We start from the raw sequence: 57671 nt of genomic DNA, 5'->3' as shown, positions 1-57671 counted from the left end.
GCTCACCAATAAGTGGCGTAGCTTTCAAATCGCTGACTTAGGCGATCGTATTACCTTAGGGCCAGGGGTTATTGGCGCAGATGCCAATAAATACTTACTGCCTTATAACCGCAAAATTGGACCAGATCCTGCCTCAATAAATACCTGTAAAGTGGGTGGGATTGTTGCTAATAATGCCAGCGGCATGTGTTGTGGCGTGGCGCAAAATAGCTATCATACGCTGTCCAGTATTCGAATTATTTTGCATGACGGAACGATTTTAGATACAGGCGATAAAGCCAGCGTCGCCGCTTTTGAACAATCTCATGGCATGCTGCTCGCCAAATTAAAAACACTTGCCAATGGCGTTAAACTCAATGAAGAATTACATCAGCTGATCAAGCATAAGTACCGCCTGAAAAATACCACAGGTTATGCAATAAATGCCTTGGTTGATTTTGATGATCCTGTTGATATGCTCGCGCATTTATTTGTTGGCTCTGAAGGTACACTCGGGTTTATTTCATCGATTACCCTAAATACAGTGCCTGAATATAAACACCGCGCTTCATCACTGGTCTTTTTTCCAAATATTAACGTGACGTGTGAAGCGGTATCTGCGCTAGCGAAAGAAAATGTCTCTGCGGTGGAGTTATTAGACCGCCGCTCACTTGCGTCAGTAAGTGACATGGAAGGCTTGCCGGACTTTATTAAAACCCTTGATGATGATGTTGCTGCACTATTAATTGAAACCCGTGCGGCAAATCAAGATTTATTGGCCGAACAAATTAGCCAATTAAAAACGTGTTTAACTCAATTTGAGCAAACCAATTGCATCGACTTTACTGCCGACGCTAATGCGTATTCAAAACTTTGGGCAATTAGAAAACAAACCTTTCCAGCAGTTGGCGCGGTACGAGAAAGCGGCACAACCGTCATTATCGAAGATGTAGCATTTCCTGTAGAGCAATTAGCACAAGGCGTGAGTGACTTACAGGCACTATTTGATAAGTATCATTACGACGAAGCGATTATTTTTGGTCATGCACTCGAAGGCAATTTGCATTTTGTCTTTACACAAGAATTTGCAAGCCAAACTGAGATAGATCGCTATGCCGCGTTTATGGACGATGTCTGCCAATTAGTTGCCGTTAAATATCAAGGCTCATTAAAAGCTGAGCATGGCACAGGTCGCAATATGGCGCCTTATGTCGAGTTAGAGTGGGGTAAGCAGGGTTATCAATTAATGGAACAGATAAAAGCCTTATTTGATCCTGATAATTTACTTAACCCTGGCGTGATCATTAACGACAATCCACAAGCGCACATTTCGTCGTTAAAAGGGATGCCAATCGCTGACGATATTGTTGATAAGTGCATTGAATGTGGTTTCTGCGAACCTGTGTGTCCGTCTAAAGATCTGAGCTTTACCCCGCGGCAACGCATAGCCAGTTATCGTGAAATAAAGCGCTTAGAACGCAGTAACGAAAACCCCCAGCAGTTAAAGCAAATGCGTGACGACTTTCAATACCTTGGTGTTGATACCTGCGCCGCCACAGGGCTTTGCGAAGAGCGCTGCCCAGTAAACATCAATACTGGTGATTTAATACGTCAAATTCGCCATAGCAATAACAGTGGTTATCAAGGTTTATCTCAAAAACTGGCCAATAAATTTGCCTTAGTTGAAAGCATTACCAAAATGAGCCTCGCCAGTGTTGCTGTTGTGCAAAAAATAATTGGCAGTTCAGCGTTAGCAAAAATATCGGGCGTTGTGAGCACCGTTAGTTTTAATAAAATTCCGCGTTGGACGGCGGCAATGCCAAATAAAGCCAATTATCAACCTCAATCTCAACCTCAACCTCAAGCGAGTACTGTACAAGCACCAGCCGTAAACATTGAGAAAAGTAGTGCCTTAGCAGCTACCGCTAATCTGAAAAAAGTGGTGTATTTCCCAAGTTGTGCCAGCCGAAATATGGGCGCTGCGGTAAATGCCAGTGAACAACGCTCGCTAACGGAAGTGACGTTATCTTTGCTCGCTAAAGCAGGTTTTGAAGTGATAAGCCCTGACTTTAGTGGCTTTTGTTGTGGTATGCCATTTAATAGCAAAGGCATGTTTGAACAAGCGGATGACAAACGCCTCGCCACGGCGGATTTTCTTTATCAAGTGAGCGAGCAAGGGCAGTTGCCGATTTTATTTGATACCAGTCCGTGTAAATCGATGATGTTGGAAAGTGAGGAAGTTGCTAATCGACTGAATATTGTTGAACTAGCTGGCTTTATTGAAGATACCTTGAGCCAATACTTAACGTTTTCGCCAACAGACGAGCCGGTGATGCTTCATGTTACTTGTTCTAGTCAGCGCATGGGTTTAGCGCAAACAATGCTAAGCTTAGCTAAGCGCTGTAGTAATAATGTCACTGTGCCTGAGCATATTCAGTGTTGTGGTTTTGCTGGCGATAAAGGCTTTACTTTACCAGAGTTAAACGCAAGTGCATTGGCGCCATTAAAAGCGCAAATTCCAAGTGGTTGCACTAAGGGCTACAGTAATAGTCGTACCTGTGAAATTGGCTTATCACAGCATAGTGGTATTGATTATCAGTCAATTGCCTATTTAGTTGACAAGGTGACTAATTGATTCATTAGTTAGTGTAAATGACAAAAAGGGCTCGGTTATGAAATTTGCGTCACGCATTCTTAATACCATGAATATTAACCAAAAACTTCATTTGGTCACCATTATTCCGCTGGTATTAGCACTTACCGCTACTTTGATCATTACCCAAATGCAGTATCAGAGTTTGTCAGACCAAGTGGTGGAGGTTTCAAGACAAACTATTATTAATCACCGCAAAGAAGAGCTCATTAATTATTTATCGCTAGCTAAAGGCGCAATTGAGCATGTTTACGAAGACGAGAGTTTGTCTGAACAACAAGCTCAACAACAAGTTAAAAATATTCTCGCGAATATGCGCTTTGGTAAAGACGGTTACTTTTTTGCTTATTCGTACGACGGCACCGCGATTACGGTAACGGGGCAAGAGTGGCGAGTGGGACAAAACTGGATCGACTTGCAAGATAAAAACGGCGTAAAAATTATTGCCGAATTAATTGAAAATGCCAAAGCTGGCGGTGGTTACTTAAATTACGTTTTTAACCAACCCTCTAAAAATGGTGATGAAGGTAAAAAGTTAGCTTATGCGCAAGGCTTAGATAAGTGGCAGTGGATGTTTGGCACCGGCGTTTATATTGACTACATTGACGAAAGATCGTCTCGACTCAGCAACGCCATTTCCCAACAAATTAAAAAAACCTCAGTGATGACGGTAATGATAGGTTTAATTTCCGTGATCGTGGTATTTATCTCAGGTTTATTTATTCGCATCAGTGAAAAACGCTTAGCCAATATCAAATTGCGTGAATTAAACGGGCGTATTTTTCAAACCCAAGAAGAAGAATGTAAACGGGTATCGCGTGAGTTACACGACGGTATTAGCCAAACAATAGCAGCAGCACGATTTTCACTCGAAACCGCACAGTTAAAACAGCAAAATAATGATGACTCAAGTGCTGAGCTTGATCAGGCAATGTCACTAATTCGTAAAATTATGGGCGATATTCGCAGTATTTCACATCAATTACACCCCGGTATTTTAGAAGATTATGGCTTAGGCGCAGCACTGGAAGAACTCGGTCGTGAGTTTTCACAGCGCACTGGTGTACATGTGTCGGTGCAACGTTTATCGGTGCGCAATGTTTTATCGGCAGAAATTAAAGTCGCGCTTTATCGTATCGCACAAGAAGCGTTAACCAATGTCGAGCGCCACGCCAATGCGAGTGTCGTTAATATTTCTCTGAGTTTAAGCCCTGGTTGGCTTACTTTGAAAATTGATGACAACGGTCAAGGCTTTCAACCTGAAAACCCGCAACAATGTGGTCAGCATCGAGAAGGCATTGGCCTAAGAAATATGAAAGAGCGTATTACTTTTTATTCAGGTGAATTAAGAGTGAAAACCTTAACTAAAGGTACATCGGTGCAAGCGCGTATTCCACAAAGTGAATTACGTTACCATGAAAACAAAGGCAGTAAAGGGGACAGTCATGATTAAGGTTTTACTCGTAGATGATCACCCAATTTTTAGAGAAGGGCTTAAATATCGTTTAAGTTTAGATGCTGACATTGTGGTAACGCAAGAAGCTGAAAATGGCAAACTGGCGCTCGAAGCCATGAAAGAGTCTGACTTTGATGTGGTGCTAATGGACATTAACATGCCGGAAATGGATGGCATGTATGTACTTGAACTGATCAAAGAGCAAGAAATGGATTGCAAAGTACTAATGCTGAGTATGCACGACAATAAAGAATATATTCTCGCGGCAATGCGCCATGGCGCCGATGGTTATGTTTTAAAAGATGTGCCGGGCAGCGAGCTTATTGAAGCGATAAAACGTGTGGTATCAGGTAAACATTACTTTAGCGCCGAAGTCACAGAAATATTAACCCAAGAGTTAGCAAGCGAGCAGCGCGGCGTTGTTACTCGTCGAGAGCAACTTGTGCTGCGTTTAATCTCCCACGGTTTAAACAATAAGCGCATAGCGCAAGAATTAAATGTGAGCGTGCGCACCGTTGAAACTCACAAACGCAATATCAAACAAAAACTCGGTATTGAGTCGACAATTGGCTTAGTGCGTTATGCGATTGACTATGGTTTAGATAGGTAAGATTTTTTACTTAAGTGCAGTACTTATAAATAAACCTAATAAAGATAACGTGTACTAGCTCAGACTTGATCTGACAGTTACCCGTTTTTCTATCGGTGACTGTCAGCTTAGATTTGAGCTAAATTCTTCTCAGCCCAAATCGATTTTCCATCAAGTAATGTTTCAAGTGGCGTTCTGCCACAGCACATTTTTCCCTGATGAGTACGCTCATTATTGTAATAAGCCATCCATTCGTCCAGATCTTTTTGAAGCTCTTCAAGTGAGCCGTAAAGCTTTTTACGGAACGTAACCTGATAGAACTCGTTAAGTATCGTTTTGTGAAACCGTTCGCAGATACCATTGGTTTGAGGCGACATCGCTTTGGTTTTTGTATGATCAATATCGTTAATCGCTAGGTATAGCTGATAGTCATGGTGTTCAACTTTACCGCAATACTCAGTGCCTCGGTCAGTTAAAATACGCAACATTGGCAGCTTGTGCTGCTCAAAGTAAGGCAGAACTTTATCATTGAGTATATCAGCCGCTGTAATGGGTGTTTTGGTCGTATAGAGCTTAGCAAATGCAACCTTGCTGTACGTATCAACAAATGTTTGCTGATAAATGCGGCCAACGCCTTTTAAGTTGCCAACATAGAACGTGTCTTGTGAGCCAAGGTAGCCAGGATGCGCTGTTTCAATTTCACCGCACGCTTCGTCATCGCTTTTCTTTTTCTCAAGCGCAGCTACTTGGCTATCAGTTAAGATTATGCCTTCGTTAGCTATTTTTCCTTCTAGCGCTTTTAAACGTTTTTTGAAGTTTTCTAAATCATGGCGTAACCAGATTGAACGAACACCACTGCCTGAAACGAATATACCTTGTTTACGCAGCTCATTACTGGTTCTGTGCTGACCATGAGCGGGGTAATCAATAGCGTATTGAACAACCGCGTTCTCTGTAACTTCGTCTACACGATTTTTGATGTTTGGCGACCTACGGCTTTTATCAATCAACGCATCAAGACCACCGTCTTCGACTAGTTCTTGGTATCGATAAAATGTATCTCTTGAAACGCCCATAACTTTACAGGCTTTTGAAACGTTACCTAATTCTTCAGCAAGATTAAGTAAACCAGTTTTGTGTTTTATGATTGGGTTGTTAGTATGCAACATGAGAGTTACCACCTTTGGGTTGTTTTGATTAAAAGATTCGACACCTTTATCAAAACGGGTAACTCTCACTTTTTCAAGTTGATGTGTCAGATCTTGTCTGAACTAATACAGATAACGACAAGAAATCACAGTCAGGTATGAATCTGAAACCGCATATACTAGGCGGTTTGTTTCATCTATTCGTCTTGACCAGAAGCCCGATAAGTTTTCTTTTAATGGCTCTGGCTTGCCGATACCTTCAAATGGCGATCGCTTAGCATCACTAATTAATTTATTAATGCGTTTTAATGTTTTCTTATCTTGACCTTGCCAATAAACATAATCACTCCAAGCTTCATCTGTCCAAGCAAGTTGCCTAGTCATCAATAATATCTCGTTTGATTACGTTACCAGATTTATATTGTTCGATAGATCTAGATAAATGAGCAGCATTAGCTGGGGATTTAAGCAAATGAACGGTTTCCATTAAACTATTATAATGATCCAAAGACATTACAACAGCGTCCTCGGCATCCCTTCGAGTTATAACGGTATAGTCAACATCATTTACAACATGATCCAAAACTGATTTAAGCCCATTACGTGCTTCTGTAAAAGATACAATGCGCATATTCATCCTCATTAGTTGTACATATAATAAGACAAGTCTAACCAATTAATGATACATGTGCAATTTATAGGACAACTCAAAACTTGAAAGCTAACTGTTTTTTACCAGCTTAAGTAACTTGCAAGTTGTCACTACTCCACGCTAGTGCTAACATTTGTGTGTACAACTGTGAGTTAAGGTAATTTATAATGGATACACGAATTCAATTTAGAGTTGATGAAGAAACTAAACGTTTAGCGCAACTAATGGCGGAAAGCCAAGGTAGAACATTGAGCGATGCATGCCGCGAGCTTACTGAAAGCCTGGCTGCTGAGCAGCGAAAATCAATGAGCCATGATGCATGGCTGTCTGAGCAAATAAATGCTGCCTTTGATAAAGTTGATAGCGGTGAAGCTCAGTTTATTGAACATGATGATGCAAAAGCTCAGATGGAAGCCAGAAAAATGAAGATCCGTAATCGATGATAGTTTGGGAAGAAGAATCGTTAAATGATCGAGAGAAAATATTTGAATTTCTTTTCGACTTCAACCCGAGTGTTGCTGAAAAAACAGATTTAGTCATTGAAGCTAAAGTTGAAAATTTTCTTGAACACCCATTGTTGGGTGTTCAAAGAGACTCAATTCGAGGGCGGTTATTAATTATTCCTGAAGTTTCAATGATCGTATCTTACTGGGTTGATGGAAAAATCATTCGAATTATGCGTGTTTTGCACCAGAAACAGAAATTTCCACCAGAATAGCATTGGTAACTAACGCTCAAAATAATAGCTGATAATAACTTGCTAAAATGTGTAGCGAAGCGGAGCTGAGCCAACTGTTAGCAGTCCTGCTTTAAATTCTTGTTCGCTTACTTTTTAATTAAACTAGCGGTAACAAAAGGCTCCGTTTCTTGTTTTTCTTCAATGAAAACTTCCATTTCACGATTTTCAAATTTTCCTACAGCCAGTGTAGAAACAACATCTTGGTATATAACCGTTTTAGTTTCAATTTTTGACTTTTCTACATACGCTTTTATACCAAAACCAATTCTAAGTACTTTATACCAATCGTTATTATCATCTAAAACGAGACATTCATTTGGGTGATCGTAGAGAACCCAAAAATCACTCTTACCTTCTGCTGCGTGCTCAAGTAACGTTTGGCCTACTCGTGGGTCATTAATTAAAAATTGTCGTATGCTTATGATATTAAACTGAATATCACTATTAGTTTCTTTTAATTGATAATTTATGTTTTGAGTATCAAGACGACTTTTGTGGCCATTATCCGCTTCTACGTCGATAAAGAATGAAAACTTACTATCTAATACCTTTAAACTTCCGCCCTTAAAGCTTTTCGCCAATTTAGCCCACTCAATATTATCAATATTGCCAGAAGAAACAGTGTCTATTTTTAATTGCTGAGCTTTTTCAATAGCGGGTTTAGAAAATCCAGTTGCAGACCATAGAACCAATTTAGAAGTTGGTAACGAGTTATGCTTTCCATACATTGATTCTACCCAAGGTGTGTCAGCTTTTCTTTTATGATCGCGGCATTCAACGGATAAGAATATTTTATGAGTTCCAATATCTGATTCTAAAACAATATCTACTTCTCTTTCTTGCCCTGTTAAAGAATCAATCATCATTTTTGATTCAGTTACAACCCAAGAATCATCTAATCGCTCATTTAAAAGCATAACAAGTTTTTGAAAAGAATTAGACCTGACTGGCATGCTATATCCTTAAATAAGCTAACAGCTTCTTTAACCAGATACGTTCCTCATTTCTGCCAGAAAATATCAGACTAAATTATTATTGAATATCTCAACTTTACCTTTTTATTTATTTACCATCAATAGCTTATAAATGTGTGGCATGAGTTGCCGTAGATATACTAAATAGCAAGCACAGCTTCGAACTTGAAGCTGTCTGTCAGCTTTTGGTATTCACACGTTCTGTCGAGGCAGGGTATTTTTGAAGTGCCGCGGCAGGTCTTATTGGTCTTGGTACTAAATTGCCCGTGCAATTGGGGCAACGATTATTCAGCACCCCTTCAACACAACCTTTACAAAAGGTACATTCGAACGAGCAAATAAACGCTTGGTTTGACTCTGGTGGTAAGTCTTTATCACAACATTCACAGTTGGGTCTTAGCGCTAACATCCACTTTCCTTTTTATAAACTAATGCACATCAACAAATCGTACTATTTTTTTATGCAAAAGTAAGCAAACTATGCCGAGCGTTGATAAAGCAATACTAAGCATTTGCAGAACGCCAATCAAAGACGTGCGCTCTAATAATACGCATGTAGCAAACTGCATTACCGACATAATGGCAATTATTCCCACTAATTCTTTATTGTAGCGCCAAACTAATGGGCAAATACACGCCAGTGTTAAACCAACAATAAAGCCAAGTAAAACTGCCTCTTTAACAATGCCATTAATGCTCAACACTAGTATGGCAAAAGTTATCGCAATGACTGTAGAGTACTTGGGTGCGCCTTTAATCATGCAACTTTGCCTTGCTAAAAGTTGAGGTGTCAAAACTGTGAAAGGAAGGGGGAATGTGCGAATGTTTTTTACTTAATTGTTGATGTGATAAACGTTGATAACGTTTTTCGAAAACAAACCAAGTGATCAGCCCATAAAATGTGCCCGCGCATAAACAGGCTAACGCCATCACCACATACTCAGCCACTGAACTGAAGTTATCATGACGTAGGTCGGGTAGCACAACGAATAATATAAAAATTATCGAGCTAGAAAATAACATGCCAGTACTCGTAATATAGCGCCATTTTCCGTTTGCTCTTGCTTTTTGCCATGCTTTACTTGGTGTTTTTTTATCAGGGTTGTAACGACTATTCGTGTTTAACCAATGCTTAGGAACGTTCGAATATGCCATTAATTGCCAAATGCTCGAATAACTCCAATGCATTATTTTTCTAAAACAAATTACATTAAGTAGCCAGCCAACTAAATAACCCACTGCTATTATACTCGTCATTACGATAAACATGGCGAGCAAAAAAATTTGTTCTTGGCTTTTTATCCCGTGGTGACTTGGTAAACCTAACAACATCAATAAATCGTTAAGTACAAACGGAATGATAAAAATAGCAATCGCTAATGATGTGGTTGGCAGTGCATATAATAGACATTGATATTGTCCGCGAAGCTCTTCCCCTATTCGGGTATTTGTGGCTATAAAGTTCATTGTTTTAATTATTATACCTTTGTCATTGCAGCGCTGATTAGCTGATATTATTGTTATTAGGCGTTGTATTATTTAATGAATTCCTTTTGTATTGCCCAGTTTTAGTGGCCTTCCTTAAAAGTATTTGCTTAACCTATGTTGTTAGTTTTTATGGTTAATAAGGCAATTGGGGTTGATTTATACATTAGCCCAAGTGTTGATATCAGTGAGTGGATACTTCATTTACTGCTTGTTTTTCAAAGTACCCTTATCTTTTTTAAACGGATAAAATTTAAATAGATGTTAAAAAATGTTAATTTTTGACGGGTGATTGCGCAAACAATCTTGCTTAAATCAACTTAACTGCTGTTGTTATCAGGAAAAAAGATGGCAGTTTCCCAATCGACCGTAAGTGTGATTTGTGAAAATGATCATCAATTAAATTTGACGGTAGCTAGAAATACACATTCAAGATCAAAAACAAGCGATAATGTTACTTATTCTTTATCAATCATGGTTATGATAGTGCAATACAGGTTTATTTAACCTTGAGTAAAGCTTCACATGAATAAAATTACCGCACATGGCTATATTGTTGGCGCAACGTTATTAATTGCGGGATCTTTTATTACCACTACCGCGCTGTCAGGTACTTTGCATCCGTTGTCGATTAACTTGATGCGCTTTCTTATTGCTGCTTGTTTATTAGCGCCTTTTATCTTTTTTAAAGCTAACGCTGCAGCGCAAATAAAACGAGTATTGCCAAGAAGTATGGTGATCAGCTTTTTTTATTGTGGCTATTTTGTCTGTCACTTTGCCGCAATGGAAAGCACCACCACGTTAAACGCAAGTTCTTTGTATACGTTAACCCCCTTTATTACTGCTTGTTTATGTATGATATTTTTAAAACAAGCACTCAGTCTTAAACTCACCTTGGTTTATTTACTCGGCGCAATTGCAACCTTATGGGTCGTTTTTAATGGCGATCTTTCTGCTCTTATCGCGCTGTCCCTTAACCAAGGGGATCTAATTTTTCTCATCGCTGTTTTTGCGATGGCAGGCTACATGATCGCCATGAAAGTGTTGTACAAAAATGACGACGTTAGCGTGATGACTTTTTGTAACCTACTTGGTGGTGTTATTTGGATGGGCGCCGCTGCGCTGCTATTTAATATTGACTTAAATTGGCCAGCACTTCCTGTTGAACACTATGCGGGGATGGCTTATTTAGCGATTGCGACAACGTTTTTAACCTCTTATTTATACCAAAAAGCGAGCACTATTCTCACCCCTGTTAACATTACCGCTTACATCTATTTAATGCCGGCGTTTGTCGCCATATTAGCTGCTGTTTTCCTAGGTGAAACTGTTGCACCTATTGTTTGGTTAGGTATCGCACTGTCGGTAATTGCCACTGTGGTATTGCAGTTAATGTTTCATCGCAAATAGGTTTTGGAGATGTTTCTTTTTCTTTGCTGCTGGAGAAAAAAGAAAAAAGAAAAAAGCCCTTATTGTCACGCAACACAATAAGGGCTAAGAGGAAAAGCGAGCATCTATGTTCTTTATAAGAACGAGGTTAAGCGGTTTTTATTTCCTATGTTAGTTAATAACTTTTTGCTAATTGCCATATATTTGCGCGGGCAGCCATAGGGCTACTTGTGGATAGAGTATTAATACGGCTAAGCCCATTAACTGCAAAATAATAAATGGCGTAACACCTTTATATATATCCGTCATTTTAATTTCTGGCGGGCAAACACCTTTTAAATAAAACAAGGCAAAGCCAACCGGTGGTGTTAAAAATGAGGTTTGCAAAGTCACCGCAATGAGCATGACAAACCACACTAGCACGGGCTGATCTAAACCACCGACATTTTCAATTGGGAAGTTTAAATCGGCAATCACAGGCGCCAATAGTGGTAACACAATAAGCGTTATTTCGATCCAATCGAGTAAGAAACCTAGTAAAAATACAATCGCTAAAATAACCAGTAGTACACCGTAATCGCCAAAAGGTAAGCCGGTAAGTGCACTTGAAATAAGTTCGTCGCCACCGAGTTCACGTAAAACCAGTGAAAAACACGTCGCGCCAATAAAAATAGCAAAAATATAAGCGGTGGTTTTAAATGACGACATTAAGGTTTCGTGGAAAACTTTCAGATTTAATTTTTTATTAAATAGCGCCAATAACGTTGCACCGAATGCACCAACACCACTCGCTTCTGTTGGCGTGGCAATACCCGCAAAAATAGAACCGAGTACCGAAACAATTAAAATAACTGGCGGCATAATTGCTCGAATTACCTCAATAATCACTTTTTTATTTAATGGGCGACGATTTTCAGCAACAGGAGCAACACTCGGTTTAAAGTAGGCAAGCATTAAAATATACAGCAGGTAAACTGCGCCTAACATTAAGCCGGGGAACACAGCAGCAGTAAACAAGTCACCAACCGATAAAGCAAGTTGGTCGGCCATGATCACTAACATGATACTAGGCGGAATTAATATGCCTAAACAACCTGCGCTACAGACAATGCCAGTGGCAAAGGTTTTGGAATAGTTTTGTTTCATCATTGCCGGTATCGACATTAAACCTAGCAATACTACCGAAGCGCCAATAATACCGGTTGATGCCGCTAAGATAATACCGATAAGCGTAACGGTAATACCTAAACCGCCACGTACTCGGCCAAATAATTCTTGCATTGCCATCATCATGCGCTCGGCAACGCCAGATCTGTCTAACATTAAGCCCATAAAAATAAACATGGGCAGGGCGACCAGCACCCAATTTTCCATCAGGGAGAATATCCGAGAGACGACAATACCAAGCACGTTCAAATCGAGACCTGTGAAGGTATCCATGTAAATATCTGACAGGTAGCCAATACCACCAAAAATAATACCAATACCGCCAAGTACATAGGCAATTGGAATACCAGTAAATAAAAACAGCACAAAGCTGACAAACATGCCAATGACGAGGATTTCATTAAATTCCATGACTAAGCCTCTTTTTGGAAAATAGTAGTAAGGTTACGGATCAAGCGAGCCGTAACCGCTAAGGCTAATAAAATAAAACTGGCAGGAATTGCCGCTTTGATCAGCCAGCGAAAGGGTAAACCTAGCGGTGAGTTTGAAGCTTCACCTAAGTTAAATGACACCGCAACATAGTCGATGCTATTAAAGACAATGACAAAAATAAGGGGGTAAACAAAAAATAAACTGCCAAATACTTCCCACATTAACTGGGTTTTTAATTTGAAACGTGATGACAATACATCAACACGCACTTGAGAATTTGTTATTTCGGCATACGATAAGCCGAACATTATGCCAATGGCGTAGAGGTGCCATTGAATTTCTTCAAATAAGATCATGCCGTTTTTAAAACCGTAACGCATGATGACATTACATAAAATCACTAAAACTAATAACGCAGAAGACCAACAACAAACGGCGGCAACTTTTTTGATGATTGTTTCAAAACTATCTGCAACTTTGAGCAAGGTAGATTGGTTATTATGGTGCTGCTGGGAAGTACAACTAGTCATGAGATCTTCCTCCTAAATTAAAAAAACTGGAGCGTAACGGCCGCTCCAGGAAAAATCGCAGAGCAAATAGGCTCTGCTTATTGAGGTTCGGCCATAAGCTTAGAGGCTAGGCTTAGGTCTTGGTAAGAAGGCATTAGACTCCCATAAGTCGTAACGTTTTCTAAACTCAGCTAAGTCACCATAAATGCGTTTGAACTCTGGATCTTTGGCTGACTCTTCAACAACAACGTCATCCCATGTAGATTTAAACGTTGATAACATGCTCTCAGACCAGTATTTGTTGATAACACCTTGTTTAACGTTTTCTTCCATAACCGGTGCTTGAATGGCTTCACCTAAGGCAATGGCTTCTAATGTTGCTGACTTACAAAGATGCTCGATAACAGATTGTTGGCGAGCACTCATCTTGTTCCAAGTGTCTTTGTTGATGATTAATTCCATGATGGTGGCTTGTTGATGCCAGCCAGGGAAGTAGTTGTATTTAAGAAGTTTTTTCAAACCAATGCGTTGATCAACGACCGGCATTGAAAATTCAGTTGCATCAATTACGCCTTTTTCAATGGCAGGGAAAATTTCACCACCGGGCAAACCAACCGTGCTTACGCCTAATTTTTCCATGACTAAGGCACCTAAGCCAAAGAAGCGCATTTTCAAACCTTTAAGATCTTCTGGTTTGGTAATTTCGTTTTTAAACCAACCTGACGTTTCTGGTGCAAGTACACCACACACTTGTACTTTTACATTGAGGTTATTGTTGTCGTATAACTCTTGGTGCAGCTTGTTACCATTGCCGTGATAAAACCAGGCAAGATATTCTGGTGCTTCTGGTCCAAAAGGAATTGAAGAAAATAAACGTGCTGCTGGGATTTTTCCGCCCCAGTTACCCGCAGTGGCGTAACCTGCTTGCACTTTACCGCTTGATACTGCGTCTAAAATTTCTTTTGGATTAACCAGTTTATTTGGCTCATAAATTTTCATTTTTAATGAGCGGCCACTTAATGTGGCGATATTATCTGATACATACTTAATGGTTGAACCTAAACTTGGTAACACGGAATTATAATAAATCGGTGTTTTTAACAGTATGCGTTTTTCTTCTGCGCTAGCGGCTGAAAAGCTACCTACAGCTAGTGCAGTCATTAGAAATAAAGGTAATTTTTTCATGTGCGTGTCTCCTGTGGTTAACTTATAAAACGTACTTAGCTGATACCATTAAATAGTCAGAATCGGCCGTTTCTGTTTCGTAGTTACCAATCTCAATACCTAAGGTAGTTTTTGGATTGATGTTCTTTAATAAATTCAAGCCAATGTGACGGCGATCGGTACTTTTACCGTCGGCTCCAATTTGGTCATCAATTTTGATTGAACCGTAATAAAGGTTTGAGCGAAGATCTTCAGTCCAGAAGTGACGATATGCGACTGTGATCGCTTGTACATCGTAAATGTCACCATCAATTGCTGAGTCATGAATGTTGGCGCCAGGACTTACGTAACGACCAGGACGACCGCCGTTGTAAGAAAATCTGAAATCGTCTTTGCCAAATGTTTTAATTCGACCATGCACATTGTAAGAAAACTGTGTGCCATCAGCTTTGGTTTCATCGCCGCCATTATCAAGGGTACGGGCTAAACCTGCGACTGCCATTTGGCCCCAATCGCCTTTATAGGTATAGCGGGCAATAACATCGGGAACGCTTTGGCTAATGCCTGATTGGGTTGATGGGTTTTCTAAGGCAAGTTCTAAACCGTTATTGGTGTAACGAACTTGGGTTTGACGAACAAATGATTGACCAACATGTGCGCCGCCAAAATCAAGCGCTTCAGCAATTGAAACCAGTGGCATAAAGGTTGACCAAGTTTGACCTACTTTCCAGTTTCCGCTTTGCACATAAGCATGGCGTAAACGTAAAGAGTGACCACCGGTTACGGTTTCTGTGGTGCCAGTTGGTTGTTGGTCATCATAAAAATCCCACTCTAAAACAGCTTTAATATCACTGTATTGGTATTGAATGTTAAAGCGAGATTCACGAATATTAAATCGAGTTTCTGATGTGTCTTCTTTTACGCCGTTATTACCGACCCAAAAGTCGCGGTATGCTAAGTCGCCATTTACGTGACGTAAATCCGCTTTAAAATAGCCACCTAATGTTAATTTATGATCGTCTGCAATATCGATAGTGTAGCCAGCCATTGATGGCGCCGAAACTAAAACTGCAATGAGTGCCCCTAACGTTTTCACCTTGTTCATTATTTTCACCTTTTATCTTTGTAGTTGGTGCTGTTGTATTAGTTGTATTGGTTTTCTTTGTTATGTTTGTGCATATTGCCTCAACGGTTGTGTTTTAGAGGCTGACTGCTTAATGCACCCTTACAATAGAGAATTTGAACAGGTGGGGTAATCCGTATTAACGCGCATTCTTTCTAAGGGTTTACACTTAGAAAAAACTAGGGGTATTGCGCAAAAATAGAATATAAAACGGGTTTTATCGATGAGCTTTTAGCTTTATCGCTATTTAATCATGCAGTTATGCGTTAGTGACGTTTAAGTTAGTAACCTTGATAAAATTGATGCGATTTAACTCATGGAGGTTTTTTTTGTAAAAGGCAGTGGTGGTTCGATGATATAGGCTGACTCAAATTCAGCACAAGGGAGTGGTTTTGAAAATAAATAGCCTTGGCCATAATCACAACCTGCTTGAATAAGCATGTCGCGTTGTTGTTTCGTTTCAATACCTTCGCCAACAACGGTTAACTGCAATTCTTTCGCAATGGCAATAATGCCTTTACACAGGCCATAGCTGCTGGTGCTGGCGGTAAGTTGGGCGATAAAAGCACGATCAATTTTAAGTAGATCTAAATTAAGCTGCTGCAAATACGACAATGATGAATAGCCGACACCAAAATCATCGATGGCGATATTAATGCCTTGCGCGCGAATATCGTTGAGCAGTTGATGCACATTTGCGTCATTTTCGATCACTGCATTTTCAGTAATTTCAATCACTAAACTTTGTTTAGGCAGTTGAATTTCGTCAAGATAGGCAAGCCATTTTCGCAGTAAGTTATCTTCTTGAATAAATTGAGATGGCGAGATATTAATGCTCACGACAATATTTTTATCACTCAGCTTTTGCCACTTTAATGCATCATCGGCGGCTTGTTTCGCGACCCAAAAACCGAGTTCATCCATTAAACCTTCTTCTTCGACGGTATCTAAAAAATCTCCCGGCATGATCAGCCCTTTACTTGGGTGTTGCCAGCGAATAAGCGCTTCAGCTTTGCAAATTTTTTCACTGTGTAAGTTGATAATGGGTTGATAATGCAATTCAAATTCATTGTTTTTCAAGGCGCAGTGTAAATCACTAATCTGCTGTTTTTTATCAGCTAAATAGCGAGACATTTCTTGGTTAAAATAATGGAAGCAGTTTTTACCCTGACGTTTAGACTCGTACATCGCTTGGTCAGCATTTTTTATCAAGCTATCGACGCAACTGCCATCTTGTGGAAATAACGTGATACCTACGCTTGCTGAAACAAGCGCTTCTTGGTCTGCCAAGGTGAAGTTATTAGCAAGCTGCGCCAGTATATTTTGGGTAATATCGTCAATTCTTTCGTGGCGAGCAATGTCGTTAAGCACAACGGTGAATTCATCACCACCAAGTCGAGCAACAAAATCACCAGCCCTTACACAACTGACAATGCGTTCACTCGCTTGTTTTAATAGCATGTCACCTAAGTCATGGCCTAATGAATCATTAACTTGCTTAAAGCCGTCTAAATCAATAAATAATAAGCAAAAGTTTTTTTTATTATCGACCAATCTATTTAAATAACTGTATAAAGAGCGACGATTAGGTAAGCCAGATAACGTATCTTCGTGTGCTTGATGGTGCAATTTGCGGTTAGCATCAGCCAAGGCTTTAGTGCGCTCGACAACTTTTGATTCAAGTGCGCGCTCACGGCTTTCGACAGTTTCGAGCATTGAATTAAAACAGTCGGTTAAATCGCCAATTTCATCAACCGTATCACAAGGTGCTCTAATGGTGTAATCATTGGTGTCGGTTACCTTTTTAGCAACATCAATGAGTTGTGATAAGTGTTTGGTGATCAAACGACTTAATATCAGTGAAAATATCAGGCTCACTATTACGGTGCCAATCACCAATTGCGCGACCAACTTTTTGTAAAAGCTTAGTTTGACATCAACCACTGACTGATCTGAATAAAAGACCAAGCTACCATAATGCTCACCCTCGAGGATTAACGGGGTTTCAACTTTAAAATTATCACTTAATTTTTTTAGATTAACGCCATTTTTATTAACTTGAGCAACCAATTGCTTTTCTTTATCAAAGACGTAGGCACCAAAAATGCCTTCGGTTTCAATTGTTGGGCTGATCAATTCATTAATGGTTTGGGTATCATTAAAAATAATTGCAGCGGTTAAGTTAGGAGAAATAATTGACGACATCAAGGTTAACTTGTCTTGATGATAACGCTCTGCGTCAACCGATTCGAAATAAATTAGCAAACCCGCGGTGACAGATGCCGACAAAATTGAAATAAAGGTCAGTACGTATAAGAACTTATTTCGAATCGAATGTGAGCTAAACCACTTATTCATGAATTATTTACCTTTTTAATTTTACCAAGGCGAATAACGCGTGAACTGAGTTTTATGCCATTTTCTTTAAGTTGCTCGGGGTTAATTTCAAAACGTATTTTACTGCCAATAACAATAAAGTTAATGTGGCCGCCTAAATCGATAAAATCGGCTGACTCACCCACTAATAAGGTGGTTAAGTGTTTTGCAGGCGTGCTTTTATATTGTTCGAATGAGGTATTATCGGTAAAAAATATCGCGTCACAATGACTGTCACTGAGTTGGTTGGTATTTACATGTTCAATTTGAATATGGCGTTCTTTTATTTTTTTGTCGGCTAAGTTTTTTTTGGCGATATCAACAAAGCTGGCAGAAGAGCTACACATTACATAATTGGAATGATTAGCATGAGCTGACAGTGCGTTTTGACTATACAGGGCGAAGTTGTAAAGCAGGCCCGCTTTTAGCGCATACTCCCGCTCAGATGAATGCGCATGCGTGTTAGGCATCGCCATGACGATGAGAAATATGATAAATAAACACCGAGTTATCATCATTTTCAATCCGTTAAAGTTCTACTGAAATTCCTAGAGAAAAACTACGCTCGATAAAAGTACTTATGTCGAATAACTCGTTAGTTCGGTCGTACTCTAAATGGCTTTTTTCTAGTAAATTATTTCCTGTCAGTGATAAAGATAAATTAGGGGTAACGTGCCAGTTCCAACTAATATCAACCACGGTGAAGTTATCAGTTTTATAAATTTCACCATCTTCCCAACGACTTTGAAACATTACATTATGGTTAGTGGTTATGTTTGCAGTATAGGCTAAAAAAACTTGTTTAGTGACACCGCTGAGATTAAGTAGATTATTATCTGTTTGGTAATGGCGTTGATTTACAAAACTTAACCCTAGCATTAAATTACTCTCTGGCGTGGTTTGCCAGTTAGTGACAAATTCACCACCATAGGTTCTGTATTTACTGTTGGTATGGAAGTTAAAATCAATTTGTTGGCTTTGAGTGTACGCAAGAAAACCGTCAATGTCTCGTGCTTGTATTAACGATAAAATAGTGGGCGCAACTGTTGGGTCAACAACAATATCTATTGCGAGTGCATTTTCCGATTTGCTATAAAAAAGTGATAAGTCGGTTTGCCAAGTGTCTTGGTGATATCTGTGGCCAAATTCAGTCGATAGAATATGTTCAGCTTCTATTTCTCGACTGCTGTGCACAAAAGTTTGAATGCGAGTTTCATCAATGATACCAATGCCTGAATTAAAAATTGAGCCAACTTCAAAACCATTAACTTGGGTGTCGTAGTCAAATTCGAGTAGCGAAGGCACACGTACCCCTTGTGATACTGATGTCCACAAAAAGTTAGTGTCACTTGCTTGCCAAGCTAGGCGAATTGACGGTTGTTGCTCCCAATGGCTTAAACTATTGTGTTCAGATTTAATGCCAAGTATCAGGTCAAGCTCATCGGTGATGAGTGGGATGTTAGCTTGAGCAAATAAGCCATAATGTGTGACGTGCTCAACATTGTGTTGGCTGCTGATATATTCACTACCGACAAAAGGGGTTTTGTTATGACGATAGTTTAAACCAACATCTAGTTGAGTTTTTTCAAGCAAAATATTCACTTGGTAGTCGACATCTATATTTTCAAAATTTTCAGTGTAATAAGGTTGTTGACCTTTTTGTTTCGCATAAGATATTTGCAACATTTGATTGGCACTGTCTGAAAGTCGGTTTTCAAGACGTGCCATCAGCAAGCTGTGTTTGCGAAACTGCGGTGTGGCAAATTCTGCGCCTTCAAATGTGCCGGGGTTAGCTAATTCTAGCGTTTGCCCCATTTCTATTTCGGTATAGTCACCTTGCACAAGTAATGAGGTGTCGGCGTTGAAAGAAACATCAAATCGCGCACCTATGCTGTCTTTTTCACCGTAGTCTCGAGCGGTCCATTTTTCAGCTTTATCGGATTTATCAGTACGCTGACTATTGATATAAGCACGATAACTACTGTTTTCACCAATATTTAGATCGCCACCAACTCTAACGCTAGCGTCGTAATCCATGTTAGTTCCGGTGCGTACAGTCGCTTTAACTGAACGGGTGTCGTTCGATATTTTGGTGATAACATTAACAACGCCATTCGTGGCATTTGTGCCCCATAATAAACCGCCTTGGCCGCGAATTATTTCAATGCGTTCAATGTCGTAAACTGGAATGTTTAGCGCTTCCCAATATACACCGGCAAATGACGGGTTGTAGATACTTTGGCCGTCAATCATCACTAACAACCGACTGGTATATCTGCCTGATGAATTTCTAATGCCAATGGCCCATTTATTGTTGTCGATTTTTCTTACTTGCATACCGGGGGCGAGCGTTAAGGCTTGCGCTACGGAAGTAACACCAGAATTAACGATTTGTTCGTTTGAAATGACATAAACAGAAGCGGCCGTTTTTGACGCTTCCTTGGTTCTTTTCATTACTGAGGTAATTTGAACATCTGATGCAAGTAACGAGTCTAAATCGAGGCTTTCAAGTTCGCTACTGCTGGCATACGACAAATACGGAAGAAAAAACAAAATACATACTATTGTTTTTTGCATGACTACAACTCCGAAATCACAATTAATAGAACAACACCCTCCAACAGGTATTGTAAGTATTCAAACTTTGTTCCGAAATGGTTGATCTATCCTAGAATTTTCGAACAAACAACAAACTATTTTGACAAGGATTTTGCTGTTATAAGCGTGTATTCCTTATAAACAGCATACTACAAAATCTGATATTGACAATGATAGTACAATAAATGAACGGTAGATATCTTGAGCTAAAATAAAGTTTGTTTGTTTTTTAAACTGACCTTGTTTAGCAATTAAATGTTGCTCAACCGCGAGTTAAACACGGTAAAGCGAATTTACATCAAAGAAATGGCAATGTTATTTCAGCACCCGCAAATCATTTTTGTTAAATTATCAACAGATGTAAACATGAATGATGAACATGAAAACGACTCCTTTAAAAAGCTCATTAGGTATTTTCCCTAAATCTTGGAGCGAAAAATCGGCAGGTAGAATACCGGGTAACATTCCTATCTGGGTAGGAATTCTGTCTGAGTTAACCGAATTCGGTATTTTTTTTGCGGCTTATTTTATCGCAAAATTTTATTATCCCGAACCTTTTGTTGAAGGTCCGCAAAGCTTAAATACCTCTCTAGGTGTTGCTAATACCATCGTTTTATTGGCGAGTAGTTATTTTATGGCGAAAGCGATGAGCTACATCCGCTTAGGCAATACCGCAAAATGTGAGCGTTATTTATGGTTAGCGCTTTTTTGTGGCTGTACCTATTTGGTGATTAAAACCTACGAATTTCATTGGAATGATCTACAAGGTTTTAGTACCAATACCAGCGAGTTTTTCACTGTGTACTATTACATGACTTTTAATCACTTTTTACATGTAGGTTGGGCGTCGTGCGCTATTTTGTGGGTGATTTTGCGATTAAGAGCAGGAGCTTATAGCGCTGAAAATAATGTCGGTTTGGAAGCCTTAGCGGTTTATTGGCACATGATAGATCTGATGTGGATCTTAATTTTCCCCTTATTGTATGTATTGAGGTAACTAATATGTCTAAACGATTTGGTCAGCTTGAGTGGTTTTTATTTACCTTAATTGCTATTACCTTGTTTAATACCTTTTTAGGGGAAAAATTTGACTCCACGGTATTGGTTAGCGTGTTAATTGCGCTGACCGTTACTTACAAAGGTTTTGTGGTTATTGATCATTTTATGGAGCTAAAAGAAGGGCATAATAAACTTCGATTTTTAATGAAGCTGTACTTTTTGATCTTTCCCTCGCTCATTATTGTTAGTGCGTTTTATTAGGTGCTGCTGGTATTTATGTCCTCAGTATAAAAAACTTGTATAAAATATTTTCCATTAAAGGATAAATAGTAAACAAAATATTTGTCCTTTTATTCAGACAACGCGCAAGTTATTGGTAGCATGATTGTAAAAAACAGCTACGGATAGATAAGTGCATAGTGATATTTCAATTTCCCGCCTAAAAATGTTTCCGCAATTAATGTGGATCTTACTCTTTGGCTCTTTTATTACCCGTGGCAGCTATTACATGGTTTGGCCATTTCTTGCAGTGATCTTGTATGAAAACTTTACTTTGTCGGCAACCGAAGTTGGTTTGGTGTTATCAAATGCTGCGGTTATTTCGGTACTCTTTAGTTTTTTAGGCAGTGCGCTGTCTGACCGTATTGGTCGTCACCAGCTGATGTACCTTAGCGGTATTTTATACATCATTTCGTTTTCATTACTCGCAGAGGTTTCGACACTGACTGGCTATGTGGTGGTGATCACACTATGTTCTATCGCCACAGCGCTTTGGCGACCTCTGACTTCTGCGCTAATTGGCGACATTATCGACGATGAAAAAACACGTGAATTGGCGATGCAATCGCTTTATTTTATCGTTAATGTTGGCTGTGCAATCGGGCCCATTGTTGGCGTTTGGCTTGGCTTAACGGGCGAACAGTCAAGCTTTTATATTACCGCTGGCGCGTTTGCTTTTTTGTTAGTACTACTTTATTGGGGTTTTGCTCGTCACGGCGTTATTAAAACAAGTGCCAGTGCCAATGTCAGTAACGCTGAATCAGTTGAAGATGCCTCATTACTGAAAGGTGAACTGAAAAGTGAGCGGAATAGTGAACTGAAAACGCGTAAAACAACGGGCAAAGCTAAATCACGCAGCCAACTAATGACGATTTTGTTGGAAGATAAATTACTGCAATGTTTAATTGCCGCCAATATTTTGTGCATGTTTATTTATGCGCAAATGGACAGCTCGTTAATTCAATACTTAACGCGAGCGCAAGTGCCTGATTTGCTAACGCTTATTTCTTCGATGATATTTGTTAATGCGCTTGTGATCATTTCATCGCAATTTGTGTTGCTGAAAATGTTGTCGAGCTTGACGTTAGTCAACCGAATTCAAGTTGGTTTGGTTTTATTGATGCTGTCGCAGTTTTGGCTGGCGGTCAATCCGATGGATTTATTTTGGGGTTGGATTGGCGCAATTGTGGTTATGAGCTTAGCGGAAGCTATTTTATTTCCAAGCATGAATGTTCACATCGATCGTATTGCGCCAGACCACCTTCGTGGAGCCTATTTTGGTGCGGCATCGTTTTACGAGTTTGGTTTTGCTATTGCACCACTTGGTGGCGGCATTATTTTAGATCACCTTGGTGGTTTCTGGTTATTTGTTGCCACAGGTGTTTTAACGGTAGTGGTAATGTACTTATATGCGATTTTAGAAAAGTTACCGCGACCTGACTTTGTGAACATGGCGACTAGTTTTGCTAGCAAAAAGGAAACAACAAGAATTAGCTAAGTAACCTGAACTCGGTTTAAGAGATATTTAACTAGTTGAAATATAACATCATATTTTTCATGTTAACCTCTAGCTTGCTAGTTTTTCTTACTTCAAGGCAAATTTACGCGTCAATAGCTGGTCACGGCTTTGGTTCGTACGTCGCTCTACCTTCCACATCCATGTGGGCGTATTGCAAGTGAATTTAACGCGGAAGTTAGTAAAAGTAGCGGCTAGAGAAGTATTTATTAAGCCGAGCTCAGGTTAAGTACTTTTATTGAAAAACAAAAAAGGTCAGTATTGCTACTGACCTTTTACTGTTTTTATTTGTTATTTGTCGTCTATTTCTTTTTACTACGTTTAGCTTGTTTTTTCGCTTTGGCTTTTTTCTGCGCCGCTGATTTTTTCACTTTCGCTTTCTTTTGCGGTATGCGTGCTTCTTTGTTTTTAGGGCGAAGCTCTTCAATCACTCTTCGCGGTAGGCGCTCATCAACAAAGCGTTCAATTTTTGCAATCACCGGCATATCATGTGCTTCAACTAACGAAATTGCAGTACCTTTATTACCCGCACGCCCTGTACGACCAATGCGGTGCAAATAAATATCGGCTTTACGTGGCATATCAAAGTTAATCACGTGGGTAATATCGTCAATATCTAAACCACGCGCGGCAACATCGGTAGCAACCATAATATTCACTTTAGCGTCTTTTAATCGATCAACCGCGTTCATGCGTTTGTCTTGTGGCATTTTGCCTTCAAGCCATGCACACGGCAATTCTTCAGCGTATAATTTACCTGAAAGGTATTGCACTGTTTCGCGTTTATTCGCAAAAACTACTGCACGCTTTACGTCTTCTTGGCGAAGAATGTTCAGTAGTAAATTAACTTTGTGATCAAAACTGTCAGCTAAGTGAAGCCATTGATGAATTTTGGCTTTTTCTTTGCGAGAAGGGTTCGACTCTAAAAATACCGGATCGGTTAATACTTCTTTTGAAAACTTAATAACACCTGCGCCCGACAAGGTTGCCGAAAACAACATGGTTTGTTTACGCCAGCGTGCTTCACCGACAATACGATCAATGCTTTCAGCAAAGCCCATATCAAGCATACGATCTGCTTCATCAATGATCAGAATTTCAATTTCTCTTGCGTCAAACTGCTCGTTTTCAATGTATTCCATTAAACGGCCTGGCGTGGCAACAAGAATATCTGTGGTGCTGGTTAAAATTTCTTTGTGGCTACCGTAATTTACCCCACCAGTAATAACGCCAGACTTGATTTTAGTTAGCGCGGTAAGCTTTTCGGCATCTTCATGAATTTGCAAAGCAAGTTCGCGAGTTGGCGTAAGTACTAAAACACGAGGGAAGCCCGGCTTAGTTCTTGGGTAATCTAATAAATGCTGAGCGGCAGGTAGTAAAAATGCAGCAGTTTTACCTGTGCCTGTAGGTGCCGAGGCTAATACATCTTTTCCTGTCATGGCTTCTGGCACAACAAGTTGTTGAATTGATGTTGGCTTTTTAAAGCCGATATTATTAATAGCACCTAATAATGCTTGGTCTAAATCAAACTGCTCAAACATGTTAAAAAATTTCACTGGTCTTAAAGTTGTGCAGATTATAGTGGAAAGGGCACCTTATACCAATTGAAATACGTAATAAATCGTTAGGTAAATTTATCAGTGCAAACAAACAAGTACATTTTTGATAATACGGCGCGATTTGCTTTCATTATTCATGTTAGCAAGCGCGTGAGTTTTATATCAATTTGGCTCTACTAACTTGCTAAAATATCAGCAATTTCATCGCTAATTTGCTGACACCACGTTTGAATACGTTGCTCAGACAACTGATATTGATTGTCTTCATCAAGTGCTAAGCCAACAAACTGAGTGCCGTCATCATTAAGTGCTTTTGAGGCGGCAAATTCATAGCTTTCATCGTTCGGCCAATAACCGATAACGTAAGCGCCTTGTGCTTGAACCACTTCATGCAGCATGCCTAATGCATCTTGAAACCAATCGGTATAGCCTATTTGATCGCCCATGCCATAAAGTGCGACGATTTTTCCTGACAAATCGAGCTGCTCCAAATCCGCCCAATGGCTTTCCCAGTCTTCTTGCAGTTCACCGTAATCCCACGTCGAAATACCTAATATAAGTAAGTCGTATTGGCTACAGTGGCTAAGTGGAATGTCTTTAATATTGAAAATATCGACTTGCTGCTCGCCCAATTCTAGTTGAATTTTTTCTGCCGCCATTTCGCTGTAGCAGGTGGTAGAGCCGTAGAACAAACCAATTTTCATTTCATACTTCTTATACTAATTGTCTATGGGCGCGCATTTTATCAGACACTTCCAAGCCAATGCTAGCAGTTCTGCAACGGTTTATTCTCAAGATAAGATCGTGTTAGAATTAGCGACTCATATTTAAGCGAATTCGCTTGGACAATAAATTAGTTTTTGTTAACGCCAATGCAACTTTTCTCACGCTTCTCGGGTCTTATCGGTTAGTGATGATTAAATGTTTATGCGCGGTGTTAGCGTGTTAGGAAATTCCATGTTGAAAAAATTACTCTTAGTATTAACGGTAGCTTTTGCTGCTTGTTCGGCGATTGTTTTTGCCTTTGATGAACCAACAAAAAGCCAAGCAACTGCCACGGGTACGTTAGATGAAGCTTATTTAAAAGAAAAACTGTCTAAAAACTTAGGTATAGGCATTAACAAAGTCGAAGCAACACCGCTTGCTGGCATTGCATTAGTGATGACCGATGAAGGTTCATTTTATGCAAGTTACGACGGTAGCTTTTTCATTCAAGGAAAAATTTACGACTTATCAGGCCCACAAGCGGTTGATTTATCAGACGCTAGCTTAGCAAAATTGCGTGTTGAAGGTATGAAACGCTTTGCCAACGATATGATTGTTTACCCTGCGGAAAATGAAAAACACGTGATTACTGTATTTACCGATATTACCTGTGGCTACTGTCGCCAAATGCACAAGCAAATGGATCAATATAACGACTTAGGCATTACCGTGCGCTACCTTGCCTATCCGCGCTCTGGTGTTACCGACCGAAATGGTAACTTATCGCAAGGGTACAAAGATTTAAATTCTATTTGGTGCCATGAAGACCCAGCTAAGGCATTAACTAAAGCGAAAAATGGTGGCAATGTAGCACAGCGTATTTGTGACAAACCCATTAAAGAAGAGTTTGATTTTGGTCGCCAAGTGGGTGTAAACGGAACACCGGCAATTATTTTAGCTGACGGTAATATGATCCCAGGTTATCAACCACCTGAGCGTTTAATTCAAGTGCTAGAAAATATGTAAGCAAGTTTTTTCAAAAAGAAAATGGTAAGTTAACGCTTACCATTTTTTTTGGCCAATTTTCGAAACGGTAAACAAACATAATGCAAAAACAGGTGGTGCGCCGAGCACATAGTGAAGACAGTTTTCTTCCTGAGTTTCTTCACCCAACGATCAAACAAATTTATGCCAGTCGTGGTATTAACCAAGCGCAAGAGCTTGACTTAAATGTTAAGCAAATGGTCGCTATCGACAGCCTTAAGGGCTTGCCTCAAGCCTGCCAATTATTGCACGAGGCTTTTAAAGCGCAGAAAAAAATTATTGTTGTTGGTGATTTTGACGCCGATGGCGCGACTTCTACGGCACTAATGATGGAAGCACTGACCATGCTAGGTAGCAATAATCACAGCTTTTTAGTGCCCAATCGTTTTGAATATGGCTACGGTTTAACTCCTGAAATTGTTGAAATTGCCGCAAGCCAAGGCGCGCAGTTATTAGTAACTGTAGATAACGGTATTAGTTGTATTGCGGGTGTGGAAAAAGCAAAAGCGTTGGGTTTACAAGTGCTGATAACTGATCATCATTTACCCGGACATGCGGTACCTGACGCTGACGCGATTGTCAACCCGAATCAAAGAGGCTGTAATTTTGCTAGCAAGTCTCTAGCCGGCGTTGGCGTGGCATTTTATTTAATGTTAGCGCTACGTAAACATCTGCGAGATCACAATTGGTTTACCGACAATACAATCGCTGAGCCAAATATTGCCTCGTTATTAGACTTGGTTGCGCTGGGCACCGTCGCCGATGTGGTCTCGCTTGATAACAATAATCGCATTTTGGTTGAGCAAGGCTTAAAACGCATTCGCGCTGGCGCGACTCGTCCGGGGATTCAAGCTCTGATTGAAATTGCCGGCAAAAACCAACAGCAACTTGTCGCCAGTGATTTTGGTTTTGCACTCGGCCCTAGAATTAATGCTGCAGGGCGATTAGACGATATGGCGTATGGCATAAATTGCTTATTATCCAAAGATCTCATGTCGGCCCGCGCCATGGCAGCCGATCTTGACGACCTAAACAAAGCCCGTCGTGAAATTGAACAAGGCATGCAGGTAGAAGCCGAAACCGTTTTAAAGCAACTGAATTTTTCTGAAGAAAATTTACCATTTGCTATCGCTTTATACCAAAAAGATTGGCACCAAGGGGTTATTGGTATTGTTGCCGGCAGATTAAAGGAAAAATTTCATCGTCCTAGCATTGTGTTTGCACTAGGAAGCGACGACGAAACTGTAGATGAAAATGCTGAAATTAAAGGTTCAGCGCGCTCTATTCCCGGCTTACACATTCGAGATTTATTAGAACATATTAGCGGCCAACATCCGGGGCTTATCGTTAAATTTGGCGGTCATGCCATGGCGGCAGGTTTATCCATTAAGGCTAATGATTTTACTCGCTTTCAGCAAATCTTTGTTGAAACAGCGCAGGCGTGGATAAAACCAGAAGATTTACACGGTGTGATAATGTCTGATGGCGCGTTAGCCACTAACGAAATGACCCTTGATTTTGCTCACCAATTAAGAAACGCTGGGCCGTGGGGACAAAATTTTTCAGAGCCGATCTTTGATGATCATTTTGAGCTTGTTCAGCAACGAATTGTTGGTGAAAAACACTTAAAACTCGTGGTTGAAAAAGATCAGCAAATTTTTGATGCCATCGCCTTTAATGTTGACCTTAAGCGCTGGCCTAACAACAAAGCGAAAAAAGTACACTTGGCCTATAAGCTCGACATCAACGAATTTCGCGGCAAACAAAGTGTGCAGCTACTAGTTGACTTTATTGAAGCGGTTTAACCGTTGCAAGTTATAAGCTACAAGATGCAAGTTCTAAGTTAAAAGCTGCAAGTTAAAAGCGGCAAGTTAAAAGCCATAAGTTACAAGTTGAAAGTTACAAGCAGCAAGGGATAAGAATAAACTGCAAGTTTTAAGCGGCAAGTTGGAAATTAGAAATTAGAAGCTAACTAATTATCATACTCAAACCAGAGCTCTTTTCTTTTTAATGGCGTTTTAGTGGGTAGGTTAGGGTTGTTGATGTTAAATAATTGGCGTGTATTTAATTTGGCATTAGCAACATGTTTTGCGTAATAGCGGTTAAAAATTTGTTGTAATTGCTGATTATTTACCATCATTTCTAGCCCAGTGGTTAGTCGCTGCGCAAGCCGTTTTTCATTGGGTGATACAAAAATATAAAATGGCGCAGGAATATGTAAGGCGATAGTGGGCTCAATTACCAAGTTGGTGAGCTCAGATTGATGCCTTGCTAGCTCAGTATAAATCTCATTGATACCGCGTGGAATATAATCAACTCGGCCGCTAGATAACATATAAAACAGCCCGTCGTAAGTATTTGCTTCAACTACTTTAAAGCCTTGTTCTTTCAGTAAATGGGTAGTTGCCCAACCAGAGCGTAAACCAATTTTAAGTTGTTTTAGCTGATCTAAAGTTTTAATGTTTTCAAAGTGCTTCAGCTTTTCTTCGGTGGTAAAAAGTAGTCGATAATTAAGAATTCCACGGCGTATAGGAATGCGAATAGCCGTGGTGTAGTGTTCCCACTTATTTGTTGTTATCGCAAAAAAGGTATTAATGGTTTGACCTGAATTGACTTCTAAAATAGCGCGGTCTATTGAGGTGGCAGGCCCTTGTGTCACTATGTCGTAAGCGCCATATGTCGCTTCGGTTAACCGCAGTGCGCTATGGAGTATTTCCATTTTATATTGCGTTTGAATACTGCTGCGCGATTTACCTTTATTAACACGAACAATATCAATGGCCAAGGCATAGGTCGTGTTAAACAGCATTAAAAAAACTGCAACAATGGCAAATCTAACGGTGAAGCGCTTAGTCATTATTATCCTTGTTATAAGCCGATAAATCACATCTATTAAAGAGTAGCAAACAAATAGCGAATATGCCGTTCGTCGCAAAAATGAATATATTAGCAAAACCTAATGTAAATCATGTAAACTTTGTTCTAGAACAGTTTTTGTGCACATTAGGGCTTAATTTGCGCTAAAAGTTTGCCTAAACTTACCGTAATAAATTACATATATTGTATTTAGGGGAGTAACTATGTTCATCAATATGAGTCTGGTTTTCATTTGTTTTTTATTGCTAGGGTTTTCGAGTATTAGTGTTGCACACACAGTTGCTGATAACGCGATACAGGAAAAAGTGACACAGGGCAAAGTCGCACTAGAGAAAAAAGCACTGACTAATGAAGCTAAAGCAATCGTCAAACAATTTGCCGGTCAGTTAAAACCGCAGCTTAAACAAGCGATAAAATCTGGTGGTTTTGAACATGCGGTGCAAGTATGTTCGGTGCAAGCGCCAAAAATAGCACAACAATTATCAATGCAAACCGGTTGGTCAGTAAAACGTATTAGTTTAAAGGCGCGAAATGCAAGTGCAGCAGAGCCTAACGAATTCGAACGAGGTGTTTTAGAAAAATTTAACAAGCGCCAACAAGCGGGTGAGCCGGCGGCAAAAATTGCTTATGCTAAGCTTAGTGAAGGTAAATATCAATTTATCAAAGCGCAAGGGGTACAAGGCTTGTGTTTAAATTGTCATGGTCAAAATATCACACCTGAAGTAAAACAAGTGTTGAATAAGTATTACCCAAACGACAAAGCGACAGGTTATGAACTCGGACAAATTCGCGGTGCATTTAGCCTTACTAAACGCTTATGATTTTCTGTTAATTTTTTATCAACAAAAAGCAAATATTTCATAACGAATCTGTCGTTTATTTACCCCGTAAATTACGCTACAATGCGCGACTATTTTATTTCTTCTGATCAAGCTAAGTAGCCTATTAAAATAATGTTTGAAGTTAATCCAGTTTTAAATAAATTAAAAGAAGTTCGTGAGCGTACCCAAATGCTTAGGGGGTACCTTTGACTACGATCTTAAAGCCGAGCGTTTAGTTGAAGTTACGCGCGAATTAGAAGCGCCTGAAATTTGGAATGAACCAGAACGAGCTCAAGCATTAGGGCGTGAACGTGCCTCATTAGAAGAAGTGGTGAAAACCATCGAAACCTTAGAGTCAGGTTGTGATGATGTTGAAGGATTAGTAGAGCTTGCTGTTGAAGAAGAAGACCAAGAAACCTTTGCAGATGCAGAAGCCGAAGCGAACGACTTAGATGAAAGTTTACAAAAACTGGAATTTCGCCGCATGTTCTCGGGCGAGCAAGACAGCAACGATTGTTACTTAGATATTCAGTCAGGCTCTGGTGGCACCGAAGCGCAAGATTGGGCTGAAATGTTAATGCGTATGTATTTACGTTGGGGTGAAGCGCACGGTTATAAAACCGAAGCGATTGAAGTAACCCCGGGCGATGTTGCCGGCATTAAAGGTTGCACCATTAAATATACTGGTGATTACGCTTATGGTTGGTTACGTACTGAAACTGGTGTGCATCGCTTAGTACGAAAATCGCCATTTGACTCAAGTGGTCGTCGTCATACCTCGTTTGCTTCAGCGTTTATCTACCCTGAAATCGACGACAATATTGATATTGACATTAACCCGGCTGATTTGCGCATTGATACTTTCCGCGCATCAGGGGCAGGTGGTCAGCACGTTAACAAAACAGACTCGGCGATTCGTATTACTCACGAACCAACCGGTGCGGTAGTGGCGTGTCAGGCAGATCGCTCGCAGCATAAAAACCGTGCCACCGCGATGAAGCTTTTAAAAGCTAAATTGTATGAAATGGAAATGCAAAAACAAAATGCAGACAAACAAGCCTTAGAAGAAGGTAAGTCTGACATCGGTTGGGGTAGTCAAATTCGTTCTTACGTATTAGACGACAGCCGCATTAAAGATTTAAGAACCGGCGTTGAAAACCGTAATACGCAAGCGGTACTTGACGGTGATTTAGATAGATTTATTGAAGCATCACTAAAATCAGGTTTATAAATTTATTAACGCGTTGTTATTAAACATAACTTCTGCGTCGAATATGCTCACATAAAAATTTATGCTGCGCGTATTCTCCTTGAATTAATGTTAATCACTTAGCGTTAATTCAATTTATGAAATATTTATTTTAATTTATATCTCAGTGAAAACTGGGGTAAATAAACAGCTAAAATTGAGACATTAAAATGACAGACCAAGCAAAAGTAGCGCAAGAAGAAAACAAACTTATTGCCGAGCGTCGTGGCAAATTAGCCCAAATTCGTGAAAATTGTCCGGCAAATGGCCACCCAAACGATTTTAACCGCGAACATTACGCCGCTGATATTCAAGCTGAACACGGTGAAAAAACCAAAGAAGAACTTGAAGAGCTTCAAGTAACTTATGCGGTTGCTGGTCGTGTAATGGCAAAACGTGGTCCATTTTTAGTACTACAAGACATGTCTGGCCGCATTCAATCATATGCTGAAAAAACCGTACAAAAAGACATTAAAGCCCGCTGGGGAACCTTAGACATTGGCGATATCGTGGGTGTTAAAGGTGTCTTGCATAAGTCAGGTAAAGGCGATCTTTACGTGAACATGGAAGAATACAGCTTATTAACTAAGTCGCTTCGTCCGTTACCAGAAAAATTCCACGGCTTATCTGACGTTGAAACTAAGTATCGTCAGCGTTATGTTGATTTGATCATCAATGAAGATACCCGTAATACCTTTAAAATCCGTTCAAAAATTGTCGACGGCATTCGCAAGTTCTTAACTGAACGTGACTTTATGGAAGTTGAAACGCCAATGCTACAAACCATTCCTGGTGGCGCAACGGCTAAACCGTTTGAAACTTTCCACAATGCTTTAGACATTCAAATGTTTATGCGTATTGCGCCAGAGCTTTACCTTAAGCGTTTAGTGGTTGGTGGTTTCGAAAAAGTATTTGAGATCAACCGTAACTTCCGTAATGAAGGTTTATCTACGCGCCATAACCCAGAATTCACCATGATCGAATTCTACCAAGCGTACGCTGATTACAACGACCTAATGAACCTAACTGAAGACATGTTACGTACGTTAGCGGAAGACGTAATGGGCACAAGCGTTATTCGCAATACCGTGAAAAATGCTGACGGCGAAGTGGTTGAAGAAAAGTTCTATGACTTTGGTCAGCCGTTTGCACGCTTATCTATGGTTGACGCGATTTTAAAATACGGCAAGCCTACTCATGGTGAAGTGATAGACGAAAATGTACTGCGTAACCCAGAAGAAAACTTCGACGCATTAAAAGCGATGGCAAAAGCCGTTGGCGTTAAAGAAACCGATGCATCGAAAGTATGGGGTCCGGGTAAATACATTTGTGAAATCTTCGAAGAAGTGGCTGAGCATTTATTAGACCAACCAACGTTCATCACGGAATACCCATGGGAAGTTTCACCACTAGCACGTCGTAACGATGAAAACCCATTCATTACTGACCGTTTTGAATTTTTTGTTGGTGGTCGTGAATTAGCGAACGGTTTCTCTGAGCTTAATGATGCAGAAGACCAAGCAGCACGTTTCCAAAACCAAGTTGAAGGAAAAGACGCTGGTGACGATGAAGCCATGCACTTTGACGCTGACTACATTCAAGCACTTGAATACGGCTTACCACCAACAGCGGGTGAAGGTATCGGTATCGACCGTTTAGTAATGTTATTTACTGACTCACCAACCATTAAAGACGTGATTTTATTCCCGCACATGCGTCCATTAGCGGAATAATCATAGCTGAAAATTACTAGCTGCAAGTTGAAAGTTGATAGCTTGAAGCTGAAAGTAAAAAGCTAAAAGTAATTTTAAAAAGCGCTCAATTGAGCGCTTTTTTGATCTTAGCGGTTAATAAGTACGTTTAATACCAATTTGCATAAGGATTTAAAAGGGGTCAGTGACATTAATTTAAAATTTCAACTAAGGTAGTATGGTCGCCGTTTAATTGTTAAGTATGTCACTGACCCCATTTAGCTAATGATCACCTTGAAATTACTCAATATGATCAAACTATTATCACTTCACCATAGGTTAACAGCATGAATCAGCAGCACCATTATCCTTATAAATATAAACGGCATGTCTTTGATGATAAAGAGGTTTTTTATCAGCATTTATGGAAAAAAATATTTCCTAGTCAATACAGCGAAGGATATGGTGCTAATGAAAGAAGTTATAGTGATAGCAATAAGTTTGTTGAAGCATTTATTGCCGCACATATTGCTGAGCAACCGAAAGAAACAATTGCGAGTTACTTAAAGCTAGCGCATCAGTTTTGCCAAGCGCATTTTCGTTTGCTATTAAACCCTAATGTTGATTTAGTACTTGAGCTTGATGGGCATAAAATAGCAGCAACGGGGAAAAAAATGCTAGATTATATGGCGGTAAGTAACTGGCATAAAGCGTTTTGCTTGGCGCTGGTCTTGCGTGATAACGAAGCCTTAATTGGTACCTTGTGCCGATTTCAGCCGGAAAATTATATCAACCCGAAAGTGGAAGACTTGCCGATTGATTATCCCTATTGTAAGTTTTTACAGGGTTTGTTTGCCCCAAATGCTGACTTACAAGTCTTAGTACAAGAAATTGCGAAACTCTCTGCGCCTGAATATATGCCTGAGCGTAGACAATCATTTATTTACAACATTAGGTTGCCTTTTATTGAATTGATTATTACTGTGCTAGCACGTGATGAAAATCGATATCATCAAGGTATTGAGAAAGCCCTTATAGCCAATAAGAACCACTTTAGTATTGATAGTCGAAAAAGCATTGCCGAAGGCTGGTTGCCAATGCATATTTGTGCCGCTGCAGCCATGGCTTATGACCAGTGTGGCTTTAAATTACCTTTTGCTAGTCCTTATCTACCAGAGTGGTTAATTTATGGTGACTTTGAGCACTAGGAGTTAAAAGGGGGTCAGTGACATTAATTTAAAATTTCAACTAATGTAGTATGGTCGCGGTTTAATTGTTAAGTATGTCACTGACCCCATTTAGCTACGCCAGTAAATGGCATGATGGTAAACCTAGGCACCCTGCAACCGATAGTGCATGGCATTATCGCTTGTTTGTAATGTGTGAATATTGCCGTAAATAAATTGGCATTCATTTATTATTAAAGTCTAATTAAAGTCTATAAGTACATCCAAGTTAATAATGCCGACAAGGTTACCCACATTAATAAAATTAATGGGATGCCAATACGCATAAAGTCAGAAAACTGATAACCGCCGGCATTCATCACCAGTAAATTTGTTTTATAGGCCATAGGTGTTGCGTAACTTAAGTTTGCGCCAAACAGCACCGCTAAAATAAAAGGCTCTGCTGGTAAGTTAAGCTGGCTTGCTACTGATATTGCAATGGGGGTGCCTATAACGGCTGCTGCATTGTTGGAAACGATATTGGTGAGTATTGCTAGCAATAGCATTAATGCCGCTAAAACCCCACCTGGCGGTAGACTGTGAGAAAGCGCAACAAATACTTGCGCGATATATTCTGCGCCGCCTGTTTTCATTAACGCAGCGCCTAAAGCAAGTGAGGCAGCAACAATTAATATCACTTGTGTACTGAGCGCTTTTGACACTTCGTCCCAGTGTAAACATTGGGTCACTAATAAAACTAATACCCCACAAACTGCGCTAACTTCAATGGGCAAAATACCGAGTGCTGAGCTAGCAATTACGGCTAATAGTGTGGTTAATGCGATAGGCGCTTTTTTGGTTTGCGGTAATGGCTCTGCGCCATCAATGATCAATAGCCCTTGTTTTTGTTTTAATTGAGCGAGTTGTTCCGGCTCTGTTTGCACTAACAAGATATCGCCGATGCGCAAAGTGATATTGCCAATACTGTTTTTACCTATCTCCATGGCTTTGCCTGCACGGTGCAAGGCAATAACTGAAACGGCATGTTTTCTAATAAAATTAGCTTGTTGTAGGGTTCTGCCGTCTACTCCTGAACCTGCAATTATAACAATTTCAGCCAAGGTTTGTTTGTCTGCTTTTAATGGGTGATCGTCATCAACTTTATGTAAACCAGAAAACAAGGTGGTGCCAAGTATGGTTTCATATTCTTTTAAGCGATCAGGGTAGTCGTGCACTTTTAAGCGATCGCCCGGTAATAAAATAGCATCAGGTAATAACATTACAGAGCGTTTTTCTTCGCTACGTTGTACCCCTTCAATTTTTAATTGACCATCGGTTAGCGCAATCACTTCGGCAATAGTTTTACCGCTTGCGATGCTGTCTTCGTTAACATTTAAGTAGGCACTAAATAAGCGTGGTGAAGTATCAGGTAATGAGGCTTGGCGTTTAGGTAAAATTTTAGGGGCGATTAACCATAAATAAAAAGTCGCCACTACACAGGCAACGAGGGCAATAGGGGCAAAGTCAAATAAACCAAAATGAACCGCGCCCATGTTTTTGGCAATGCTCACTACCAGTAAATTGGTTGAAGTGCCAATGGTTGTTGTCATGCCGCCAACTAATGTCGCCAGCCCCATTGGTAATAAAATCGGCGACGACTCGGTATTATTTTTCAAAGAAACACTAATTAATATAGGTAACAGCAGTACGACAATCGGGGTATTGTTAACGAATGCGCTTAAGGTACCCGCTAAAACTAAGGTAATTAATAGTGAAAGCGATGGGCTAATTTTCCAGAGTTTTGCTAAGTGCCGACCAATGGGCTCTAACGCGCCAGTGCGCACTATGCCATGACCGATGATCATCAGTGCACAAACCGTTATGAGTGCTTCATGACCAAAGCCTAAAAATAACGAACTTGGCTCAAAATGTTCGCCTTGGTAAGAAAAAGGAAATAGTGAAAACAATAAACACAACAAGCCAATAATGGCGAGCGATGATGTTTCAAGAGGAATATCTTCCTTACGAAACAAATAAAGGGCAACAACTGTAAGTAATAAAACTGCTAACGCATGATGATTAGGTAAATCAGGAATATTAAGCAAATGGCACCTTTATATTTTATTCACTAGAGCGCGAAAACTATTCGTTAAAAAGTGTTTGGCTTTAAGTATATATCAAACTTTTTAAGTTGATAAAAAGAGTCACATTTTAAAAGTTAAAGGGGTCAGTGACATTAATTTAAAATTTCAACTAAGGTAGCATGACCGCGGTTTCATTGTTAAGTCTGTCACTGACCCCATCTAGCTTTTATATTGATTTTGATAAATAAAATAACCAACTTATTCATATTCTTTGCGTTGTAAGTCGTACTTTTTCATTTTGTCGTACAAGGTTTTTCGCGGTAGCGATAAAACTTCCATGGTATCTTTTATCGAACCGTTACAGCTAACGAGCGCGTCTTGTATGAGGTTACGCTCGTAAAATCCTACACGCTCGGCCAAGCCCATGTTTGAATGTAAGGTCATAGAATTATCTTGTTGTTGTTCAAATGCCGCGTGTTCGCCAAGTAGCACATAGCGCTCGGCTAAGTTGCGTAATTCACGCACGTTGCCGAGCCAGTCGTTGTTAAGTAAGCTGGCGATTTGTTGTTGCGATAAAGGAATAAGTTCACGGCGATACCTTGCCGAGGCATCTCGGGCAAAGTGAAGAAAAAGCAGCGGAATATCTTCTTTTCGTTCGCGCAGAGGCGGAATTTTTACATCAACAAGGTTTAAGCGAAAGTATAAATCGTGACGAAACTCCCCTTGTTCGCACAATTCAAGCAAGTTAATTTTGGTGGCGGCGATCACTCTTACATCAAGTGCAATGCTGTCATTTGCGCCCAGCCTTACGATTTTACGCTCTTCCAATACCCGCAATAATTTTACTTGCAGCGACATTGGCGTGCTTTCGATTTCATCAAGAAAAATAGTACCGCCATTGGCGTATTCAAATTTGCCAATGCGGCGTTTATTGGCGCCAGTATAAGCGCCAGATTCCGCACCAAATAATTCGCTTTCAATAATATTTTCAGGAATTGCCCCGCAGTTAAGGGCAACAAAATTTTTGTTTTTACGTACACTGTGATCGTGTAAATAACGGGCAACTAACTCTTTACCTGTGCCAGTTTCACCGTTGATCATAATGTCGGCAGGGGCATCGAGCACATTGTCGAGAATATTGCGCATTTGAATAATGGCGGGTGAGTTACCCAAAATTCTTGGTCCGGGTGAAGAATGTGTTTCTAGTTGGCGACGTAATTTTCGATTCTCTAATACCAAATTTCGTTTATCGATGGCACGTTTTACCGTGTCGAGAAAATGGTCGTTATCAAAGGGTTTCTCGATAAAATCGTAAGCACCGTTGCGCATCGACTTTACTGCCATCGAAATATCACCAAAGCCGGTTAGCAATACCACAGGTAGGTCGCTGTCGAGCTTGTGCAATTTAAACATTAATTGATGACCGTCCATTTCTGGCATATTAATGTCGCTAATAATTATGCCATTAAAGTGTTCATCAACTTCGCTAAGCAGGTCTTGCGCTCGTGAAAAACAACGTACCTGAAAGTTTTGTAATTCTAAAAATTGTTCAATCGCAATGCGAATATGCTGTTCATCGTCAACAACAAAAACCGTTCCTAGTGGCGTATTTAACATGGCGCTTAATCCTGTGGTTTGGTTGGCGTATATAAAGGCAAATTGATAATAAATACTGCACCACCATTTTCATGATTTTGCACGGATAAATTACCTTGCATCGATTCAATTATGCGATGGGAAATTGACAAGCCTATGCCTAAGCCATAACTTTCTTTGGTGGTGAAAAATGGTTCAAATATTTTAGATAAGTTATCGGCTAATATGCCTGGGCCTGAGTCGTGAAAACTTATGTTAATGTGCTGTTCTTGCTGCTTAACATGAATGGCGATGGTTTTGTTTTCTTGCCCTTTTATTGCTTGCATGCCGTTACTTAAAATATTGACAAATACTTGTTCTAGGCGCAAAGCATCACCAAGAATATAAAGCTCTTGCCCAGGAATATCGACATTAATATCAACACATTCTTTTTGCGCTTGATGTTTTACAATGGCAAGCGTTTCTTTAATAGAGCTTTGCACGGATACCGGAGATTGCGCGCCAAAACTTTTTTTGGTGAAGCTTTTAAACTGACTAACAATATTGGCAAGACGGTCGGTTAAGCCAATGATGTGATGCAAGTTGCCTTTAACCTTGTCTTGCATATCGCGCTCTTGATAGGTGAGGGCGTTTTGTGAATAGCTTTTAATCGCGGTAAGTGGTTGGTTAATTTCATGATTAATGCTAGCCGACATGCTGCCTACTACGGCAAGTTTTGCAGCTTGAATTAACTCTTCTTGGGTTTTGGTTAATTCACGTTGAGTTTGTTCGCGTTGCTTAATTTCGGTGATCAATTGATTGTTGGTGGCGGTTAAATCTTCGGTACGCTCTTTTACTCGTTGCTCTAATAATAATTGCGTTTGCTGACGCTGTTTATTGTTTCGAATACGCTCTTTAGTGAATAAAATAATAATGACAAAAAGCAAATAACCGCCGGTTCCGGTGATCATTAAATTAATGAACTTGCTTTTAATCGGTTTCAACGAGCTCCAAATATGCACTTGCCAGTTAGTTAAATGCATTTGTGCGTGTTGCGCGAGTACTTGTTTTTGATTGACTTGCTCGGTCAGTTGAAACATTTGCACATTGCTAGCACTGGCAAGGTATTTATTATCAACCTGTAAAATTTTTAAACCTTGTACTTCACGCTCGGCATAACGTTTATTGTCTATCGGCAGTGAACCTAATTTAGTTTGCGCACTTGTAGTGTCATCTTGGGTATGAATATCAAGCTGGTTTAAGCGCCACTCTTTTCGGTTGCTGATAAAAACAACGTTGTCGGGTGCGACGATCAAAAAGTCGTAGTTGTCGCTGCCAACATCTTTTGCATGCTGGTTTTCAATATCGTCAATGCGCACTTTTATTGCGATAACGCCAATAACGTCATCTGCTTTTTTCACCGGATAAGCAAAATAATAGCCGCGTTGATTACTGGTTAGCCCTACGGCGTAATAACGCGCTAAACCACCTTTTAATGCTTGATGAAAATAAGGTCTTACGGTGTAAACATTGCCAACAAAAGAGCTGTCTTTACGCCAATTACTTGCTGAAACGGTTATGCCGCTAGCGTTAATTAAATAAATGTCTGAGGCTTGTGTTACCTCACTCATTTCTTCAAGTAATAAGTTAAGTTTTTGGTTTAATGTAGTATCTTGTGGTGATTCGAGTACTTGCTGTAACAGCGGGTGCTTAGATAACACTTCAGGAATTTTTTCAAATCGACCAAGAGTATTGTCGATGTAGCTAATGAGGTTGTTTAAATGTTGGCTCGATTGTTTATGTAAGTCTTGATAGGCGAGGCTAAGTCCGACTTGTTTAACCACAGTTAACGTTGCCGCGAGCCCTAGCAGCACAATTATCGTTAGTAATATTGTTTTTACCTTCGAACTCGAGTTAACCAAAAGCAGTAACCTGTTGATGCAAAATGAAATAGCTAAGGGCAACGCTACGCTGCAGTTGCCCTAAATGCTATTAATTTGTTTGATTAATAACCATTGAGCTTATCAATATACTCTGGAAATGCCAGTGATATTTGCGGCACGTAAGTAATTAATATTAAGAACATTAGTAATAAACTTAACCAAGGTAAACAGGCCTTAATTACCCAGCCCATGCTTTTACCGGTAATACCTGCGGTAACAAATAAATTCAAACCAACTGGCGGTGTTAACATGCCTATTTCCATATTAACCACCATGATGATGCCTAAATGAATGGGGTCGATACCTAGCTGAACCGCAATAGGGAATAAAATTGGAGCCATGATCAAGATGATCGCCGAGGGCTCCATAAAATTGCCAGCGAGCAATAATAAAATATTGACAATTATCAAGAAGGCATAAGGCTCTAGCCCCCAGCCAATAATGCTTTCTGCGATAATATGTGGAATACGTTCTGTGGTAAGTACATGCGCGAATAACATGGCGTTAGCAATAATAAATAACAACATAATGCTAACTTTTGCGCCATCGAGAATAACGTGTCTTACTTCTTTATCGGTGACGCTTTTAGGAAATGCACTTGCCATTAATAACAGGTTGCGCGATGCGGCGCGGGCGAAGTTTTCTTTGGCGTTGCGCCATTTCACCCCTTTTAGCGGACCAATATCGCGATAGCCAAAAACGGCAATTAAATAGGCATATATCGCAGCAACGGCAGCAGCTTCGGTTGGGCTGGCGATACCGCCATATATAGCACCCAAAACAATAAAAATGAGAGCTAAGCCACCCATGGCGATAAAGCCAGAGCGGAATAATTGCTTAACTCCCGGAAACGGTTTCGACGGTAGATTTTTATAACGGGCAATAATGTATATCGCTATCATTAAAATAGACCCCATCATCAGCCCCGGTACTAAACCCGCCATAAACATACGTGAAGCGGAAACTTCAGTCGCGGCTGAATACACTAACATAACAATTGACGGTGGAATTAGAATGCCCAAGGTGCCTGCGTTGGTAATGACACCTGCGGCAAAACTTTCTGGGTAACCAGCGCGCACCATGCCAACAATGCAAATTGAGCCAATCGCGGCAACGGTTGCAGGAGACGAACCTGAAACAGCAGCAAATAACATACAGGCTAATACCGACGCCATTGCCAAGCCGCCACGAATATGACCAACACTGTCTACGGCAAAGTCGATAATACGGCGCGCAACACCGCCGGTCGATAAAAATGCCGATGATAAAATAAAAAATGGAATCGCTAATAAAGTGTAGTGCTCAGAGGTGGCTTCATACATTTTTAGCGCAATAGATGCGATAGAGTCACTTGAGAAAAACAAAATGGTGATCATGCTGGAAAAACCTAACGCGATAGCGATTGGCATTCCGATAAGTATGCATGCAAATAAGGTGAGAAATAAGGCTGCAATCGTCATTACTTTTGCTCCTGTGAATCGTTTTTGTTTGGCTGTTCACTTGCTGTGATCACAATGTCATCGGCACTGGTGGCAGTTTTGGGCGACGACTTTTCTGCAGCTGTATTTTCAGCTGGATTTTGCTCTTCTTCTTGAATTAAATGCATGCTTTCTTTGGCTTCATCAGCAAAGGTAAAACCGGTGTGTTTGCCTTGAATAATTTGCAATAACAGCTGCGCGAAACGAACAAACAACAGGGCAAATCCAATTAACAAGCTTGAATGTGCGATCCAAATTGGCATCAACGGCTCTTCTGCATCAACGCGAAAAATATCCCATGCACTGTCAGGATCAAATAAATTAACGAAACTGGCGGGTAAGTGAATATCTTCCATTGGCAGGCCAATGGTGTACATTTTGTTGATATAAACCACGCTGCCATAAAAAAACATGCTGCTGTAGGCAATACAAATAAGTACTGCAGCAATGGCGGTAACTTTACGTGCTGGCGCCGGCAGGCTGTTAACAAAAGCATCAACACCAATATGGGCGCCCACTTTTACCCCGTAAGACATGCCAAATAATACTAAACAGGCACCGAAGGTTAATGTGGTTTCTTCAATCCACATAAAACCGATATTAAAAATGAAGCGAGAAATAACTTCTGCAAAAACTAGCACTGTCATGCTAACAATGAGAATGCAGATAAATCCTTCTTCAATAGCGTTAGACGTTTGAGAATTTTTCACAATAATTACCTATAAACTGACTTAAAAAGCGCTAGTAAAAAGCACTTACCTAAAGCGGTTTAACTACACCTTAGGTAAGTGAAGCTATTTAATTGGCAGCAACAGCTGCATCGATGATCTTTTTGCCAATTTGCTTTTCAAAGCGTTGCCATACCGGTTTCATTGCCGCTACCCATTGCTGGCGCTCGGTTTGAGAAAGCTCGGTTATTGAAGAGCGCTTAGAGTCGATAATGCGTTGCTTGTCTTCTTTGGCTTTTTGCGCAGCAATGGAATTACCAAACAAAATTGCTTCGTCTAACGCCGCTTTTACTTCTTTACGAATGTCTGTTGGAATTGATTGCCAAAACGATTTTGACGTCACCACTAAGTAATCTAAAACGCCATGATTGCTTTCAGTGATATGCCCTTGTACTTCAAAAAATTTCTTAGAGTAAATGTTTGACCAAGTATTCTCTTGTCCGTCAACGGCTTTGGTTTGCAGTAGGGTGAATACTTCAGAGAACGGCTTTTTCACCGGCACTGCATTTACCGCGTGAAATTGTGCGGCCAATACTTCAGACGACATAATGCGAAATTTCTTGCCTGATAAATCACTTGGCAGTCGCATTGGGCTGCTTGATGAAAGCTGCTTCATGCCGTTATGTAAATACCCTAGACCTTGTAAACCTTTACGGCTCATCGAGTTTAAGAGGCGTTGACCTTCTTTGCCTTGTTGAAATTTATCAACCGCTGCCATATCGTTAAAGATGAATGGCAGATCAAATATTTGCAGTTTTTTGGTGTATTTTTTAAATTTCGATAACGACGGCGCGGCTAGTTGAACATCGCCTAATTGCATCGCTTCAAGTACTTTGTTATCGCCAAACAATTGTGAATTTGGAAAAACTTTTACGACAACTTTTCCCGCCAGTCTTTCTTCAACTAAGCTTTTAAACTTCATCGCCATTTGCCCTTTTGGCGTATTTTCGGCAACTACGTGTGAGAACTTAATTTCTATTTCTTTTGCTGATGTACTTAATGACAATGCACATAAAAAGGCGCCAGTTGTGGCGAGTAAATTTTTAACTAATGACATAATAATTATCCTGTTGTTCAAATGAGTAAGTGAAAATGTTTTGCTTAAAAGTCAAAACGTGCGCCTAATTGAAATTCAGATAAATCTTCGCCAGTGGTTGGCAAGCGCGTATCATCGCTGTCAAACTGCTCAAATGCCGCCCATAAACGGAAAGATTTTGAGTAGTAGCGAATGTATTCCACTTTAATTGAGCTGACATCACCTTTGATGTCGCAGCTGTTGAGGGCATAACGACCATGTACTTGGTTTTTGCCCGACTTCCACTTGCCGTAAATGGCCGCGGTTGAACGCTCTTCATCTGCACAAGCGGTTACGCCGCCAACTTTCGAGCCACTTGCTGTCGAGTTAAGTTCAACGTTGCCTGAAGAATTGCCTGAATAAATATCAAAGTCTTCTTCAGCTAAATGATAAAAAGCGGATAAAGTCACGGTGTCAGAAAGGTTATACCAAGCGCGAACCCCGTATAAATTACCGTTGTTGTCGCCGCGTTGATCACTTGCTAGGGCTGCTTGTAGTTTTACCGGGCCTGCGTTGTATTGCGCCGCTAATTGGTATTGATCGAACGAGTCGCCGTCTTGTTTTTCGGTTTGCAGTGCTGCGCCAAAACGCCAGTTGCCTGAGGTTTTTTCCCATTGCAGAAAATCGTCGTCGCGAATTGCACCTTGGCGAAGTGAATCTAAACCATCAGAGAAATAGGCACCACGCACAAACTTGTGCCATAAAATGGTTTGTGAGCCGTAGGTGACTTTACCAAAATCACCTTTTAACCCTATGTACACTTGGCGCATACCGGCGCGGTTGTTTTGGACAAAGTTATCGTTATCTTCACCACGTAAACCGTATTCGAATAAACCGATACCGGTTAAGCCGCCACCTAAGTCGACCGAGGCTTTACCGCCAATACGACTTAAATAATCGCGACCATTGGCAGCATCGTCGTCGGTGCCAGCATCAACATAATCGACACCTAACCGTAGTGAGCCGTAGAATGATGTTTTAACATCACCTTCTTCAGCAAATGCCATTGACGATGTGCTAGCCAGTAGCAGTGTAGCTGCGATTTTTGTTGTTAACTTATTGTTCATTGTGTTCCCCTTGTTGGTGAATACCTTCTGTATTGAGATATTTCTACCTGTTGCTTGGTGTTTTTTGCTCAGCGTTTTTACTTTGTTTTTTGGTGCATTAATAATTTGTGCAATAGCTATATCGCAAGCATGGTGCCAAGCAAGTTTTTTAAAGAGGAATAAGTTTTTTATTCAGTTAAAATAAAAGGTTATAGGAGTTGTGTTTTTTTGAAGATGAACGAGAATGCGTAACTTTGTGTGGGGAATGACCCGAAAAAAATAGCCTATGGGTGGAAGTCCACCCATGAAGAATAAATGAAACTAGCCTATGATTTTTATGTATTTTGCCAAGACAAGGTTATTTGCGTAGGGAAGTGAATAAAGAAAAAGGCCAATTATTTTTACATAATTGGCCTTTGATTAAAGCTTGTTTCAATTGCGCTGATTTAAACGCATTAATTTAAACGCATTTTGTGATTGTATTAAAGCTTACTTTCTAGCTCAGGTAAGGCTTCAAATAAGTCAGCAACAATACCGTAGTCAGCAACTTGGAAGATTGGCGCTTCAGGATCTTTGTTGATCGCAACGATAACTTTAGAGTCTTTCATACCGGCTAAATGCTGAATTGCACCACTGATACCTACGGCAATGTATAAGTCTGGCGCAACAATCTTACCTGTTTGACCAACTTGCATGTCGTTAGGAACAAAACCTGCGTCAACCGCGGCACGTGAAGCACCAATAGCTGCGCCAAGTTTATCTGCAATACCTTCAAGTAGTTTAAAGTTATCGCCGTTTTGCATACCACGACCACCAGAAATTACCACGCCAGCGGCACCTAAATCTGGGCGCTCTGACACAGTTAGTTCGTCACTTACGTGGCTTGATGTACCAGCATCAGTTGCTTGGCTTAAAGCAACAATTTCCGCGCTACCGTCGGTTGCTACTGGGTCAAAACCTGTTGCACGTACGGTGATCACTTTCTTGCTATCTAAACTTTGCACGGTGGCAATTGCGTTACCTGCATAAATCGGGCGTACAAACGTATCCGCGCTTTCTACTGCAATAATATCTGAGATTTGTGCAACGTCTAATAGAGCTGCAACGCGAGGCATAAAGTTTTTACCGGTTGTTAACGCTGTTGCTAAAATGTGGCTGTAATCACCAGCAAGATCAGTCACTAATAAGCTTACGTTTTCTGCAAGTTGGTGTTCATAAGCGGCGTTGTCTGCAACAAGTACTTTATTGACACCATTAATTTGAGCGGCTGCTTCTGCAACGGCTTGACAGTTACTACCTGCCACTAATACATCAATGTCGCCACCAATAGCTTGTGCTGCAGCAACGGTTTTTAATGTATCAGCTTTTAAGCTGCTGTTGTCGTGTTCTGCAAATACTAAAATGCTCATGAGATCACCTTCGCTTCATTCTTTAATTTTTCAACTAATTGGTCGATAGACTCAACCACAATACCTGCTTGACGCTCTGAAGGAGGCGTTACTTTAAGTAAAGTAGAGCGTGGGCTTAAATCAATGCCAAAATCGGCAGCGGGTTGCACGTCTAAAGGCTTACGTTTTGCTTTCATAATATTTGGTAATGACGCGTAACGTGGTTCATTTAAGCGTAAGTCGGTAGTCACGATAGCAGGAAGGTTTAACGCAACGGTTTGTAAACCGCCGTCAACTTCACGAGTAACGTTAACTTTATCGCCTTCAACCTTAACTTCTGAAGCAAATGTACCTTGTGCTAAACCCGTTAATGCAGCAAGCATTTGACCTGTTTGGTTGTTATCGCTATCGATTGATTGTTTACCAAGAATAACTAATTGAGGAGCTTCAGCTTCAACCACTTTTTGTAGCAACTTAGCGACATGAAGTGAATCTAAGTTTTGGTCAGTCTCAATTTGAATTGCGCGGTCTGCGCCTAGGGCTAATGCGGTACGAAGTTGTTCTTGACAAGATTTGTCGCCAATAGAAACAGCGATAATTTCAGTAGCTACACCAGCTTCTTTTAAACGAACAGCTTCTTCGACTGCGATTTCACAAAAAGGGTTGATTGCCATTTTTACATTAGCAAGATCAACATTGGAGTTGTCTGGTTTTACGCGAACTTTGACGTTGTAGTCGATAACACGCTTAATGGGTACTAATACTTTCATCTTAGCCTCGAAGTGCAATTGTTATAATTTTAAACAGTTAAACATTAGTGAATAACCTAGGAAACAATTCGAAAAATAGCAATAAAGATAACGACCAAAACCGTGATCTTTATAAATACTTTGATCAAATTGCGGAAAAACTATTTTTATATGCAATTTGTCAGCTATAAATTAGTAATTGCCAACAAAATATCTATATAATGAATTTATACTATCAAACACTTGTTTGAATATCAAACATGTGTTTGAATTAGTTTATCTGAATTTACTTAAGGGGATTGTCATGGAACGTGAATCAATGGAATTTGATGTTGTGATCGTAGGCGCAGGCCCGTCAGGCTTAGCAACTGCTTGCCAATTAATGACGTTAGCTCAAAAACAAGAAAAAGAATTAATGGTATGTGTCGTCGAGAAAGGCTCAGAAGTTGGTGCACATATTTTATCAGGCGCAGTGTTTGAAACACGAGCACTTGATGAGTTGTTTCCAGACTGGAAAGAAAAAGGTGCGCCACTAAATACCCCAGTGACCGGCGATGACATTTATTTGTTTAATAGCGCGTCAAACGGTATTAAATTACCGGGCTTTGCGGTACCTAAAACCATGCATAATGAAGGCAACTATATCACCAGTATGGGCAATATTTGTCGTTGGTTAGCCGAACAAGCAGAGCAAATGGGGGTTGAGATTTTTCCTGGATTTCCTGCTCAAGAAGTACTTTATAATGAAGATGGCAGTGTTGGCGGTATTATTACTGGTGACATGGGTCTAGATAAAGACGGTAATCAAAAAGACTCTTACATGCCGGGTATGGAGCTTAAAGCCAAATACACGGTATTTGCAGAAGGTTGTCGTGGTCATTTAGGTAAGGAGCTGATTGCCAAATTTAGCCTTGATGACGGCCGTTCGCCTCAGCATTACGGTATTGGTTTCAAAGAAATTTGGGACATAGATCCTGAAAAGCATCAAGAAGGTTTAGTGGTACATAGTGCGGGTTGGCCGTTAGAAAAAGACACCACAGGTGGTGGTTACTTATATCACGCGGAAAACAACCAAGTATTTGTTGGTTTAATTGTTGATCTAAATTATTCGAACCCACATTTAAGTCCGTTTGATGAATTTCAACGTTATAAGCATCACCCTAAAATTAGCCAATATCTAGAAGGTGGTAAACGTGTTTCTTACGGCGCACGAGCCATGGCAAAAGGTGGTTATAATTCACTTCCAAAAATGACGATGCCAGGCGCATTAATGGTGGGTTGTGACGCAGGTACGATTAACTTTGCCAAAATTAAAGGTAATCATACCGCGATGAAGTCGGGCATGTTAGCAGCAGAAACAATTGTCGAAGCACTAGCGAATAGTGATGAAGGCGGTAAAGATTTAATTTCGTATGCAGATAAATTTGAAAGTTCTTGGTTATTCGACGAGTTATACAATACCCGTAATTTTGGTCCTGCTATGCATAAGTTTGGTACCACTTTAGGTGGTATGTATAACATGGTTGATCAAAACTTCTTTGGCGGTAAATTGCCGTTTAATTTTAAAGATGACTCGTTAGATCATGAACAGTTAAAACCTGCAGACCAATGTGCGGTGATTAATTATCCGAAACCTGATAATAAATTGAGTTTTGATAAACTGTCATCAGTATTTTTGTCGAACACTAACCATGAAGAAGAGCAGCCGTGTCATTTGAAATTAACTGATGCGACGATCCCTGTGAAAGTGAATTTAACTAAATACAATGAACCAGCACAGCGTTACTGCCCAGCGGGTGTGTATGAAGTTGAAAAGTCTGACGATGGTGAAGATGTTTTTGTTATCAACTCACAAAACTGTATTCACTGTAAAACCTGTGACATTAAAGACCCAAGCCAAAATATTACTTGGGTCACGCCAGAAGGTACAGGTGGTCCAAATTATCCGAACATGTAATTAGATAATTTAAGAATGTTGATGAAAAAAGCCTGAATTATCAGGCTTTTTTGTTTTCTAAATTGTGCTTTTTAACCTGTATAAGGTCAAAGTCAACTAGTTGTGGAATATTCGCTCTTAACTCAGTTTCAAGTGAGTCGAGTTCAATTAACCCTTGGCAGAATTGTTCTGCTTTTTGCTCTAATGCTTGTGCTCTTGAGGTAATTTCTACTTCTAAATCTTTACCAAGTAGCTCCATGCGATCATCTAATGTGTTTGCACGTTGCTCTGAATTGCCTTCTTCACGGTTACTAATGGCTTCACCGACCGCTAATAAAATAGTGCCAAGTGACTGAAAAATAATTTCTTCAATTTCTTCTTCAAATTGACCGGCAAATATTTCATCAAAATCATCAAAGTCTTGCGGCGCGATATAATAATTGTCGGTGGTATGATTAAAGCGTTTTCTTAAGCGCCATTGCAGGTCTTCAAACTTTTTTTGAATTTGTTGGTGCGACTCACTGTTTTCACCAGTTAAACCACCGATAACTTTATTTACTGCTTTTAAGCCAATATCGACACTTTCGATGGCAATAGACACTATTTCAGGGACTTGCTGCTGAATGCCTTGCGTATAATTAGCCAAGAGTTGCTGTTGAGCTTTGGATAGCTCTACTTCACGACCTTCTAAAAACAGCTGTTTAGCATCATTTATTTGTAAATAGGTTTTACCTTCATTGAGAAAACGCACATGCTCCGGAGAGATGATCACGCCGTATTGAAAGTTGATGTCGCATGTATTGGCTAGTGCGGATTGACTAAGCAATAGACATGCGAGCATTATAAATTTGACTATCTTCACTGGAAACTCACTTGATTACTCGGTAAGTTGTGATGATAAAGTATTTTTGGGATATGTACTATTTTTTAGGTGTGAACAATGGGCTCGATATGAATTTTTCGTTCACTGTACTTCATTTTGCTTGGCCCGTACTCTCGGCGAGAGCGGTCTCGAAAGTCTCCCACAACTAATTCTACGCCGTGGTAAAGCTTTTCAGTTGCTTCCACAAAAACTTGCCCCATATATTCTTGCAATAGATCTTCTAGCATTGCTTTTTCTTGCAAATCTTCTGCTAATTTCCCCGCGTGAAACTTATAGGTTGTGACCACCTTTTTTAACAGTTCAGGTTGTTGTTTGTCTTTCGGCAGTAGTTTGAGTTTATTAATTGCACCTTTTAGCTCTTCTGTTTGGTCTGACTCTTCTTTAATTTTTTTGTCTACGGCGTCGATTTCATCTTTGTATTCATCAATGCGTTTGTCAAAAGTAATGATGGTTGGAGCACCCGCTGTTGCACCTAAACAACCGGCATGTACAGATGTGCCTGCATGTATATGGCCAGCAATGAGTTTGCCATTAGCATGTTCTTCATTACCGACCCATAATTGCCCATTCACATTGATAATGCTGTGCATCATTTGATTTTCAATGCGTAAATCTTGGCAATTAATTTCCGCGTACTGGCAGTACTTAGCAAAAATATTACCTTTAGCATTTATTTTAACGCTCATATTAATGTCTTTAACATCGACATTATCGGTTTCATATTTTTTACCAATAATGCCAGTGCCTATGGTGATATCGCCACCGGCATCAAGAAATGAAGATTCAACAAAGCCGCCAATCGTAATGTCGCCCGTCGCTGATACTTTCATACCTTCACAGACATCACCATCGATAATAACACTACCTTGAAATTTGATATGACCAGTACTGATGTCAACATTTTTAAGCTTATAGACCTCGTCGACTTCCATGCCGTTGTCGATCACGCGCGGCAAGCCAACTAAGGTTGAAACTAAGACATTTTGATTTTTAGGGCTGATGGTTGTGCCTTCACCTGCCTTAAGTTCAATATCTTCGCCAGGTACAGGTTCAAGAGGATTTCCGGTCACGGTAAACCCTTTCTTACCTTGGGTGAAAGGTATTTTTTGCGCGAGCGGATCGCCCACTTTTACACAGATAATATCGCCAAGGTCGCGCATATCAACGCTACCATCTTCTCGCTCTTTTGGCTTTAAAATACGGTTTTGGGCACTTTCAACTAAGGGTTTTATTTGTGAATCTTTGCCGTTAACCGGTTCTTTTCCCCACGCTATTTGGGCTTTAACAATAGAGCCTGCAGGTTCTTTTGCACCAGCGCGTGCCAGTTTAATTAACTCTTCTTTACTAAAACCTTTGGTAATGCCTGCGGCTTGTGCGGCGTGAAGTATTGCTTTGGCAGAAAGGTGTTTTCCGCCCAGAGCTGTGGTGATTTCAGCACTACAGCCCATTTCATCACTATCAATATTAATGGTAATAGAGGCGTCTCTGCGCTCTAATATTTGATAGCGTATCTCAGAAGCTTCTTGGTTAGCTTGCAGCGGCTTTAAGACACCATTTAATTCAGCAACGGCATTTTTGACATTAGCCATTTCGAGATGAAGATCAGAAAATTCAGATGCTTTTATCAGTTCGTGAATATTTGCTTCACTTATCACTTTGTTGTCTTTTTTAGGAATTAACACCAAGTCAACATGATTATTTTTATTTGTTACTAAATTAGCAACTGTCATTGATTGTAAACTCCAAACTCAAACTTGCGTTAGATGTAATTGTCTTGGTGCACCTTAATAAAACTGGCTGTTCCCACTTTTGAATAGTCTAACTTGTACTCTTTATTATCAAGTGCTTGAATAAATACTAAGGTTTTTTCTTCACCAAAGACATCAATAGACGAAATATCAATAACTTCTTGGTAAGCTTTTTTAGCTTCAGAGCGTTTAGATGGCATAGCACCTTTGTAAACGCCAATCCCTCGATGGCTAACGATAACGACAGGGTGGTCACCATTAACAATTAATAAATCGAATTTTTTTATTTTGTGTATTAGGGTATTTCTACCGCTAGTAATAAAATTTTTTTCTATCAAAATAAACCCTTACTTTGTTATTGCTTTGTTACTCTGCTTTCATAAAAACTAACAACACTGACTTCCAAAATACAGGTGTGAACAAAACAAGGCGCACATTTACCAAAATTATTAAGAATGATGGCGGTATTTTTTTGTTGCTTAATTGTAAATATATAAACTTTTAATTTAGTTAGCAATAATTAAGCTTACAGGGACTAAGTTTAACTTAAAGTATTTTTATAACTAAAGCGTTATTTATGATCAAGATTTCGTGCGTTAATGACCTTTGCAATTGCGCGTTCAGTAATATAGTTAGGTTTTTCTTTGCTATTAATAAGCAGTCGGCGTAATAAATCTAACGAGATTGCCGAAACATATTTTTGAAAGTATTCGCGTTTTGCAGGTATGAGTAAAGTCGTGGTATTTATCTGTTCTTTAGTTCCCCAGCCAATGCAAATGGTGCCAACGGGCTTTTCTGCGCTGCCACCACTTGGACCCGCAATACCTGAAACGGCTATACCACAATCGGCACCGGAAACCGCTAAAGCACCTGTTAGCATTGCTTTTACGCAAGCCTCACTTACCGCGCCTGCTTGCTCAAATATATTTTCATCAACTGCTAACATGTTTGTTTTCATTTGATTTGAGTAGGTGACAAAGCCTGCTTCAAATACATCAGATGCGCCAGGAATACGAGAAATGTGGTTAGCAATTAGTCCGCCAGTGCAAGATTCCGCTAAGGTGATTTTTTGTTGTTTACTGGTGAGCAAATCCACCACACACTCTGCAAGCGATAAGCTTTTATCACTAATGATATTAAAGATATGATCGCCCAATAATTGGTGTAATTTAGTTTGCCACTGTTGTTTTAATTTTTCTGCCTGTTCACTTCTTGTGGTGAGTTTTATTTCGATAAGCGGTGATGCGGCTCTAAACCCTAACTCGATTTCAGCTGGCCAATGGGGGAAACTATCGTCAATAAGTTTTTGCAGCGCCGCTTCACCAATACCAAACACTTGCATGCGCGTTACGTGGGTTTTTAAATTGCTAGGTAAGCGATGGCTTAAGCTAGGAATGATTTGTTCACTGAGCATTACTTTAAGCTCTGGCGGTACACCTGGTGTGCAAATTATTTCACAGTCATTAAGCACAAGACTAAAGCCTACAGCGCTGCCTGTTCGGTTAGCGACTACGTTAGCACCTTTAGGTAATATTGCTTGTTTGAGGTTTTGATTATTTAATGCCGCGCCACGATTTTTACACCAATCTTGAAGGTGTATTAATGCGTCGGGGTGTTGCTCTAATTCAACATTTGCTGCTTGGGCAAGCGCTTGTGCTGTTAAATCGTCAACTGTTGGTCCAAGACCTCCGTTAACGATTATTACGTCAGATTGCAGGCTCAGTTGTTGTATTTCATCAATCAGCAGTGCCATATCGTCAGATACGGTGACCTTTCTTTTAAGTTCAATGCCGAGTTCTTTGAGTTGTTGTGCGATCATCGCTGAGTTACTGTCAATGATATCGCCAGACATTAGCTCATTGCCTGTTAGCAATAATTGAACATTTAAAGTCGACATTGTGTGGTTTCCTATTATTGTTTTTACCAATTGATGTTTTGAATCAAAATCATATGGTGTTTTAAGAATGCGCTAATTATACCTATATTTCCTGTTAAGGATATGCGAGTTAGAAGCCAATAAATAGACTATTTTTTCCAATCTGGTTTAGAACGGTGTATTGTTACTTTAGTGTGATTTTTTTTATTCACTGACTATTTTTGATTATAAAAGTTTATATAACTATTAGGGCTACTTGGCGAGGGGGAAGATTGCGTTTAACGTTAGCGTCACGGCTGTTATTTAACTGCATTTATAAAAGCCTCATGCTGTTCTTGCTGTTCTTGCTGGTTTCTGCTTTTTGCTCAGCGAAACAGGTTGATGATAAAACCTATGTCATTGGTGTTGAAGCGATTGATTATTATCCTTTATACGACTTTGACTATCAAAACACTGTAAAGCCGAGTTTTACTCGTGATTTGCTGAGTGGCTTTTTTGAGTCAAAAGATTATTCGTATCGTTTTTTACCTTTGCCAATTAAGCGCTTTAATCGCTGGTATGTAGAACAAAATATTGATTTTAAATTTCCTGACAACATTCGCTGGCGAGACAGCGAAAAAATAAAACTCGATATTACCTATAGTGAGCCAGTGCTTTATCTGATGGCTGGTGCTTATGTGCTGAAAAAGAATGCTAAAATTAACCGTGAACAGGTAAAAAAATTGGGCACTATGACAGGTTTTTACCCAACACTTTGGGTGAACGAAATAAATAGTGGACATACTAAGCTTGTTGAAAGTGTTGCAACACGGAGTATTGTTAAACACCTTCTTTATGGCAATGTTGACGCCACCAATATTGATCAGAATGTGATCGCGCATAATCAGCGTAAACTGAATTCAAATAGTGAAATCGTACTTAATCAAAATATACATCATGAGAAATATGCGTACTTTTTTTCATCAATTCAATATCCTGAAATTATTAAAGAATTTAATCAATATTTACGCGATAATAAGCAAAAAGTTGATGCGTTAAAGCAAAAATATCATCTTGTTGAGGATTAAATAACCATGAATTACGCTCGAGAAATGCTAATAGGGCGTTGGTATCGAAGTGATATTGATGAAGATAATGTGCATTTTACTGAATATGCGCAGCTATCGGTTGATGGCAGTTTCGAATTTTCTTTTATCAACCATGACGAGTCTGGCCAAGTGAGTCAGCAAATCATTGAGTTAGGTGATTGGGGACTCGTTGGTGATATTCACTTTACCATCACCAAAGGTGAAGTGGTTGACGAGCACGAATATGGCGCAGATTTAGCCGATGAAAATAACTATCATGCCTACCGAGTATTGCAGTTAGATAATCAAATTTTTAAATATCAGCATATTGTCAGCAATGAAGTGTTTATCCTGCGTCGCGTTATTGATAAAATCGGTTTTTGTTAACCTTCCCGTTAGTTAAAAAGTGCGGCTATATTGCCTGCAGTTTAGAAAATAATAGCAATTTTTGAGAGAAAAAATGGACCATTTAAGAGCAGCAAGCCTGATCACCGCGATCAAAACTCCTTACGATAGCCAAGGTAATATAGATTTAGCGACCTACGATCGTTTAATCGAACAACAAATTGCCGCCGGTGTCGATGGCATTATTGTTGGTGGTACGACAGGTGAAGGGCACTTACTAAGCTGGGAAGAGCACTTAATGCTGATCGCGCACAGTGTGCATAAATATGCTGACAAGCTAATTATTGTTGGCAATACCGGCAGTAATAATACCCGTGAAGCGATTAAAGCAACCGAAAATGGTTTTGCATCAGGTATGCATGCAGCGCTGCAAATTAACCCTTATTACGGTCGTACTTCTCAAGCAGGTGTTATTGAACACTTTAATCAAGTATTGGAAAAAGGCCCAGCGTTTATTTACAACGTGCCAGGGCGTACGGGACAAGATTTAACGCCAGACTTTATTGAGCCGATTGCTACTCACAAAAATTTTATCGGTGTTAAAGAATGTGCCGGTAACGAACGTATTGCTTACTATGAAAATAAAGGCATTGCTTGTTGGTCAGGCAACGACGACGAAAGCTTTAATGGTCGCCATCAACATAAATCCCATGGCGTAATTTCAGTTACCTCTAATATAGTGCCGGGCTTAATGCGTAAATTGATGGATGAAAACGTACCTGAGCTTAACGAGCAATTACAAGGGTTAATGCAATGGCTGTTTTGCGAACCAAACCCAATTGGTTTAAATACAGCGATGATGATGACCAATGCGGTACAAAAGAATTTTAGACTGCCGTATCAAGCCTTAACGTTAGCGCAACGTCAACAAGGTTTAGCCTTGCTTAGTAAACTCGATTTAAACGATATTGTTGGTGATAGCTTAAATTTATTAGACGATAGCGACTTTTCGTATATCTGCTAATTTATTCATTTAACAAGGTGATCACTTGCTCGAGCTGCGGCGTTAAGTCGGGTGGCAAGTGATGACTAATTTGCTTGCCCGACAATGGGCAGGCAAATGCGATTTTTACTGCACACAACTGTAAATTAAGCATCTCAGGGTAATGTTGTAATTCATCTCCATGCAGGCGATCGCCAACCACTGGCAAACCAATCGATTTAGCATGTTTTCTTATTTGATGCTTTCTGCCTGACTCGATCACCACTTCAACTAACGACAAATCATGGCTTGCATCATAATCAAGTTGCGAAAAGTGGCTGGTGGCTTTTTTGTCATCAATGGCAAGCGTAATGGTTTGTGGTTGTTCAAATTTGCTATGATCGCCATGGACAATAATATGATAATGCTTGTCTAGCTGATGATGTTCAAACATGGCACTTAATGCACGCGCAGCTTTTTTACTATGGGCGATTACAATTAACCCTGTTGCCGCTTTATCTAAACGGTGCACGATGTAACTTGGGCGCTGCGGCGTTATATGTTGTTCAACATAACGGCTAATCGTTAAATGGTCGCTCCATTTTGAGCCTTGGCTCAACATGCCATAAGGCTTATACCAAATGCTGTAGTCTTTATAGTCGGCAATTAATTGCGCCGGCGCACAAGTTTGTGCCAACACCGCCTCGTTATAATAAAAGTGTAGCTGGTCACCTGGTTGTAATTCTTTTTTTAAGCGTCTTAATCGTTGGGTATGTTTGCCACGTCTTAACCATAACGCACCTTTAGTAATGGCCTGCTTTAACTGTGCATTTGATAATTGGCAATGTTGAGCTAACGTGGCAATAAGCGCTGATGGTTGAGGATCGATAGTGAGGTGGCGTTCAAATTTCATGTTGATAACGTTGGACTTGCTTAGATTGTGCCAGTGTAACAAATAACTGTGCATAACGTGGTGAGATATTTTATAATTAAGCTTAGGTTTTATCGAAATGTGGTTAAATATGGAAAGAGATGTCAGTTTGTTCCCAAATGACGAAATTGGTGATTGCTTATGGCAAATGCTTGAAAATGGTCACGATTTATCGGCGGAGCATGAAGTTGAGTTTTCAACTATCTTTCCCTCACAAGAACTCGCGTTAAAATTTGGTCATATTCTGTTGGCCAACAACCAAAAATTATCTTTTTCTCCTTACCAAGGTAATGAACAATTACCGTGGGAAATTACCGCGTATCCTAGAATGGCATTGAGCTATCAAAACATCATTGCCTATCAAGCGTTATTAGAAGCCAATGCAGAAAGCTTTCAAGGTCAGTACGATGGCTGGTATTGTGTTACTGCTGCGAATGTTGCGTATTAGTGATGATAGATAAACAAAGCTTTAAGTCGTTGCAAAAAAAGAGTGCTAGCTCTTTTGCTCAGCAAAAAAATGTGATTAAAAAGTTGCTATTAGGTCAACCTGTTGCATGTCAGCACTGCAAACAAGCGCTGAGCATTACTTTGCCATCAGATGACAATCAGGCAACTGGAATATGTTGCCCAAAAGGTTGTACCGACGTCGCACTCGATTTTTCGTAAGTCACATACCTTACCAAGTGTTTTATAAAAATGTCGCGATATCGTTAAGCGGCTTTTTCATTTGTGCGTGTTTAGGTATCGTTGCGTTTTGCGCTGGATAACCAATAACTAACAACATATAAGCACGGTCGTTGTCGCTACGCTGACAAATTTTATTTAAAAATGACATCGGTTTAGGCGTGTGAGTTAAGGTTGCTAATCCGGCGTTATGTAATGCGGTAATGAGAATACCTGTTGCTATGCCAACCGACTCATGCACGTAATAGTTGGTTTGTTTATCTTGTGCTTTAATGCCGCCTTTTTTTTCGCTGAATATCGCAATAAGCCAAGGGGCATGTTCTAAGTAAGGTTTTTGCGCATCGGTGCCGAGATCTTTTAGCGCTTTTAGCCATTCTTCACCTGCACGGCCAGCATAAAAAGCCTGCTCATGCGCTTCAGCTTGCTGGCGTATTTGTTGTTTAACATCTGGGTTTTGCACCGCAACAAAATGCCAAGGCTGATGATTTGCGCCGCTCGGCGCCGTGCCCGCGGCTTTAATGCAATTTTCGATAATGCTTTGTGGTACCGATTTATCACTGAACATACGAATCGAGTGACGCCTTTTAATGTTTTGATAAAAATCAGCTGAGCGCTGTAGCATTTCATTTTCATCGTATTCAATAAAGTCGCTTAGTGGTATCGCGTCGTGTTCTTTCATCTTGTACTCGCAGGTTTATTATCGATTTTAGCTGTTCTAGGTTTTTAGCTTACGGCTTTTATAAATCACAAAGCAACTCCCCAACCGATTAAATCCGTTCGAAGTTTTTAGCAAGTTGTCAATTTAAATCGACAT

The 57671-nt window shown here is 40.0% G+C and carries 53 protein-coding genes (1 of these 53 only partly in view); 21 read left to right on the top strand and 32 right to left on the bottom strand.

The window, feature by feature from the left end:
- The 3 genes in view from ACRRSQ_RS10910 to ACRRSQ_RS10900 are tightly spaced (at most 37 nt apart) and all read left to right on the top strand, a layout consistent with a single transcriptional unit that may run on beyond the window.
- Positions 1–2614, top strand: partial view of an FAD-binding and (Fe-S)-binding domain-containing protein gene (locus ACRRSQ_RS10910; RefSeq protein WP_440875765.1) — the 3' portion only. 269 nt of this gene lie to the left of the window's left edge; only the last 2614 of its 2883 coding nucleotides appear in the window; its start codon lies beyond the left edge, outside the window; the stop codon is at positions 2612–2614.
- 37 nt (positions 2615–2651) lie between these two features.
- Positions 2652–4085 (top strand): cache domain-containing protein, encoded by a 1434-nt coding sequence (locus ACRRSQ_RS10905; RefSeq protein WP_440875764.1) that lies wholly within the window; start codon positions 2652–2654, stop codon positions 4083–4085.
- The gene (locus tag ACRRSQ_RS10900) at positions 4078–4698 is read left to right on the top strand and encodes a response regulator (protein WP_440875763.1); all 621 of its coding nucleotides are present in this window, start codon (positions 4078–4080) and stop codon (positions 4696–4698) included. Before ACRRSQ_RS10905 ends, ACRRSQ_RS10900 begins: the two co-directional genes overlap by 8 nt.
- Positions 4699–4805: 107 nt before the next feature.
- Here ACRRSQ_RS10900 and ACRRSQ_RS10895 read toward each other — a convergent pair whose 3' ends face one another.
- The 3 genes from ACRRSQ_RS10895 to ACRRSQ_RS10885 form a co-directional block, all read right to left on the bottom strand.
- Positions 4806–5846: an IS481 family transposase gene (locus ACRRSQ_RS10895; RefSeq protein WP_440875762.1), complete on the bottom strand. Its 1041-nt coding sequence runs from the start codon at positions 5844–5846 to the stop codon at positions 4806–4808.
- 102 nt (positions 5847–5948) lie between these two features.
- Positions 5949–6209 carry a Txe/YoeB family addiction module toxin gene (locus ACRRSQ_RS10890; protein ID WP_440875797.1) on the bottom strand — a complete coding sequence of 87 codons (261 nt, stop codon included), beginning with the start codon at positions 6207–6209 and terminating at the stop codon, positions 5949–5951.
- Complete coding sequence (locus ACRRSQ_RS10885) at positions 6202–6456, bottom strand: type II toxin-antitoxin system Phd/YefM family antitoxin (protein WP_440875761.1); 255 nt, start codon at positions 6454–6456, stop codon at positions 6202–6204. Before ACRRSQ_RS10885 ends, ACRRSQ_RS10890 begins: the two co-directional genes overlap by 8 nt.
- Positions 6457–6644: 188 nt before the next feature.
- On the opposite strand from ACRRSQ_RS10885, the gene ACRRSQ_RS10880 reads away from it, so the two are divergent.
- Entirely contained in the window at positions 6645–6920 is a 276-nt protein-coding gene (locus tag ACRRSQ_RS10880; protein WP_440875760.1) for a damage-inducible protein J, read from the top strand.
- Positions 6917–7195, top strand: coding sequence for a type II toxin-antitoxin system RelE/ParE family toxin (locus tag ACRRSQ_RS10875; protein WP_440875759.1), 279 nt, complete (start codon positions 6917–6919; stop codon positions 7193–7195). The genes ACRRSQ_RS10880 and ACRRSQ_RS10875 overlap by 4 nt, the downstream gene beginning before the upstream one ends.
- A 107-nt stretch (positions 7196–7302) precedes the next feature.
- Here ACRRSQ_RS10875 and ACRRSQ_RS10870 read toward each other — a convergent pair whose 3' ends face one another.
- The 4 genes from ACRRSQ_RS10870 to ACRRSQ_RS10855 all read right to left on the bottom strand — a co-directional run bounded on the left by ACRRSQ_RS10870 (position 7303) and on the right by ACRRSQ_RS10855 (position 9657).
- Positions 7303–8169 carry a restriction endonuclease gene (locus ACRRSQ_RS10870; RefSeq protein ID WP_440875758.1) on the bottom strand — a complete coding sequence of 289 codons (867 nt, stop codon included), beginning with the start codon at positions 8167–8169 and terminating at the stop codon, positions 7303–7305.
- A gap of 199 nt (positions 8170–8368) precedes the next feature.
- Complete coding sequence (locus ACRRSQ_RS10865; RefSeq protein WP_440875757.1) at positions 8369–8599, bottom strand: DUF1272 domain-containing protein; 231 nt, start codon at positions 8597–8599, stop codon at positions 8369–8371.
- Positions 8600–8618: 19 nt separating this feature from the next.
- Positions 8619–8951 (bottom strand): hypothetical protein, encoded by a 333-nt coding sequence (locus ACRRSQ_RS10860; protein WP_440875756.1) that lies wholly within the window; start codon positions 8949–8951, stop codon positions 8619–8621.
- On the bottom strand, positions 8944–9657 hold the full coding sequence (locus ACRRSQ_RS10855; protein ID WP_440875755.1) for a hypothetical protein: 714 nt from the start codon (positions 9655–9657) through the stop codon (positions 8944–8946). Before ACRRSQ_RS10855 ends, ACRRSQ_RS10860 begins: the two co-directional genes overlap by 8 nt.
- Positions 9658–10200: 543 nt before the next feature.
- Between ACRRSQ_RS10855 and ACRRSQ_RS10850 the strand changes: the two genes are divergently transcribed.
- Positions 10201–11085, top strand: coding sequence for a DMT family transporter (locus ACRRSQ_RS10850; RefSeq protein ID WP_440875754.1), 885 nt, complete (start codon positions 10201–10203; stop codon positions 11083–11085).
- A gap of 168 nt (positions 11086–11253) precedes the next feature.
- Here the strand turns inward: ACRRSQ_RS10850 and ACRRSQ_RS10845 are convergent, their stop codons facing one another.
- The 7 genes from ACRRSQ_RS10845 to ACRRSQ_RS10815 all read right to left on the bottom strand — a co-directional run bounded on the left by ACRRSQ_RS10845 (position 11254) and on the right by ACRRSQ_RS10815 (position 20412).
- Positions 11254–12642, bottom strand: coding sequence for a TRAP transporter large permease (locus ACRRSQ_RS10845; RefSeq protein ID WP_440875753.1), 1389 nt, complete (start codon positions 12640–12642; stop codon positions 11254–11256).
- A gap of 2 nt (positions 12643–12644) precedes the next feature.
- The gene (locus ACRRSQ_RS10840) at positions 12645–13193 is read right to left on the bottom strand and encodes a TRAP transporter small permease subunit (RefSeq protein WP_440875752.1); all 549 of its coding nucleotides are present in this window, start codon (positions 13191–13193) and stop codon (positions 12645–12647) included.
- Between the two features lie 99 nt (positions 13194–13292).
- Entirely contained in the window at positions 13293–14357 is a 1065-nt protein-coding gene (locus ACRRSQ_RS10835; protein ID WP_440875751.1) for a TRAP transporter substrate-binding protein, read from the bottom strand.
- A gap of 22 nt (positions 14358–14379) precedes the next feature.
- The gene (locus tag ACRRSQ_RS10830; protein WP_440875750.1) at positions 14380–15441 is read right to left on the bottom strand and encodes a DcaP family trimeric outer membrane transporter; all 1062 of its coding nucleotides are present in this window, start codon (positions 15439–15441) and stop codon (positions 14380–14382) included.
- A gap of 327 nt (positions 15442–15768) precedes the next feature.
- The gene (locus ACRRSQ_RS10825) at positions 15769–17817 is read right to left on the bottom strand and encodes an EAL domain-containing protein (protein ID WP_440875749.1); all 2049 of its coding nucleotides are present in this window, start codon (positions 17815–17817) and stop codon (positions 15769–15771) included.
- Positions 17814–18353, bottom strand: coding sequence for a YfiR family protein (locus tag ACRRSQ_RS10820; RefSeq protein WP_440875748.1), 540 nt, complete (start codon positions 18351–18353; stop codon positions 17814–17816). Before ACRRSQ_RS10820 ends, ACRRSQ_RS10825 begins: the two co-directional genes overlap by 4 nt.
- A gap of 10 nt (positions 18354–18363) precedes the next feature.
- A complete protein-coding gene (locus tag ACRRSQ_RS10815; protein WP_440875747.1) occupies positions 18364–20412 on the bottom strand; it encodes a TonB-dependent receptor plug domain-containing protein in 2049 nt (682 codons plus the stop codon).
- Positions 20413–20812: 400 nt separating this feature from the next.
- Here ACRRSQ_RS10815 and ACRRSQ_RS10810 point away from each other — a divergent pair, with 400 nt between their 5' ends.
- The 3 genes from ACRRSQ_RS10810 (at position 20813) to ACRRSQ_RS10800 (ending at position 23209) form a co-directional block, all read left to right on the top strand.
- On the top strand, positions 20813–21430 hold the full coding sequence (locus tag ACRRSQ_RS10810) for a cytochrome c oxidase subunit 3 family protein (RefSeq protein ID WP_440875746.1): 618 nt from the start codon (positions 20813–20815) through the stop codon (positions 21428–21430).
- Between the two features lie 5 nt (positions 21431–21435).
- The gene (locus tag ACRRSQ_RS10805) at positions 21436–21693 is read left to right on the top strand and encodes a cytochrome C oxidase subunit IV family protein (RefSeq protein WP_440875745.1); all 258 of its coding nucleotides are present in this window, start codon (positions 21436–21438) and stop codon (positions 21691–21693) included.
- A gap of 151 nt (positions 21694–21844) precedes the next feature.
- Positions 21845–23209: an MFS transporter gene (locus ACRRSQ_RS10800; RefSeq protein WP_440875744.1), complete on the top strand. Its 1365-nt coding sequence runs from the start codon at positions 21845–21847 to the stop codon at positions 23207–23209.
- Between the two features lie 320 nt (positions 23210–23529).
- Here ACRRSQ_RS10800 and srmB read toward each other — a convergent pair whose 3' ends face one another.
- On the bottom strand, positions 23530–24768 hold the full coding sequence (gene srmB / locus ACRRSQ_RS10795) for an ATP-dependent RNA helicase SrmB (protein ID WP_440875743.1): 1239 nt from the start codon (positions 24766–24768) through the stop codon (positions 23530–23532).
- A 194-nt stretch (positions 24769–24962) separates the two neighbouring features.
- Entirely contained in the window at positions 24963–25490 is a 528-nt protein-coding gene (gene fldB / locus ACRRSQ_RS10790; protein ID WP_440875742.1) for a flavodoxin FldB, read from the bottom strand.
- A gap of 253 nt (positions 25491–25743) precedes the next feature.
- On the opposite strand from fldB, the gene dsbC reads away from it, so the two are divergent.
- Both dsbC and recJ read left to right on the top strand, forming a co-directional pair.
- A complete protein-coding gene (gene dsbC / locus ACRRSQ_RS10785) occupies positions 25744–26517 on the top strand; it encodes a bifunctional protein-disulfide isomerase/oxidoreductase DsbC (protein WP_440875741.1) in 774 nt (257 codons plus the stop codon).
- A gap of 80 nt (positions 26518–26597) precedes the next feature.
- Entirely contained in the window at positions 26598–28340 is a 1743-nt protein-coding gene (gene recJ, locus ACRRSQ_RS10780; protein WP_440875740.1) for a single-stranded-DNA-specific exonuclease RecJ, read from the top strand.
- A gap of 167 nt (positions 28341–28507) precedes the next feature.
- Here the strand turns inward: recJ and ACRRSQ_RS10775 are convergent, their stop codons facing one another.
- On the bottom strand, positions 28508–29392 hold the full coding sequence (locus tag ACRRSQ_RS10775) for a substrate-binding periplasmic protein (protein WP_440875739.1): 885 nt from the start codon (positions 29390–29392) through the stop codon (positions 28508–28510).
- A 223-nt stretch (positions 29393–29615) separates the two neighbouring features.
- Between ACRRSQ_RS10775 and ACRRSQ_RS10770 the strand changes: the two genes are divergently transcribed.
- The 4 genes from ACRRSQ_RS10770 (at position 29616) to ACRRSQ_RS10755 (ending at position 34381) form a co-directional block, all read left to right on the top strand.
- Positions 29616–30233 (top strand): Tll0287-like domain-containing protein, encoded by a 618-nt coding sequence (locus ACRRSQ_RS10770; RefSeq protein ID WP_440875738.1) that lies wholly within the window; start codon positions 29616–29618, stop codon positions 30231–30233.
- A gap of 132 nt (positions 30234–30365) precedes the next feature.
- A protein-coding gene (gene prfB / locus ACRRSQ_RS10765; RefSeq protein WP_440875737.1) for a peptide chain release factor 2 occupies positions 30366–31464 on the top strand; the annotation gives its coding sequence in 2 pieces (ribosomal slippage) (positions 30366–30440 and positions 30442–31464; 1098 coding nt in all).
- Positions 31465–31652: 188 nt separating this feature from the next.
- Positions 31653–33215, top strand: a complete 1563-nt coding sequence (gene lysS / locus ACRRSQ_RS10760; protein WP_440875736.1) for a lysine--tRNA ligase — start codon at positions 31653–31655, stop codon at positions 33213–33215.
- Between the two features lie 305 nt (positions 33216–33520).
- A complete protein-coding gene (locus ACRRSQ_RS10755) occupies positions 33521–34381 on the top strand; it encodes an immunity 49 family protein (RefSeq protein WP_440875735.1) in 861 nt (286 codons plus the stop codon).
- A gap of 230 nt (positions 34382–34611) precedes the next feature.
- Here the strand turns inward: ACRRSQ_RS10755 and ACRRSQ_RS10750 are convergent, their stop codons facing one another.
- The 9 genes from ACRRSQ_RS10750 to ACRRSQ_RS10710 all read right to left on the bottom strand — a co-directional run bounded on the left by ACRRSQ_RS10750 (position 34612) and on the right by ACRRSQ_RS10710 (position 46426).
- Positions 34612–36444 carry an SLC13 family permease gene (locus ACRRSQ_RS10750; protein ID WP_440875734.1) on the bottom strand — a complete coding sequence of 611 codons (1833 nt, stop codon included), beginning with the start codon at positions 36442–36444 and terminating at the stop codon, positions 34612–34614.
- 237 nt (positions 36445–36681) lie between these two features.
- Entirely contained in the window at positions 36682–38040 is a 1359-nt protein-coding gene (locus ACRRSQ_RS10745) for a sigma-54-dependent transcriptional regulator (RefSeq protein WP_440875733.1), read from the bottom strand.
- 5 nt (positions 38041–38045) lie between these two features.
- Positions 38046–39872, bottom strand: coding sequence for a sensor histidine kinase (locus tag ACRRSQ_RS10740; RefSeq protein ID WP_440875732.1), 1827 nt, complete (start codon positions 39870–39872; stop codon positions 38046–38048).
- 131 nt (positions 39873–40003) lie between these two features.
- Positions 40004–41401, bottom strand: a complete 1398-nt coding sequence (locus ACRRSQ_RS10735) for a TRAP transporter large permease (protein ID WP_440875731.1) — start codon at positions 41399–41401, stop codon at positions 40004–40006.
- Positions 41401–42066: a TRAP transporter small permease gene (locus ACRRSQ_RS10730; RefSeq protein WP_440875796.1), complete on the bottom strand. Its 666-nt coding sequence runs from the start codon at positions 42064–42066 to the stop codon at positions 41401–41403. The genes ACRRSQ_RS10735 and ACRRSQ_RS10730 overlap by 1 nt, the downstream gene beginning before the upstream one ends.
- A 151-nt stretch (positions 42067–42217) precedes the next feature.
- On the bottom strand, positions 42218–43204 hold the full coding sequence (locus ACRRSQ_RS10725) for a TRAP transporter substrate-binding protein (RefSeq protein WP_440875730.1): 987 nt from the start codon (positions 43202–43204) through the stop codon (positions 42218–42220).
- A gap of 44 nt (positions 43205–43248) precedes the next feature.
- Positions 43249–44289, bottom strand: a complete 1041-nt coding sequence (locus ACRRSQ_RS10720) for a porin (RefSeq protein WP_440875729.1) — start codon at positions 44287–44289, stop codon at positions 43249–43251.
- Between the two features lie 461 nt (positions 44290–44750).
- Positions 44751–45677: an electron transfer flavoprotein subunit alpha/FixB family protein gene (locus ACRRSQ_RS10715; protein WP_440875728.1), complete on the bottom strand. Its 927-nt coding sequence runs from the start codon at positions 45675–45677 to the stop codon at positions 44751–44753.
- The gene (locus tag ACRRSQ_RS10710) at positions 45674–46426 is read right to left on the bottom strand and encodes an electron transfer flavoprotein subunit beta/FixA family protein (RefSeq protein WP_440875727.1); all 753 of its coding nucleotides are present in this window, start codon (positions 46424–46426) and stop codon (positions 45674–45676) included. Before ACRRSQ_RS10710 ends, ACRRSQ_RS10715 begins: the two co-directional genes overlap by 4 nt.
- A 283-nt stretch (positions 46427–46709) precedes the next feature.
- Here ACRRSQ_RS10710 and ACRRSQ_RS10705 point away from each other — a divergent pair, with 283 nt between their 5' ends.
- Complete coding sequence (locus ACRRSQ_RS10705; protein WP_440875726.1) at positions 46710–48362, top strand: electron transfer flavoprotein-ubiquinone oxidoreductase; 1653 nt, start codon at positions 46710–46712, stop codon at positions 48360–48362.
- A gap of 40 nt (positions 48363–48402) precedes the next feature.
- Here the strand turns inward: ACRRSQ_RS10705 and ACRRSQ_RS10700 are convergent, their stop codons facing one another.
- From ACRRSQ_RS10700 to ACRRSQ_RS10685, 4 genes are all read right to left on the bottom strand, one after another.
- A complete protein-coding gene (locus tag ACRRSQ_RS10700; protein ID WP_440875725.1) occupies positions 48403–49203 on the bottom strand; it encodes a DUF2884 family protein in 801 nt (266 codons plus the stop codon).
- A gap of 65 nt (positions 49204–49268) precedes the next feature.
- Positions 49269–50954, bottom strand: coding sequence for a DUF342 domain-containing protein (locus ACRRSQ_RS10695; RefSeq protein ID WP_440875724.1), 1686 nt, complete (start codon positions 50952–50954; stop codon positions 49269–49271).
- Positions 50955–50983: 29 nt separating this feature from the next.
- Positions 50984–51310, bottom strand: a complete 327-nt coding sequence (locus ACRRSQ_RS10690) for a hypothetical protein (RefSeq protein WP_440875723.1) — start codon at positions 51308–51310, stop codon at positions 50984–50986.
- Between the two features lie 233 nt (positions 51311–51543).
- Positions 51544–52869, bottom strand: a complete 1326-nt coding sequence (locus tag ACRRSQ_RS10685; protein ID WP_440875722.1) for a CinA family nicotinamide mononucleotide deamidase-related protein — start codon at positions 52867–52869, stop codon at positions 51544–51546.
- A gap of 305 nt (positions 52870–53174) precedes the next feature.
- On the opposite strand from ACRRSQ_RS10685, the gene ACRRSQ_RS10680 reads away from it, so the two are divergent.
- The 3 genes from ACRRSQ_RS10680 (at position 53175) to dapA (ending at position 55284) form a co-directional block, all read left to right on the top strand.
- A complete protein-coding gene (locus tag ACRRSQ_RS10680; RefSeq protein ID WP_440875721.1) occupies positions 53175–53915 on the top strand; it encodes a hypothetical protein in 741 nt (246 codons plus the stop codon).
- A gap of 6 nt (positions 53916–53921) precedes the next feature.
- On the top strand, positions 53922–54302 hold the full coding sequence (locus tag ACRRSQ_RS10675) for a hypothetical protein (RefSeq protein WP_440875720.1): 381 nt from the start codon (positions 53922–53924) through the stop codon (positions 54300–54302).
- Between the two features lie 73 nt (positions 54303–54375).
- On the top strand, positions 54376–55284 hold the full coding sequence (gene dapA, locus ACRRSQ_RS10670; protein ID WP_440875719.1) for a 4-hydroxy-tetrahydrodipicolinate synthase: 909 nt from the start codon (positions 54376–54378) through the stop codon (positions 55282–55284).
- 1 nt (position 55285) lies between these two features.
- On the opposite strand, the gene ACRRSQ_RS10665 is transcribed toward dapA, so the two are convergent.
- Positions 55286–56155, bottom strand: coding sequence for an RluA family pseudouridine synthase (locus ACRRSQ_RS10665; protein WP_440875718.1), 870 nt, complete (start codon positions 56153–56155; stop codon positions 55286–55288).
- A 97-nt stretch (positions 56156–56252) separates the two neighbouring features.
- Between ACRRSQ_RS10665 and ACRRSQ_RS10660 the strand changes: the two genes are divergently transcribed.
- Entirely contained in the window at positions 56253–56621 is a 369-nt protein-coding gene (locus ACRRSQ_RS10660) for a ribonuclease E inhibitor RraB (protein WP_440875717.1), read from the top strand.
- A 2-nt stretch (positions 56622–56623) separates the two neighbouring features.
- The gene (locus ACRRSQ_RS10655; RefSeq protein WP_440875716.1) at positions 56624–56839 is read left to right on the top strand and encodes a hypothetical protein; all 216 of its coding nucleotides are present in this window, start codon (positions 56624–56626) and stop codon (positions 56837–56839) included.
- Between the two features lie 22 nt (positions 56840–56861).
- Here ACRRSQ_RS10655 and ACRRSQ_RS10650 read toward each other — a convergent pair whose 3' ends face one another.
- The gene (locus ACRRSQ_RS10650) at positions 56862–57536 is read right to left on the bottom strand and encodes a nitroreductase family protein (RefSeq protein WP_440875715.1); all 675 of its coding nucleotides are present in this window, start codon (positions 57534–57536) and stop codon (positions 56862–56864) included.
- Positions 57537–57671 lie beyond the last annotated feature (135 nt).

The organism is Thalassotalea sp. PLHSN55, from assembly GCF_052030545.1.
In the GTDB taxonomy this organism is placed as follows: Bacteria; Pseudomonadota; Gammaproteobacteria; order Enterobacterales; family Alteromonadaceae; genus CANMXU01.
This window is presented reverse-complemented; position numbering and strand designations above follow the sequence as displayed.

Bases quoted from the DNA above. Each gene is read 5' to 3' on its own strand.
- ACRRSQ_RS10840 (WP_440875752.1), bottom strand. From the start codon at position 13,193: ATGACTAGTTGTACTTCCCAGCAGCACCATAATAACCAATCTACCTTG.
- ACRRSQ_RS10855 (WP_440875755.1), bottom strand. From the start codon at position 9,657: ATGAACTTTATAGCCACAAATACCCGAATAGGGGAAGAGCTTCGCGGA.
- ACRRSQ_RS10875 (WP_440875759.1), top strand. From the start codon at position 6,917: ATGATAGTTTGGGAAGAAGAATCGTTAAATGATCGAGAGAAAATATTT.
- ACRRSQ_RS10805 (WP_440875745.1), top strand. From the start codon at position 21,436: ATGTCTAAACGATTTGGTCAGCTTGAGTGGTTTTTATTTACCTTAATT.
- ACRRSQ_RS10905 (WP_440875764.1), top strand. From the start codon at position 2,652: ATGAAATTTGCGTCACGCATTCTTAATACCATGAATATTAACCAAAAA.
- dsbC (WP_440875741.1), top strand. From the start codon at position 25,744: ATGTTGAAAAAATTACTCTTAGTATTAACGGTAGCTTTTGCTGCTTGT.
- ACRRSQ_RS10725 (WP_440875730.1), bottom strand. From the start codon at position 43,204: ATGTCATTAGTTAAAAATTTACTCGCCACAACTGGCGCCTTTTTATGT.
- ACRRSQ_RS10850 (WP_440875754.1), top strand. From the start codon at position 10,201: ATGAATAAAATTACCGCACATGGCTATATTGTTGGCGCAACGTTATTA.
- recJ (WP_440875740.1), top strand. From the start codon at position 26,598: ATGCAAAAACAGGTGGTGCGCCGAGCACATAGTGAAGACAGTTTTCTT.
- srmB (WP_440875743.1), bottom strand. From the start codon at position 24,768: ATGTTTGAGCAGTTTGATTTAGACCAAGCATTATTAGGTGCTATTAAT.
- ACRRSQ_RS10655 (WP_440875716.1), top strand. From the start codon at position 56,624: ATGATAGATAAACAAAGCTTTAAGTCGTTGCAAAAAAAGAGTGCTAGC.
- ACRRSQ_RS10835 (WP_440875751.1), bottom strand. From the start codon at position 14,357: ATGAAAAAATTACCTTTATTTCTAATGACTGCACTAGCTGTAGGTAGC.
- ACRRSQ_RS10825 (WP_440875749.1), bottom strand. From the start codon at position 17,817: ATGAATAAGTGGTTTAGCTCACATTCGATTCGAAATAAGTTCTTATAC.
- ACRRSQ_RS10705 (WP_440875726.1), top strand. From the start codon at position 46,710: ATGGAACGTGAATCAATGGAATTTGATGTTGTGATCGTAGGCGCAGGC.
- ACRRSQ_RS10735 (WP_440875731.1), bottom strand. From the start codon at position 41,401: ATGACGATTGCAGCCTTATTTCTCACCTTATTTGCATGCATACTTATC.
- ACRRSQ_RS10730 (WP_440875796.1), bottom strand. From the start codon at position 42,066: ATGACAGTGCTAGTTTTTGCAGAAGTTATTTCTCGCTTCATTTTTAAT.
- ACRRSQ_RS10890 (WP_440875797.1), bottom strand. From the start codon at position 6,209: ATGACTAGGCAACTTGCTTGGACAGATGAAGCTTGGAGTGATTATGTT.
- ACRRSQ_RS10755 (WP_440875735.1), top strand. From the start codon at position 33,521: ATGAATCAGCAGCACCATTATCCTTATAAATATAAACGGCATGTCTTT.
- ACRRSQ_RS10860 (WP_440875756.1), bottom strand. From the start codon at position 8,951: ATGATTAAAGGCGCACCCAAGTACTCTACAGTCATTGCGATAACTTTT.
- ACRRSQ_RS10745 (WP_440875733.1), bottom strand. From the start codon at position 38,040: ATGTTAAATACGCCACTAGGAACGGTTTTTGTTGTTGACGATGAACAG.
- ACRRSQ_RS10650 (WP_440875715.1), bottom strand. From the start codon at position 57,536: ATGAAAGAACACGACGCGATACCACTAAGCGACTTTATTGAATACGAT.
- ACRRSQ_RS10870 (WP_440875758.1), bottom strand. From the start codon at position 8,169: ATGCCAGTCAGGTCTAATTCTTTTCAAAAACTTGTTATGCTTTTAAAT.
- ACRRSQ_RS10680 (WP_440875721.1), top strand. From the start codon at position 53,175: ATGCTGTTCTTGCTGTTCTTGCTGGTTTCTGCTTTTTGCTCAGCGAAA.
- ACRRSQ_RS10845 (WP_440875753.1), bottom strand. From the start codon at position 12,642: ATGGAATTTAATGAAATCCTCGTCATTGGCATGTTTGTCAGCTTTGTG.
- ACRRSQ_RS10865 (WP_440875757.1), bottom strand. From the start codon at position 8,599: ATGTTAGCGCTAAGACCCAACTGTGAATGTTGTGATAAAGACTTACCA.
- ACRRSQ_RS10685 (WP_440875722.1), bottom strand. From the start codon at position 52,869: ATGTCGACTTTAAATGTTCAATTATTGCTAACAGGCAATGAGCTAATG.
- ACRRSQ_RS10720 (WP_440875729.1), bottom strand. From the start codon at position 44,289: ATGAACAATAAGTTAACAACAAAAATCGCAGCTACACTGCTACTGGCT.
- ACRRSQ_RS10830 (WP_440875750.1), bottom strand. From the start codon at position 15,441: ATGAACAAGGTGAAAACGTTAGGGGCACTCATTGCAGTTTTAGTTTCG.
- ACRRSQ_RS10885 (WP_440875761.1), bottom strand. From the start codon at position 6,456: ATGCGCATTGTATCTTTTACAGAAGCACGTAATGGGCTTAAATCAGTT.
- fldB (WP_440875742.1), bottom strand. From the start codon at position 25,490: ATGAAAATTGGTTTGTTCTACGGCTCTACCACCTGCTACAGCGAAATG.
- ACRRSQ_RS10715 (WP_440875728.1), bottom strand. From the start codon at position 45,677: ATGAGCATTTTAGTATTTGCAGAACACGACAACAGCAGCTTAAAAGCT.
- ACRRSQ_RS10660 (WP_440875717.1), top strand. From the start codon at position 56,253: ATGTGGTTAAATATGGAAAGAGATGTCAGTTTGTTCCCAAATGACGAA.
- ACRRSQ_RS10810 (WP_440875746.1), top strand. From the start codon at position 20,813: ATGAAAACGACTCCTTTAAAAAGCTCATTAGGTATTTTCCCTAAATCT.
- lysS (WP_440875736.1), top strand. From the start codon at position 31,653: ATGACAGACCAAGCAAAAGTAGCGCAAGAAGAAAACAAACTTATTGCC.
- ACRRSQ_RS10900 (WP_440875763.1), top strand. From the start codon at position 4,078: ATGATTAAGGTTTTACTCGTAGATGATCACCCAATTTTTAGAGAAGGG.
- ACRRSQ_RS10815 (WP_440875747.1), bottom strand. From the start codon at position 20,412: ATGCAAAAAACAATAGTATGTATTTTGTTTTTTCTTCCGTATTTGTCG.
- ACRRSQ_RS10770 (WP_440875738.1), top strand. From the start codon at position 29,616: ATGTTCATCAATATGAGTCTGGTTTTCATTTGTTTTTTATTGCTAGGG.
- ACRRSQ_RS10775 (WP_440875739.1), bottom strand. From the start codon at position 29,392: ATGACTAAGCGCTTCACCGTTAGATTTGCCATTGTTGCAGTTTTTTTA.
- ACRRSQ_RS10895 (WP_440875762.1), bottom strand. From the start codon at position 5,846: ATGTTGCATACTAACAACCCAATCATAAAACACAAAACTGGTTTACTT.
- ACRRSQ_RS10880 (WP_440875760.1), top strand. From the start codon at position 6,645: ATGGATACACGAATTCAATTTAGAGTTGATGAAGAAACTAAACGTTTA.
- ACRRSQ_RS10695 (WP_440875724.1), bottom strand. From the start codon at position 50,954: ATGACAGTTGCTAATTTAGTAACAAATAAAAATAATCATGTTGACTTG.
- ACRRSQ_RS10820 (WP_440875748.1), bottom strand. From the start codon at position 18,353: ATGATGATAACTCGGTGTTTATTTATCATATTTCTCATCGTCATGGCG.
- dapA (WP_440875719.1), top strand. From the start codon at position 54,376: ATGGACCATTTAAGAGCAGCAAGCCTGATCACCGCGATCAAAACTCCT.
- ACRRSQ_RS10675 (WP_440875720.1), top strand. From the start codon at position 53,922: ATGAATTACGCTCGAGAAATGCTAATAGGGCGTTGGTATCGAAGTGAT.
- ACRRSQ_RS10665 (WP_440875718.1), bottom strand. From the start codon at position 56,155: ATGAAATTTGAACGCCACCTCACTATCGATCCTCAACCATCAGCGCTT.
- ACRRSQ_RS10710 (WP_440875727.1), bottom strand. From the start codon at position 46,426: ATGAAAGTATTAGTACCCATTAAGCGTGTTATCGACTACAACGTCAAA.